The following is a 57671-nucleotide window of genomic DNA, read 5'->3' on the forward strand; positions in this document are numbered from 1 at the left end:
TTGACAGTTTATTTAAGAATACCTTGCCGCATATTTATTAACTCCTTGTATAATACTGAATCTAATTATATTCCTTAACCCTTTATTTGTCAAGCTGACAAACTAAAGCAGAAAAAGCGGCAGGATTTCCCCCTGCCACTAATCATCTGTTTATGCAAAAATAATTTCCTTTTCCACAATCTCCCTCGCACAAGCCCTTATGTTATTGAGGCATCCTGTCCATTCTAAGGCGTTTTCTGCCTTTAGCTGTTCCGTTATGCCCTGTGCCTGTTTCATACCCTCTATGAGCCTTTCAAAGCGTTCCTGTGCCTGTCTGTTGATGTCGGCAAGGTAGGCGTTTAGCCTGCCGCTTGTAAGAAGATTGGTGTATGTAACTTTACGGTACTGTTTTAGATAATCTAAATGCCGTTGCCCCCAGATGCCTATTGCCTGTTCTTCTTCGGCGGGTACAGTTAAGCACGGTATCAAATAATCCCCTTGCCTTTCGTATTTGCCGCCCAGTTCCTCAAATAATGATTTTGCCATTGTCTGTTACCTCCACATTCTTTTTTATTTTGAATGTCCGCAAAATCCGTCCTACATCTGACGGTTTCCAGCCAATATCCAGATGATGCAGGGCGATCAGACGATCCTGCACATTGGTACCGGCACCCATCTTAGCAGTGGAACCAATTAAAAAACGAACCTGCCCGGATTTTACTTTTCCAAACAACTCCGTTTTCTTTGCTTCTGTATTCGCATCATGAATAAAGGCTATTTCCTTCTCCGGCACTCCTCTCTCGATCAGCTTCTGCTCTTCCAGTTCTCTGGAACACTGTTTCATAGCATACACAGCCTGACAGATATCATGGATTTTTTCGCAATCTACAGATCGCAAATGCTGATCCAGAGTTACTAAAAATCTTTGCCAGTCATCCAGTTTCTGGCTGACCTGCATCATACACTGAAACAATTCTGCGGCTTCGCACGCTGCAGATAACACAACATTCTTATTATTGATACTCCCATCGGCATTTCTCATATGACCGATCATATACGCCTGATCTACTGAAACCATCTTTCCTCTCCTCCTATCTAAACGGCATTTCCTCTTCCATACCCTCCGGGATCTCTAAAAATCCCTCAGCATCTGCCGGAAGTGGTGGTCTGTCTGACATCTTTGCACCGGCAAATTCAATCCGGTTGGCATAGATTTCCGTGGTATAAACCTTTTTGCCAGTTTCTTTATCTTCATAGTTTCCAGTAACAATCTCACCTTCGACCATTACTTTTGTTCCCTGAACCAGATAGTCCCTGGTAAATTCCGCTTTTTTCGCAAAAGCTTTGACAGGAATAAAACTGACATCATCGGAATAATTTCTTCTCACCGCCATAACAAATTTGGCAATCTTATGAAGTCCTTTCTCATTTTCGACTTCGTTGTATCCGGGATTTCTTACCAATCTTCCCGAAATAATTATTGTATTCATTGGCTTCTCTCCTTCCTACGCTTTCATTGTTTTATAACAGATTCCAATGCAGGGACCGCATTTGCCATAAGCACAGCCGTAGCATTCATCTTTTTCCAGTTCTTCCTGCTTCATTTCACCAGCAAACATGTCAAGCAAGGTAGTATATACCTTTTTTACAGCCAGATATTTTTCTTCTGCCTTTTCCATCTTTTCCCTGTAAAATGGAATCAATCTTCTAAGAAGCGGATGAAAATGTTCCTCTTCATCATCCCAGGCACAGGTTTTCATCATACAACGTGGCTGTTTCTCATAGCTTCCCAGATAATATGGGCAGAATGTACATCCCCGTTCCTTCAACATATCTGTCGGAATAACCGGCATCTGTCCTTTAATTTCCTTTGTAACATGCTTGTTCTCAATTCGTTCTCTCATGTAAATTCCTCCTAATTTCTATTGCAAAAAGGATTTTCCCTTGTATTGCCTGCTTTTGAGCACAAAAAAAGAGGCAGACTTACGATTTTTACTTCGCAAGCCTGCCTCTTATCAAATAATCACTTTATTTCTGAACAATATATCGTATAAGAACATATATTGCCCGAATCACATACACCGGAATCATGATACTTCCAATCAATGCTCCAATGATGACACTTAATGCAGCCATACCTAATATTGCTGTGGTATCCATCCCTTTCGGAATTAAAATCAGCCGCATTTTATGTATTCCAAACGGAAGTCCGGCAAGAAATATCCACCAGAACCAATCTGTTTGTCCACTGACTTTCATAATTATTTCTATCATCCAGAACCAGAATACCATGAAGCTTAATGGTAAAAACGTCTTCTTGATCACATCCTCGATTGTCATTTTCCTATTCCTTCTTTCTACCTTCTTCTGCCACCTCTTGTTATCCATAACCAGATTGTTTGTTTTTTCTACATACATCAAATACCGTATCAACGCTTTCTGATGTATACTGTCAATTTGATTCTCCACTCTTCTCTCTCCCCTCTGCCCATGTTTCCAAGAGCTTGAAAATCACTTCTTCCATTTGTTCCTTTGAATAATCAACCGGAAAATACTTTTTCAACTTTGTTTCAGGAATTTGTACCTGAACTTCTTTCTCCTGTTCTTCTCTCATACAAATCTTGTCTATCGTAAGATAAGTAAGAGCTTCCTGTTTGGATATTTTCTTTAATTGTTCTGCCTGTTTCATTGAAGGTACCATGTTATGGGTGTTCATATATTGAATCAGTAGCTGCTGTTCGTCTTTCTTTAAGTAAGACAACTCAACTGCCGTATTAAATGGAAGTTTCTTGATATCCGTCAGATACAACAACTCAGTAATCAATTCTGTCAGATGAATATATCTTAAAACCTGTCTGGCACTATCTTCCGTATTTTGACTGACTTCTTCAGCTGCTGACTTTTTGCCAACTCGACAAGAAGTTAAATCAGTTCGTTTCCCTTGTCGTTTCAAAGCATCATACTTCATCTTATAAGCAAAGGCTTTTTCGCTGAATAATAGTTCTTCCCTCTGGATATTTGAGTCAACCATGATTACCGTAGCTTCATCATCCGTAAGATCTTTGATGATCACAGGCATTTTCTGTATCCCTGCGATCTCACAAGCTCTTCTACGGCGATGCCCGGCAACCAGTTCATATCCGCCGGCAGATCTCATTCTCACAATTCCCGGAACTAAGACTCCATATTCGGTTACACTCTTCACCAATTCTTCCATTTTCTTATCATTTTTCACCTTAAATGGATGATTTGGAAAGGAGTGCAAACTACTGACAGATACTTCGCAAATCCCATTTGCACCATCTCCGGTCGTTCCAAATAATTCATCTAACGGTTGCAGTGAAATAGGTGTTGTATTCTTTTTACTTGACATCAGCAAGAACCTCCTCCGTCAGTTTTTCAAAAGCCAATGCAACATTCCCTCCTGGTTCATATTTATAGATACTTTCTCCCTCTCGAACTGCCTCTTTCATTCTGACCGAAAAAGGGATATAGCTCTCAAATATGCGGAGCTGACTGCCATAAACATTATGAAGTAAATCCATATTGTCTCTGGCGTCTTTTGTTCTGGCATTTACCAGGCTGAAAAGAATTCCTGATATCTGAAGTGTTGGGTTGATCTGTCTTCTTACTTTTCCGATTGTTTTCAATAACTGCTGCAACCCTTTAATTGGAAGATAAGAAGCTTCCACAGGGATCAAAACTTCATCTGAAGCCGCAAGAGCATTGATTGTAATCATTCCCAACGAAGGCATACAATCAATCAGAATATAATCATAGCGATCTTTAACTGTATTGATTATCTGTTTTAAGATAAATTCTCTGCTCATCGCATTAACCAGCTGAACCTCTATTCCTGCAAGTTCGATATTAGAACAGATGATGTCTATTCCTTCCTGCTGGTGACGGATGAAACAGTCCTCCGGAATATTCTGATCTCTCAGAGACATTTCCATCAATGCTGTCAATGTCTGATCACTATCATCACAATCACGATATCCAAAACTGGCTGATACGTCGGACTGTGGATCTGCATCCACGATTAACACTTTTTTATTCTTGCGTGCAAGTCCTGCTCCCAGGTTTGCTGCACATGCAGATTTACCTGTTCCACCTTTTTGATTAACAATAGAAATAATTCTTGTCATCATTTTTCCTTTCCGGATCTAAAAGAAAAATAACAAAAATTTCTTACGAAGATTTGTACGAAAATTTATACGATAGTTTTTACGAAAATACGAAAATGAAAAGTTGCATTATAAATCGCTTTATAGTTAACTACCGAAATCGCCACATTTTTCTTAAAAATCATGCGAAGTTTGCGTTAAGAAGTTCGTACGCAGGTTTTACGAAAACCATGACGAACATTTTACGAAAATCCGCTTAAAAAGTTACATGAATTTATAATGCAATACATGAAGTGGTGTATATAAGAAAAACCCTTGAAAATACTGGATTTTCAAGGGTTTTAAGACTCTTTTTAAAGTTCTGCAAAAATCAGATTACTGTGCCATCTGCTTTGCAACTTCCTCAGCGAAGTTCTCTTCCTTCTTCTCGATTCCGTCGCCGGTCTCGTAACGAACGAATCCTTTGATAGTGATCTTAGCGCCGTTCTCTTTAGCAACCTGTGCTACGTAGTTTCCAACGGACTGTTTTCCGTCTTCTGCTTTAACGTAAACCTGGTCAAGAAGGCAGATCTCTTTGAGTTCTTTCTTGATACGTCCTGTGATCATACCCTGGATAACCTTCTCTGGTTTCTGGGATTCCTTAGGATCGTTCTGGATCTGAGCCATAAGGATTTCTTTCTCATGCTCGATATACTCAGCACTTACTTCGCTGTCGCTTGTGTAAAGAGGTTTCAGAGCTGCAACCTGCATTGCAACGTTCTTAGCCATCTCTTTCACAGCGTCGTTTACAACGTCTGTCTCAACGTCAACAAGAACGCCGATCTTTCCGCCCATATGTGTGTAAGAAGCAACGAAACCGTTCTCCTCTTTCATCTGAGCAAATCTACGGATGTTCATGTTCTCGCCGATAACTGCGATCTGAGCTGCAAGAGCTTCTTTAACAGTCTTAGTGGTATCAAGTGTCCATGCCTCTGCAAGGAATCCCTCGATATCAGCTGCTGTAGTTGTCAGAGCCTGAGCTGCAACATCTGCAACATACTGCTGGAATTTCTCGTTCTTAGCAACGAAGTCTGTCTCGGAGTTAACCTCAACAACAACTGCGCTCTTTGAGTCCTCAGCAACAAGTGTCTTGCAAAGACCCTCTGCTGCAACACGGTTTGCTTTCTTCTGAGCGGTAGCAAGACCTTTCTCACGAAGGAACTCTACTGCTTTATCCATATCGCCTTCTGTAGCTGTAAGAGCTTTCTTACAGTCCATCATACCAGCGCCGGTCATCTCTCTTAACTCTTTTACCTGTGCTGCTGTAATAGCCATTTTACATTTCCTCCTGATTGATAATGTGTGGTAAGAATCCGGCAGGCAGCCATGAATCACTCATGGCTGTCATCCGGGAGTTTCTTAAATTATTCCTCTGTAGCGAACTCTTCAGACTCAGCCTGGATCTCGCCCTCAGCGTCTGTCTGTCCCTGGTTTGCTTCGATAACTGCGTCAGCCATCTTGGAAACGATCAGTTTTACAGCACGGATAGCATCATCGTTACCCGGGATTACGTAATCCAGTTCTTCTGGATCACAGTTTGTATCGCAGATTCCGATAAGCGGGATTCCAAGTGTATGAGCTTCCTGTACGCAAATCTTTTCTTTCTTAGGATCTACTACGAAGATAGCATCTGGAAGTCTCTTCATCTCTTTGATACCGCCAAGGTTCTTCTGCAGCTTGTCTAATTCTTTTCTTAAAGCGATTACTTCTTTCTTAGGCAGAACATCGAATGTTCCATCAGACTCCATGGTCTCGATCTCTTTCAGCTTTGCAATACGGCTCTGGATAGTCTTGAAGTTGGTAAGCATACCGCCTAACCATCTCTCGTTTACATAGAACTGTCCGCAGCGCTCAGCCTCTGTCTTGATAGCGTCCTGAGCCTGTTTCTTAGTACCAACGAAAAGGATGTTTCCTCCGTTAGCTACGATATCAGCGATTGCATTGTAAGCATCGTCAACCATTCCTACAGACTGCTGTAAGTCGATGATGTAGATACCATTTCTCTCTGTGTAGATGTATGGAGCCATTTTAGGGTTCCATCTTCTTGTCTGATGTCCGAAATGAACACCTGCCTCTAAAAGCTGTTTCATTGAAATAACGCTCATGTCTTTTTCTCCTTTTGGTTAAATTCTTCCGCACAGATCTCTTTCCTATCGGACCCAACCTCACACCGTCAGGGCACCATCCATGGGAATCTCTATGCGTGTTTGATGGTTTACAACTTTTGCATTATAACATGACAAAACCCTCCGTGTAAAGAGGGTTTTTGCAAAATTTTCCGCTATTTTCAGGCTTTTTTCCTTTTATGCAAATATTCTGCCGGGCAGACTATCTGCCTTCTTTCAGAGCTGCCAGTTCCTCTTTTGTCAATTCCCGGCACTGACCTTTCGGGAAATCTTCCGGAAGCACCAGCGGCCCCATGGACATTCGCTTCAAATAGATCACCGTTTTGCCAAGCGCTTCCATCATGCGCTTCACCTGGTGAAAACGGCCTTCGTGGATGGTAAGAAGAATCTCGGAACGCCACTTAGCTTCTGATTCTGTGCTTTTCACCGATGCAGAAGGCATCTGTACTTCCCAGGTTTTCAGGATCTCCAGCTTTCCCGGAAGGGTCAGCTCCTCGTCTCCGATATCCACGCCTTCCCGGATCTTCTCTATATCCTCCGGCACCACTTTACCTTCCGTCACAGCGAAATAAGTCTTGTCCACATGCTTTTTCGGGGAAAGCAGCTGGTGGGCCAGCTGGCCGTCATCTGTAATAAGAAGCAATCCTTCCGTATCTTTATCAAGGCGCCCTACTGGAAAAAGATTCCGCCTGCTATCCTTTGGAACCAGCTCCAGAACCGTCTTCTCCCTGGTATCCTCTGTGGCGCTCACATACCCGGCTGGCTTATGCAAAAGATAGTACATAAACTCTGCCCGTGCCCCAAGGCGCTCTCCGCCCAACTCCACCACATCGTTCTCCGGGTCCACCTTCAGTTCCGGCTTTTTCACCTTCTCACCATTTACCTGAACCATTCCCTTCTGGATCAGCTTCTTCACATCTGTTCTCGTGCCGGCTCCTGAATCCGCCAGAAATTTGTCCAGTCTCACTGCTTTTCCCATTTATTATCCCTTACCTTCTATCCTTTATTCCTCTTCTAAAACTTCAAAAGACAATGCCCTCTGTGAATCTTCTTTCATAAATTCCGGAACATCCTTTTCCAGAATTGCCCAGGATGCCTCCGATTCCACACCACCAATCACAACCTTCAGGCTGTCCCAACTTTCCTCTTCTCTTTTTTCCCAGAATGGTACCAGCTGATAACATCTCAGAACTTTTTTCAGTTCCTTCAGCTGCTCTGGCTGATCGTAAACGATTGGGGATGAAACTTCATTGTGGTATTCATCCATATAATATTGTACTTCCACAGAACTCAGATCCACATCATCCATAGAGATAGGATACCCTGTTTCCTTCAAAATTTCAACTGTCCTTTTGAACTGCGGAAATACATAGAAACATGGGGAAAAATAATAATTTCCTGTCTGCCCCGTTCCCATAGCGTTCACACTTTCCACAAACGGCACACCAGAATAGCCAATACTCAGGCCTGCACAAGGTTCCCCTGTCAGCACCTCTGAATCCGCTTCTTTGATATCCTGTCTCAAAGCATCCACCAGCAGCTGCTTCTTCGCCTTATTATCCTGGAAAAGGGAAATCGACTGTCCCGTAATAAAATCACATTTCACCTCATCCACATATTTGTCATCCAGTTCCAAAATGGAATAGTACTCTGACTTCAGGGTTCCCTCAGTCATGCCCTCTTTCCACAAATTCTTGATATCATCCAGGCCCACCATATATTTACGATAAACAACACTTCCGGATTTCAGATTATACCGCACCTTGATTCCTAATGTATTTCCAGAAGGATCCCACAGATTACTGGACCACATGGAATGGCTGTCCTGCAAAATTTCTTTGTAGGCTGCCTTGCTCTCTTTTGCAAGTTTTTTCATGATTTCATAAATATTCTGGTCAACACCCAGATCATTTCCCACAGAATCCCCTGAATCCAGCATGGTGACAGTGCCGTCCTCATTTACTTTCACGTTATAAGCAATTTCCCAACTGTTATCTGCAGATCCGATCGCTATATTTTCAATCTTATCATAGGAAGGAATATATTCGTCATATCCAGTCAGATCAAAAAAGAACACACATGCCACAAGGGCTACACAAACTCCATTCACTGCAAACTGAAGCTTATGGGAAAAGAATTTCCGGAAATCCCTGTAATAAATAATTTCCATAATACCGCCAGAAAGAATCGTTCCAAGAATCAATCCAAAAATCCACCAGATCGTTCTGGAACTGTCATTTGACAGCATATAGAAAACAAAGCCGATTCCAAGACCGCCTGAAACCACCACCAGGAATTTTACAGCAGTGCCTGCCCAGGGAAAAACAAATGCCATCCCCGTTCTTTCTGATTTTCGGTGTACAAAAGCGCAGTATCCAAGGCCGCCAAGCACAGCTGTCACCAGAAGCACCGCGATCAGCATCCCGCCATAATTTCCTTCTGCATATTTTTTCACAAAAGTATAGGCAAGGGCAACTGGTGAAATCAGTTCTTTCAGCACCTTCACAAGGCAATAGGAACTCTCACTGCGGGTATAATAAAATGCCCTTTCATAAAGATCCAGCAGCACAGAAAACACTGGCCCATAAGCTGCCGCAGCCACCAGAAGCAACGCTCCCATAAGCAGATGTCCTGTAATGCAGATCACCAGCACAACAGAAAAATACAGCAGCAGATACAGAAGCAGATGAAATACCAGCATAACAAATGCCATTCTCATCAGATGCAAACTGAAAAATCCCCGCATTGCCCCGATACACACGCTGAAAAATTCCATCACCAGATAAGGGAGCAGAAAGTACAAAAGGGACTGCAGGCTTTTGTACCAGAACATTCTGGAGCGCTTCACCGGAAGACTGTGGTAAAAATCAATTTTCCTAGGGGAATACAGATACCAGAACTGGCTGATCCCGTTAAACAGCGCCGCAAGAGCAGCCACCGCAAGACCACTCACCATAAAGCCATTCCGCCATAAATTTTCATAGAGGAGGCTGATCTGCTCGGCGGTGTACTCCATTCCGAACCAATTTCCCAGCATGATCAGCTCCGTCACCGGAAACGCCAGCAAAAAGCCGATGGTGACAAATGCCGGAATCCAGATCATTCCTTTCGATGAAATTTTCATATAACGGCTAGAATAAATTTTTGATTTCATAGCCAGCCACCTCCGTTTCGCTGATAAAAATTTCCTCCAGAGTCAGAGGAAGCACCTCCATGAAAAGAGGATTTTTCGCCTGGACTTTCTCCACGATTTCTGATCTGGTTCCCCTTGCCGTGATCATAAGAAGGGAGCCCTGATGCTGTACCTTCAGCACCTGAAGTTCTTTTTCCAGTTCCTTCTCCTGCTGCCTGCCTCCAAGAACGCACTGGATCTTGTGGATATGGAATTTCATATCCTCCAGGTCTTTGGAAAGAAGGATTCCGCCCTTGTGCAAAAGCCCCACATGGTCGCAGATGTCCTCCAGTTCCCGCAGATTGTGGGATGCGATCACAGGAGTAAATTCCCGGTTCATGATCTCTGATGCAAAAAGGCTTTTCACTGCCTGGCGCATCACCGGATCAAGACCGTCGAAGGTCTCATCGCAAAGGAGATATTTGGTGCCGGCACAAACGCCGATGATCACAAGAAGCTGCTTCTTCATTCCCTTGGAAAATGAGGAAATCCGCTGCTTCTTTTCCAGATGGAACTGATCCATCAGTTCATGGAAAAGCTTGATGCGAAACTCCGGGTAAAAGTTCCGGTAGAACCGTACCATATCCACCGCTGTATAGTTCGGTGGAAAATAGCTGTCATCTGAGATATAGAAAAACAGCTTCTTGGCTTCCTCATTCTCGTACACAGGCAGATCGTCGATAAGAATTTCTCCCTGATCCGGTCGGATAATCCCTGCCATCATCCGAAGCAGAGTGCTTTTCCCGGCGCCGTTGCTCCCTACAAGACCGAATACTTCCCGGTCTCCAATGTCAAGAGTTGCTTGATTCACAGCCTTTGTCTGACCAAAGGCCTTGCTGCATTCCCTGACTTCTATCATGACATTCCCTCCTTGTAACATTCCCTGATAATGTAGATCAGCTCCTCTTCTTCCATTCCCATTGCTTTTCCTTTCTGGATCAGGGATTTCAGTTCTCTTTTGTAAGCATCTACGCTGGCCTTTCGCACTTCCTGGCTGTCTGCAATAAAATTCCCCTTCCCTTTCACCGGGTAGATCAGGCCTTCCTGCTCCAGCTGCATATAAGCCCGCTGTATGGTGTTGGGGTTGATGGATAAGTCCATCGCCAGCTGCCGGACAGAGGGCATCTTCTCCCCAGGCTTTAGCGCCCCGTTCAGGATCAGATGCCGGAATTTCTCCACGATTTGTTCGTACAGCGGTCTTCTGTCCTGATAATCCAAAACGATCATAGACAGGCTGCCTCCTTTTTCTCTTTTTAATAAAGTCTCGGTGTGCTTATGTGTATTAATACGTTTAGTACACTTAAGATAACATATTTGCTGGTACTGTTCAATAGGTACAGTTATTAAATATTTATAAACACAAAAACTCAGAAAAAGCTTTCTGGCGGAACGCAGCTGCGATGGCTGCGAAACGGCAGGAAAGTTTTTCTGAGTTTCTGTATGATTTTTATATTTTTCTAGTACAACCTCTCTTCTGGTACTTCCTGTAACAATACCAGATTCCGTAAGTTCCCGCCAGAACCAGGAACACATTCAGTACCATAACGGACATAGTTCCTGTGTGATCCAGCATGTACAGCATCACATCACTTACGATCAGGCTCCAGATGTTTGCGCCCATGTGAAGAAGCACACTGGTGAACAGCTTCCCGCTCCATTCCAGAAGCAGCGCGAAAAGTGTTCCCAATATCGTGGCGTAAACGCCCTGGAGCAGATTCATGTGGTAGATTCCAAAGCAAAGGCCGGACAAAAGCGCGGCGGTTACCACGCGCATGTTGTCACGCATGCGAAGAAATACCAGCCATCGGAAAATAATTTCCTCCGCAAGAGGCGCGATAATACCCATCCAGAAAATTAAGCTCCAGATGCTTTTTCCATCAGAGATCAGGGACTGAGTTTCCTGGTAGACTTCCGGGTTTAAATACTGCTGGAAAAGTCCGACGAGAATATTTCCGTACTGTCCCAGGAATGCACCGATCACAAGGAACATGATCATTTCCGGAATGTGAAGATGTCCGCCTATGAGGCTGGAGCAAGATACATTCTTTCCGCTTCCAGCACCAAAGTCCTGTATTCTGCCATCTGAAATGCTGGCAGGCGTCAGTTCTTTTCCCAGTCTTCCCAAAATTCCAGTCAGGCTTCTTCTCCTGTAATCCCCCCGGTATAGCCAGATGCAGGGCACAGATGCCAGGATTCCAGTGAGCCCGGTGAGCAGAAGTGCCTGTTGGTAATAAGCCGTAATATCAGCTCCTGTCCGCCACACCAGAAGATACATTCCCAGATAGGACAAAACCTGGGAAATAGCAAAATGGATTCCTATTGGGTACAGGCATTTCCATGCCAGCACAGGAGGTTTTTGCTTTCTTCTGGGGCTTAGGCGAAAAAATCCAGGATCTCTTCTGCGGAATTTACAATCTTATAGGGATGAGCGTTTTCCAGTTCTTCTTCGGTGCCATAGCCGTAGGAAACCGCAATGCACTCAAGCCCTGCACGTCTTGCGCCAAACACGTCATGCTCTTTGTCGCCAACCATCATTACCTGATCCCTATGTTCAGAAAGCCCCAGCCGTTTAAGTGCTTCCTCAATCACTTCCGTCTTATTGGTTCTGCCGCCCTCCGGCTCACTTCCTACCATCTCATCAAAATAAGAATCAATGTGAAAATGCTCTGCTACGATTTTCACAAAAACCTCTGGCTTTGAGGAGGCAATGGCCAGTTTATATCCCCTGTTTTTCAGCCCGGACAGCATTTCTTCGATTCCAGGGTACAGCTCGTTTTCGAAAATACCAATGGGAGCGTATCTCTCCCGGTAAATCTCCACTGCCTTTCTTGCAGTTTCCTCATCGATTCCTGCATATTCTTCAAACTGCTCCAGAAGGGGCGGTCCTACGAAAATACGCAGCTTCTGAAGATCCGGTTCCGGCTTGCCGATTTTCTCTAGTGCGTACTGTACAGATTTGGTGATTCCCTCACCGGAATCTGTAAGGGTTCCATCTAAGTCAAAGAAAATTGCTTTATACATCTATATGTCAGCCTCCTGTTTATCAAGTATTTTGAAGCGTATGACTGCCAATGTACCAGACGGTTACGCTTTTTCTTATATGGTTGTTTATTATATCATCATTTTATTCTATCGTCCAGACTGGCATTTTCACGATCTTCTTTCCATCTAAGACAGCCAGCAGTTCTATGAAATTGGTTTTCTTCGTAATTGGCTCATCCAGGATAAGAGCATCCCCCTCCTGGTGCCAGGAAGCTTCTTCCCCGTTTAAGCGTAAGGACAAAATTGTGACATCCTGATTCTCTTCTGTTTTTACAAGCTTTATTTCGGGATATTCATTGATAGGGACAGTTTTTGCGTGATGAAAATATATGGTTTTGTTATAATTTTCATCCGTATTTTGTGTTTCTTCTTTATTTTCATGATTACTGTTATAAAATTTAAGTTCCGGTGAGTTTTTTGCCATGCCAACTGCTGAAAAAACCGTGCCAAGTGCTGTGATCTTATGCACAGAGGGAGCGGCTGTGGGACTGATTTCCTTGGAATCTTCTTTTGAATCTTCTTTTGAATCTTCTTTTGGATTTTCCTCTCGCTTCTCTTTTGCTTTTTCATCTGTAGTTGAAGCTGACTTTTTTTCTTTGGAAGCTTTATTTCCTGTACCATCACTGCTTTTTTTCGATTGACTATTTAGAGCGTAGCTGGGGTTGGTATTCTCATTATTTCCCGCCCCGCTGCTGTTGTCGTTGCTGGCGCAGTATCCTTCACTGGCACCCGCATTTTGCTCATAGTTTTCTGTAGGACTATTGTTGTTATGATTCCCATAACTGCTTTCACCACTGCCATTATTTCCCCCATAGCTGTTTTCATTACCATTAGGATTCCCCCAGGAGCCGCTTTCATTGCTGCTGGTATTCTCCCCTTGGCTGCCTTCACTGCTTTTATTACTCGCTTCGGGATTGTTTACGCTACTATTATTATTTGCTCCAGAACCACTTGCGTTGCTATTATTATTTGTTCCAGAACTGCTTGTGCTATTGTTATTATTTGTTTCTGGGCTGCTTGCGCTGCTGCCTCCATTTGGACTCTGCTCTGGCTTCGCTGGTTCCTGGGGCGCTTCCGGTTCTTCTGTCCAGTCATCAAATGTACCCCCATCCCCTCCAATGTCAATATCGAATCCGCCGAACTCTCCTGCATAGATTTGGCTGTGAATATCGCCGCATATGATACCAGCCATAATAATCACAATCGCTCCAGCTCTCCACCGTTTCACTTTCTTTTCAACCGTTTTTCTCATATCTTCACACTTCAACTGCCTTCCAGTTATTTTTCCATAGCTTCACGCTTCAATCAATTTCCAGCTGCGTTTCCCATATTTTCACGCTTTGACAGTCCGTTCCGTCTGCCCCGCTTGTTTTGTATAAAGCCAGAAGCTTTCTGCTGGAGCTTCGCTGGCCTCTTCGCAGAAGAAACAGGCCATATTTTCCATAGCCTTCTGCATATTCCGGTGCGTATAAAAGCAGCTGTTCATAATATACCGCTGCCCGTTTCCACTCTTTCTGCAGTTCTGCATTCGCCGCCAGCAAAAGTAAAATACGCCTCTGCTCTCTGTCTTCTTTATATTCTTTTTGTATTTTCTGCAATTCTGTCTCAGCCCTTTGGCACAAATTTTCCCAGGATTTGCCTACCTGCGCATTTTCATCAGTGTTTTTTTCTGCCAAAGTGTCATAATAAAGCGTCGTTACTTCTGTCAGCGCTTCCTTAAAGGAAGGCTTTCTCTCCCGCACTGCAAAAAACATGCCGCCAGCAAGCAGAACTGCGGCCGTTCCCAGCACTACTGCCATATTCTTTCTGGTCCGCCCTCTTCTTTTCCCTATGTTAAGAAGCATTTTCTTTGCCTGTGCCGCACTTTGCAAACGTTTTTCTTCCTGCAGCTGCACACAGCGATGCACAAACAGCCACAGCCCCGGAATCTTCCACAAAATTCTCCCCCAGTTTCGCCCGGCCAAAGAGCGGATGGTTTTTCCAAGAGCAAAAAGATCACTTCTTTCACTGACTTTTCCCTGATACTGCTCCGGCGCGGCGAAGCCCTCCGTTCCCATACAGATTCTGGGCTCATTTCCAAATCCCAGTACTGCACTTCCAAAATCCACCAGATACAGCCTGCCAGTCTCCGACAGCATCAGGTTATCCGGCTTCAAATCCCCATAATAAATGGGCGGCTTCTGATTATGTAGATATTCCAGCACCTGAAGCACCGTATCTGAATAACTCAGGATTTCCTCTGCTGTAAATACATGCCCCACTCTTTGCAGCTGTCCCAGGGACTTTCCCCGGATAAATTCCATCACAAGATAGCAGGCTTCTTCTGTCTCAATATAGTCCACCATCCTTGGAACAAAAGGATGTTCCAGCAGACGCAAAAGCTTTGCTTCCCGTTTTTTGGAGATGGGAAGTTCCTTCACTGCCCAGTAATTTCCAAGCTCCATATCCCTGGCAAGGTACAGATGTCCCTCTCCCCCGGAGCCGATTTCCTCCACAACGCAGTAACGCATTTTTAAAATCATGCCTGTAAGACTGATCATGACCACCTCTTTTTTATGTAAAAAACTGTCTGGAAATAAAAATTAAGTGAATAAAACCAATGATAAATCAGATAAAATTAGAGATTATGAAATGCCCGCGTTTTCCATCTGGGCATTTAAGAATGTAATCGAAATTATAACACTAGAATCCTCATCTGAAAAGTACTTTATAAAAATTTCAGAACTGCATAAAATCTCAGCAACCGACCATTTATACATTCCTTTCCAACTATTTTTCCATAAAAAACTGCTATATGATCACAGAATAAGCTCTTCCTTAACTTCTGTTTTCATACAGCAGTTATAGCTTTCTCTTAAATACTGATAGTTCTTCCCAACTCCGCCGATGTTCTGTGGGAAATGGAAATCACCGTGCGATCCTTTGCCACACGCTTCAGTGCCGCCAGCACACTTTTCTCCGTCTCGGCATCCAGGTTTGCGGTGATCTCATCCAGAAGCAGCATTTTAGGTTCGGCCGCAGCTGCCCTGGCAATGGACAGCAGCTGCCACTGGCCCTTGGAAAAAATCTCCGGTGTACAGATCGTGTCATACCCATTTTCCAGTCTTTCAATTGCCTCCTTTAATCCGGTAAGCTCTGCAACTGCTTTCACCTGACGGTCAGAAATCCGGTTATCATACAGAGTGATCTGATCCCGAACCGTTCCTGGAACCATGTGGAAGGACTGCTCCACATAGCCAAAAAGCTTTCGTCTTTCCTCTGCCCGCACTGCAGCTGCCGGCATACCGTGGATCAGCACCTCTCCCTGATCCGGCTGGTAAAGTCCAAGCAGCAGCTTTAATATGGTACTTTTTCCTGCACCGGTACGGCCAAGAAGCGTAACCTGGTCGGTGTCCATAACTTTAAAATTCAGGTGTTCCAGCACCACATGCTCATCATAGCCAAAGGTCACATCTTTGAATTCTACGAATGGAACTCCACTCTTAGAAACAGACTTCTTTGAAAAATCTGACAGGTTTTCCCTATCTCCTGCATGCTCTGCAAATTTCTCATCCTTCAGCACTTCCATATTTCCTTCAGCCGCAACCTGGCTCTTCTCTTCCAATGCCAGAAATTCATTGATCCTGTGAATACCAGCCACAGCCGACTGAATGGTCTGAATCTCCATTCCAAGGCTTTCTACCGGAGTAAAAATCTGGGAAATGTAATTGATCACAGCCACAGCAGTTCCCGCGGACATTCCAAAGAAGGTCAGTACAGACTGATTTCCGGACGCAGAAAGCAGCATCACAACCGCAACCACAATCGCATTCAAGATCAGAATTACCGGAGAATACACCGCATCATAGAAATTGGTCCGCTCCATTGCCTGATAGCTCTCACCAATATAGGTGTCATAACGCTCTTCCATATATTTTTCCCTGGCAAGACAGTGGATGGTGCGGATGTTGTGCAGGGTCTCAGGAACATGGCCGGAAGCTCTTCCCACTGCTTTTCGGTTTTCAATCTGAGCCGTCAGCATGTTTTTCTGCACATGTCTGGTGAACCCAAACAGGAAGGGCAGCATTACAAGAAGCACCACTGTAAGTCCCTTATTTTCAAACCAGATTACCACCAGGATACTGATAATCTTGCAGGCATCTGCAAACATACTAATGATTCCTGATGTAAAAAGATTCTCTACCGTATCAACGTCCCCTACAAAACGGGAAACCAGGGTGCCGGGTTCCTGCCTGGTCAGGTTATCAGAGGTAAGGCTTACGAATTTTTCCATAAGACTGCTTCGAAGAGCATGGGTAATCTTCTGTCCGAATACAGTCAGAAGCCCTTCCCTTGCAGATTCCATAAACCCGGTAAATGCAAGCATTGCAAAATAAAGGACCAGGATATAAACGGCTGCCTTATTTCCGCCTGTGATGGTATCCACGATCCGGGCCAGGATCAGAGGCGGGATAAGCGCAGTCACAACAGCGCCGACAACGGCCAGAATAATTCCAAGGGACAGCCATTTCTGCTTTTTCACAGTCTGCCAGATGACGGTTTTTACCTGTCTTTTTGGGGCTCCCATAGCTTCCTTATTTTTCTTCATTGCCTGCGCCTCCTTCCTCCATAAACAATTTTTCATATTCCAGCACCTTTCTCAGAAGTTCCTCATGGGTGCCTGTCACTGTTTTTCCATCCTCCATCCAGATGATCTGATCCATCTGTGGGAACAGATACAGACGGTGGGAAATCAACAGAACCATATTCTCCCTAGACTGCTCTTTCAGATTTGCAAAAATCTGCTTCTCCGTGCTTTTATCCAGGGCAGAAAAAGGATCGTCCAGAATCAGCACAGGCTTCTGATAGCAAAGGGTTCTGGCAAGGGCAAGACGTTTTCCCTGACCGCCGGAAAGACGTACCCCGCCATTTCCAACCAAAGTCTGTATGCCGTTGTCCATTTCCTTTACTTCCTCATCCATGCAAACCATTTTAAGGAAATCTTCTGCATTTTTCTTTGTTCCCATAAGAACGTTATTTTCCACGCTGTCATTAAACAACTCTGGATCATGACCAAGATAGCCTATGATACCCGTACGCTTTGATGGTGTCATCTTTTGAAGTTCTTCGCCATCCACCAGGATCTGTCCCTCATAGGGATATTCGCACAAAAAAGCTTTTCCCAAAGTAGATTTTCCGCAGGCCACCGGACCGGTGATTCCGATCATCTGGCCTTTTTTGATCTGAAAGGAAATATCGTTCAAAATCTGTTTACCATCCGGGTAAGCAAACTTCAAATGGCCGATCTGTAATTGAGTTACATTTTCTAAACCAGCTTCTTTTCCTTCTGTATCCTGTCTTTCAGAATTTTCCCTTGCCTTGGCCCCGTTCTCTTCTTCCTGCTTTGTCAAAAGCGGCTTGATTCTTTTCCAGGAAACCTGTGCCTTATGCACTGCATTAAACAGCTTCGCCGCACTGGAGGACTTTACGGACATCTTCACAAAACATGCCAGGAAAGTCGTAAAGGACGCAATGGTCCAGGTGCTCCAGCCTGTTCCAAGAACATTTTTCTGGCCGAAATACAGGATAAACAAAACTCCGACCATGGAAATAATCCGATACACCGGCGGCATTACGGAATTCCAGATATTGGCCTTTACTGCTGATTTTTCATAAGAAGTGAGGTTCTCTTCGTAAGCAAGCTGCCGCTCCTGTTCACATCCAAAAACACGGTATGTAATGGCATTTTCTGCCCTGTCCAAAGTGGCATTGCTCAGATATCCGGACTGCTCTTTGTATGCAGCCCCTGTCCTCTGAATCATCTTTTTCATCTTTTCCGCCGTCATATAGGAAATTGGCGGGAAAATCATGCAAAGCAGTGCCAGCCGGAAATCATACCACAAAAGCATTCCCGCATAAGCAGCCAGGGCCACTCCTGTATCAAAAATCTCCGTGGTAAACTTACGCATTCCTTCCACGCAGTCATCTACGTCCAGGATTGCCTTGGTCATAATGCTTCCCTCGCCCTCTTTCCGAAGGCTTGCGCGGCTTTTCCTTACCAGGCCTGCATACAGGATTTCTTTCATCCGGCGGTTTACATTGTTGGCAAAACGCCGCACATAAAATCGTTTGATGTATCTGGCAATCTGGACAACCGCAATGGCTGTCACATATCCAAGCACCAGAACCAGCATGTCGGAAAACTGTCCCAGCCCTCTCAGAATTTCAACCAGACAGCCGGTCATTTTTCCCTCAAACCAGGGGCCTGCCAGAAGTCCCAGGTTATAGATCAGGCCGGAAATGGTCACGATCAGAAGAACCTTCCATTCTTTTTTGAAATAGGAAAGCACTCTGTCCGGCTGAAAGGTTTTGTCACTTTTCTCCATCTTCTGCTCCCTCATCTTTGTGTTCCATTACCTTTTGTGTCACATCCGGGAATCCAGCCTGGCGCTGCCGCTTTGATTTCCAGTAAAGGGTATCTAAAGTTTTGCAAAACGCTTCTTTTTCCTCTTCTGGAAGCTCTGATAAAAGCCATTCATAAAAAATGGTCTCGATCTGTGCTTTGGAATTTTTCAGTTCTTCTGCCTTGGGTGTAGCGTATAAAAGCTGGCTTCTTCCGTCTTCCGGATTGTGCTTTCGGATCAGGTAGCCTTTGTTTTCCAGGCTTGCCACCCGCTTGGCTGCTGCCCCTTTGTCAATTTTCAGGGACTCTCTCATCACAGTCTGGGTCACTCCTGGATTGTGCCGGATAAAATGTATCACATCAAATTCCGCTGTCCCGATGCCGTCTTCCTTCATCATCTGTACGGTGAATTTGCTGATCTCACGGGCAATTTTTGTCATTTTACGCTGCGTGCTGTCCATGGTTTTCTCCTTTCCCGATTACTTATTTCAAATTAATTAGTTGTATGTTCAACCAGTTAGATGATAGTACAACTAAATTATTCTGTCAAGAACTAGAGCCTGTTTGAAAAAGGGCTGTGCCCTGCCGAAATAACTTGGCAGATACACAGCCCTGTAAAATACGTTTTCTTTATGCGAAATAATCTCAGGAAATTTTCCTTACAAATCCCATCACATCTTATCCGGTGCTTCAAATCCCAGAAGATCAATGCTTGTCTCAAGCACTCTCTTGGTCAGCAAAAGCAGGCGGATATAGGATTCCTTCTGTGCCTGGTTCTCCTCGCTGAGAATCTTGGTCTCGTGATAGAAGCTGTTGAATGCATTGGATACTTCGTAAATATAAGCGCAGATCTTGTGAGGTGCCTTCTCCTCAAATGCACTCTCAATCATGCTGCCAAATCCGGAAAGCTGAAGCATCAGGTTCTTCTCGCTTCCATTGGAAGCCTTCAGAAGCTCTCCAGCCTCAAGGTTTCCGCCGGCTTCCACATAGCGGTTCAGGATGGATTTGATACGAACAATGGTGTAAAGGATGTACGGACCTGTATTTCCCTCGAAGGAAGTGAAACGGTCTACATCAAAAATATAATCCTTGGTTGCCTGGTTGGAAAGATCACCGTATTTGATTGCAGCCAGACCTACGATCTTGGCAGTATCTTTGGCATCCTTATCGCGGACGCTTCTGTTCTCCACGATCTTATTAAACATTTCCTCGTCAATGTCTGCGATCAGGTTCTCAAGACGCATAACGCCGCCTTCTCTTGTCTTAAACGGCTTGCCGTCCTTACCGTTCATGGTACCAAATCCAAGGAAGGAAAGCTTGGTGTCATCCTCTACCAGTCCGGTCTTTCTTGCACAGCGGAATACCTGGATGAAGTGCAGCTCCTGACGCTTATCTACAACGTAAAGAATCTCATCCGGGTGGAACAGCTTCATACGCTCTACAATGGTAGCAAGGTCTGTAGTTGTATAAAGAGAAGCTCCGTCAGATTTCAGAAGCATGCAAGGCGGAATTTCCTTGGTATCGGTATCTTCCTTTACATCTACAACAAGTGCGCCCTGATCCTGGTATGCGAAGCCTTTTTCCTTCATCATCTCTACCATATCCGGGATGTATGGCTGGGCATCGGATTCCTTTTTCCAGAGGTCAAAGGATACGTTTAAGTTGGCATAGTTTCTCTTAAGGTCTGTAACAGAAACATTCATAATGTGGTTCCACAGAGCCATGTATCCTGGCTTGCCCTGCTGAAGAAGGTGAGTGGCCTCAAGTGCCTCCTGGCGGTATGCCTCATCCTCTTTGGATTTGCCGCTTGCACATGGATAGATTTCTTCCAGCTCGCTGATGGTAAATGGCGCTTCTGTTGGATATTCTCCTGTAAAGCTGTCATCAAAATATACAAGCTCCGGCTGTCTGTGCTTCAGCTCGGTGATGATCAGTCCCATCTGAAGTCCCCAGTCCCCAAGATGAACGTCACCGATCACCTTGTGTCCCACGAAACGGCCGATTCTCTTAATGCTCTCGCCAATGATGGCAGAACGAAGATGTCCTACATGGAGCGGCTTGGCAACGTTTGGTCCGCCGTAGTCGATCACGATGGTCTTCGGCTCTTTGGCTGTGTCTGCACCAAGCTTCTCGTCCTTCTCCATCTCCTTCAGATAATCTGCAAGGAACTCCTCGCTGACCTTCAGATTAATAAATCCAGGCTTTACCATTTCTTTCATGGAAAAGACTTTGGAGTCTGCCAGGTTGGCTACTACGTCGTCAGCGATCATAAACGGTGCTTTTTTATAGGCTTTAGCTCCTGCCATGGCACCGTTGCACTGGTATTCGCAAAGATCCGGACGGTTGGATACGCCTACTTTTCCGTAGGACGGATCATATCCTGCTTTCTCGAATGCAGAAGAAAGCTCTTCCGCCATATAGTCTGTAAGTTTTTTCATAAATCCTCCTAAATTCCCCGAGGGGATGTTATTTCTGTTATCATTTCTGCAATTTCTGTCACCCGGCAGTTCAAAAAAGTTCATTCACAGAACTATTTCTGACTCTGTAACTCCTGTCTGTATATTACACGGTCACTTTACGTGAACATGCAATTGCCAGGGAACCATGTCCAATGTGACATGCCACGCTAAGGGACAGCGGATCCATGTGAATCTCCATTCCCGGGAATGCCTCCTGCATCTCCTGCTTCCACTCCTGTGCCTCTTCCGGGTTGCCGGTGTAAGCAGCCTGAAGACACATCTCTCCATTCTGGACAAACTGGGCAAAACGTCCCTCGAAGTCTGCCTTCATGGCCTTCAGCATAGTACGTCTGGCCTGCTTCTTGCCTCTTACCTTGGCAAAAGCATCTAGCTTCTCTCCCTGGAGCTGCAGTACCGGCTTCAGGTTCAGAACCGTACCGATTGCGGCTGCCGCCGGGGTGATTCTTCCGCCCTTCTTCAGATATTTCAAAGTCTCAAGGGTAATATAAATACTGGAATTGAATTTCTCCTCCTCCAGGATCTTCTTAATCTCTGCACCGCTTCTGCCTGCCTCACGAAGGGCAATGGCGTCCTCCACAGACTGGCGCTGGGTTACGGAAATTCGCTGATTATCTACCACATGCACTCTGCCCTCATATTCCTGGGCAAGTCCCATTGCAGTGGCGCAGGTAGCACTAAGTCCGCTGGACATAGGGATCTGTACGATCTCATCATATTCCTTCAGAAGGGTATCCCAAAGTCCCATGGTCTCTCCCGGGCTTGGCTGGGAGGTAGAAATCAAAGCGTCGCTCTTCAGCCACTGATAAAATTCCTCCTGGCTTAAGGTGATTCCTTCCAGATACATTTTCTCATTAATAAAAAAAGGCATAGGGATCACAGATACTCCAAGTCTGCGTCCTTCCTCCTGCGTAATGCCGCTGTTACTGTCCGTTACAATGGCAATTTTACTCATTCAATCTCTCCTTATCTCTTATAAAAAGTCGTCACTGTCCTGCCCTTTCTTCGGTCAATCCGGCTCTGATTTTCCAGATCAAACAGCAACTGTAAATCTTTATTCCCGTTCAGGGTCTTACAGTCTATTATAATACCTCTGGTCCCTTCTGGCAAATACTTTAGAGAAATCTCTCACGAAAAAATGTACCAAAATATTCCTTTTCCCGGAAAATTCTTTTGGCAAAAACAGGAAAAGGACGTCTGGTACAGCATTTTATGTATGCCCTACCAGACGTCCGCAATCAGCATGATCACAGTTGCTGCCGCACATTTTAGCATGCATCCCATGCCTGCGCACAGACGCTCTGCCTGGGCAGCTGTTTTGGGAAGCATCACATACCACCGGAAAAGTTCCATTTCTTTTTGGATTTTTTCCGGCCAGAAAGAGAAGTCGGACCATTTATCCGGCAGCCAGTCGTAGGGAAAGGTAATCCAGCCTGAGAGAAAGAACAGGCATCCTCCCCACAAAAAAGCTGTCAGGATCCATCTTAAATAGCGACTGCCTTTTACCAGCCTGCCAAAGATTCCCTGAATACAAAAGGCTGCAAGCAGAACAAACGCGGCGGGAAACCATGGAGTCAGATTTTCAAGCCAGCCGTCATCCACCAGTGTTCCAAAATAGCCGTTGCTCATGAGGAATCCGGAAGCTGCATTTTCCTTACTTTGTCCTTTTGCCGGACGGACCAGCACCTGGGTGTAAATGGTGTCCTTTGCATCGGGGTGAATGAGAATCCGGTGCATATTCCAGGATGCCGCCTGGCGAACCAGATAGGTTTTGTCGTTCAAAACCACTGCTCCGCCAACACAGTTTCTGCTTCCAAATAACTCCACTGCTGTTTTTTCATCTATAATGCAGCCTTCCTGGTCGTTCTCATCCAGGGCCATGCCCTCCCGGTCGTACAGAGATGCCTTTCCAAGAACACCAGTAACTGCCACCTGTGTCTGGCGAACGTATTCGGGATTTTGCAGATCTGTCATTCCGCCATTCCATACAAAACAAAGATCTGTGAACTCCTCTGCTTTTGCACCGGACAAAAGGATTTCTTCTGCCCGTTTCTGATCGGGGTATGTGCCGTAGAGTTCAATCACAGCTGCATTGCTTTCTTCCATAGATGCATAATTCTGAATTCCCGAATAAAAAAGCAGGGCTGCGATGATCCACAAGCAGATATTTTTCCAGTATTTTTTAAGATTCATTGCTTTTCCCCTAATCTTCTGTCAGCCTTACCCGGCTGCCATCCTTCAGTTCCCGGTTCGCCGAAACGATCACCTGCTGCCCGGAGGATATGCTTCCGCTTTCCAGGGCTGCCGTTGTCTGGTTTTTGTCCTTGACTGTCACAAAAACCTGACGGGCCACCAGCACGGTTCCAAGCACTGTATTTTCTGTGTCCGTCACATACACATAATTCTGGCCGTTTTCCTCATAAAGCGTTGTCAGCGGAACACAGCAGTCATAAGGACCAGCGTCCTTTGATATGGAAAACTGGGCGGTCTGTCCGATGGAAAGGCTGCCCTTTGGAAGCAAGATGGAAAGATTTCGTATGTCAGGATCGTTCTCATCTTCTGTGATACCCTCTACAGTTGCGCCAGATATATCATTATTGTTATTATCTTTGATCTGAACATCCATACCGGTATCAATGTATTTCAGGTTTTCTTTGGAAATGCTTCCGGTCATTCGGAAATCATCGTCAAGAAGATAGAGGACTGCAGCAGCGCCCTGCCCGGTAATGTCTCCCGTCTGTACGGACAGGCTTTTCAGGACACTGTCGGAGGGTGATGTTATGATTCCTCCCGTATCTTGAAGCAGGGTCACTTTTTCCAGATCTTCCTTTGTGTTTTCCAGCTCCCGCTTTGTATTTTCCAGAGTACTGTCAGAGGCCTGGGGTGCGTTGGCATCGGATATATTTTTGCCGGCACTGGCAAGAGTCTGGTTTCTTCCTGCGATTACCTCGTTTAAAGCCTCCTGCTTGGCGCGAAGGTCGTCCTGGAGGGCTTTTTCTGTGGCGGAATCATCCTGGGTGGAAGCAGCGTCGGAGCTTGAACTTGTCCCGGAGTTTTCCTCTAACTCGCCGTTATCCGATAGCTGTGAACTGCCATCTAAAGTCTCATTGCCAGATTGCGCCGCGATGCTATAATCGGTATTATCTTGCTGTGCTTCTTCCTGAGCGGTCTCCGTCTCGCCTCCGCTCTCAAAGCTATTTACAGAAGCTTCTGACTCTCTAGCCCCGTCCTCTGCCTCCCCGGTATCGCCGGAGGTAAAGCCTGCCATTTCATTTTTTTCCTGCGCAGCTGCTTCTCTCTCCTGATAAAATTCCTCCAGGCGCTGTCTGGCAACATTCACCTCTGCCCTTGCATTATCCACAGAAACATTTCCGCTCTGCGCAGCAAGTGCATAGGAATTCTCCGCCCAGGACTGCTCAGACGCCCGTTTCTGGTTATCCACACTTTTCTGGCTTTCCAGATCCTTCACCTGGCCTTCCAGGGTTTTGATCTTATTTTCCAGTTCCTTTGCGGCAGATGAAATGCTCTCGCCTGAAAGCTTCATAAGGGCATCCCCTTTTTTCACCGTTTCCCCGGCATGGACCAAAACCTGCTCCACCTGCAGGTTTTCCTGGACAAATACAGCCATCTCCTGGCTGCCCTCCACTTTTCCGGTGCCTGTCACCTCATGGGTCACCATCTGATTCTGGGGATTTTTTACCTGGATCTGTATCACATTCACAGAATCCGCCGCTCTTGATAATATAGTAAAAATCAGCATCACGGCAAAATACATCCCCGCCGCACCAATCAATTTTTTCTTCATGTCAATCTCCAATCTTCCTTTTCCATTTTTATTCCTTCACAGCTGTAGAGACAATTCCCTGCTCCAGGTAATCCTGCCCGGCAAAAAACACCAGTACAGCCGGAATCAGGGCAACCATAGACGCCGCAAAAGCGGTGCCTGCATGATCCATGTCAATATTGGGCAGATACAAAGACAGGGGCCACAACTCCTTTGTCTTCAGAAATACCATAGGCTGCTCAATCAGGTTCCAGTATTCCAGGAACCCAAGAACCATGGCAGAAATGACGCCAGGTGAACCTAAGGGGATGGCAATCATAAAAAACAGCCGAAGTTCACCTGCGCCGTCAAGTCTTGCCGCTTCCAGAAGCGCCAGAGGGATTCCCTCAAAAAAGCGGTACATAATAAATACGGGGAATGTGGAGAAAACCGCCGGGAGAATAATTCCCAAAAGCGAGTCCAAAAGCCGTAAATCATCCAGCACCAGATAATTGCCAAGGAGCATAACCTGAAATGGCATCATCATCAGTGCGATATACAAAGTAAACAATCCTTTTTTTCCTGGAAAATCAAACTTGGCAAATCCCCAGGCCGCAGGCATTCCTACAAGAAGCTCGCCTGCAAGTGCTCCTAATGTGATCTTCACGGAATTCCAGAACATGACGAAAAATTCCGGGGAATCTAATAGCACCTCCACGTAGGATCTTAAAGTAGGATACTCCGGGAACAGCTTCCAGGAGGCATAGCCTGTGCTTCCTGTTTTTAAAACAGGAAGAAGCAGATCCGTAAGCTCGTTTTTTCCCATCAGGGAGCCCACTGCAAGGAACAGAACCGGGAATACGAAAACAAGGGCCAAAAGGGTAAGCAAAAATGCGGTTATCTTTTTCATCCTTATGCATCCCCTTCCCAGGCCCTCTGCAAAAGCAGGATCAGTGCCATGATCACAAGTCCCGTGATCACAGCTGCCGCGGACATTTTGTCTATGGCAAGGTCTCTGTACCAGTTATTGAACAGATGCTGAAGAAGATACATTTTTTCCTGTGGATAGTCTCCTGCTGCCAGATAGGCCTCGCGGTACACCTTAAAGCCATTTAGCAGAGACAGTACCACAATGGTAAAAAGGGAGGGGAGAAGGTTTGGCATGGTGATACAGGTAAAGCATTTCCAGGTTCCTGCCCCGTCCACATGGGCAGCCTCATAAAGGGACTCCGGAATGGCAGACAGCCCCGCCAGCCAGAGAACAATGTCATACCCCAGGTTTCTCCAGATATAGCTGATCACAAGCACGCCAAAGGAGGCGCCTGTATTCATCCAGTCCACGTTTTTCAGGGACAGCATGAACAGTAAATGGTTTAAAATTCCCTGTCCATTAAACAGAGCTCTCCATAAAAGTACAACCGAGGCAACCGGGATTGCCATGGGAAGTAAAAAGGCTGTTTTCAAAAGCTGTCTGTGCATTTCCTTTAGTCCATTTATCAGTACAGCTGTTATTAATGACAGAAGCACCAGCAAGGGAATACAGGTTCCGAAAAAACGAATGGTATTTTCTCCAGCCAGCAGAAATGCCTGATTAGCAAAAACGGTCTCATAATTTTTCAGTCCTGTAAACGTCCCTCCCACTGCACTGAAAAAGGAGCGGCGGATCACATCCATATAAGGAAGGAGCCAGAACAGGCAGACGCCTGCAAAGCTTGGCAGAATAAATAAAATGCCTTTGAAGGCACGTTTTCTTTTCAAAGATAAACCCTCTTTTCATCACTCATTGTCTGGAGGAAATGATGTTTCCTGATGAAGTAAAGATAACAGTGGAATCTCTATTTTTTCTCTAAATGAGTGATTTTTCTCTAAATGAGTAATTGATTTTTTTAGAAATTTTTTTAGAGATATTTTTTAGATTTCTGTGGTACAATGAGAAAAATGCCAAAATTGAAAATAGATCAGAAAGGTTTTTGCAATGCGTATTTTAATGATAGAGGATGATAAAGAACTGGCGGAGATTACGAAGCTTCGCCTGGAGAAAGACAATTTCACAGTGGATGTGTGCCTGGACGGCGCGGAGGGGCTTTATTATATGCAGGAAAACATGTATGACCTTGTGATCCTGGACCGCATGCTTCCTTCTATGGACGGCACCCAGGTTTTAAAGGAGGCGCGGAAAGCGAATGTATCCACACCTGTGATTTTTCTTACGGCACTTGGAGAACTTGAGGACAAGATTACGGGGCTTGACTGCGGTGCAGATGATTATATGGTGAAGCCTTTCGCCTTTGAGGAGCTGCTGGCGCGAATCCGCAGCATTATGCGCCGTCCTGGCAAATGGGGCGATCTGGGGCTTTTGAAGCTTGGGGATGTGTCCTTTGATCCGGAGTGCGGACGGCTCTCTAAAGGGGCGAAGGAATGCACCCTGTCCAAGCGGGAAAGTACCCTGATGGAGGTGTTTCTCCGAAATCCAGGCCAGGTACTCCCCAGAACCCTTCTTCTCTCCCGCGTCTGGGGCCTGGAATCTGATGTAGAAGACGGCAACCTGGACAACTACATCCACTTCCTCCGTCGCCGCCTGCACGCCGTAGACAGCAGTCTCCAGTTAAAAACCATCCGCGGAGTTGGGTATCAGATGGAGGTGTATCACTGAAAGGGGATTTAGTGAATCAAGGGGAACGCTGGCTATTGAAAACTATTCCCGCGATCTGCATGCCCCACTTTGCGATATATTTTGCAGAAAGCCTTTTTCAAACACGCTCTAGGAGTAACAGGTGCCCAGAGGCTGTGCATCGCTGGAATTCCCTTAGTGCCGGTCAATAGGCATCGGGTTTGCACCTGGAAACAGCAGAGCCTTAGAGTATGTGTATCTGTCTGAATTCCCTCCCAGCGCCAGCGAAGAAGTATCGTTTTAGCACATTCTCTTTGCCAGTAACCAGTGAGTTCGCAATGTATATTCGTGAGCAGGTCATTCCAGGAGCGCTTTTAACGGAGACGAGATCCACTGTCTACGAAGACTTAACATCGAAGGCTCTCCTGAGATGTTTAGTCGCAGTTGACAGTTAGCTCGGCGAAGTGTTGCGACGACCTGCGATGAATATACATTGTGAACTCACGTCCTGGTAACAACTGCTTCACTAAATCCCGCCAGACCTGCATAAACGCAATCCCAAAAGCCTCTGTCACTTCGGCAGCCGAACCACAAAAGTAGTACCCCCTCCTTTTGTATCCTCAATCCGAATGCTTCCATGATGTAGCGTCACGATCTCCTTTGCAATGCAAAGCCCAAGTCCAAAATGCTGCTTATCCTTCCTGGAGGAATCTGCCCGGTAAAATCTCTGGAACACTGCTTCCTTATTCTCATCCGAAATCCCCGGTCCATTATCCTCCACATAAATCCTAAAATATTTTTCCTTTTCTTCCACACCGCTCCTGATTTTTCCACCTGCAGGAACATAGCTGGCACCATTATCCAGAAGGATTCCCAGAACCTGACTGATCCGTCCGCCATCGCATCTGCACGGGGAAAGAGACTCATCTGGAAGCTCCACGTTCATGGAAATTCCTTTTTCCCGAAGCAACGGCTCATACTTCTCATACGTCTCCAAAAGCAAAGTATCCAGCTCACAGGGCGACTTCATAATACTCCAGGACTTATTGTCCGCATTTGCCAGCGCCAGCATATCCCCGATCAGCCGGGACATCCTGGTTCCCTCACTTTTAATAGTGGAAAGGAAGCGCCTGCATTCCCCCGGATCCGCCTCTATGGCCTGAACGCTTGATAAGATCACAGCCAGCGGTGACCGCAGCTCATGGGAGGCCGAAGCAATAAACTGAGTCTGCCTTTTCCGGTTCTCTTCCAGCGGCAGCAGCATTTTCCCGGTAAAAAACCAGGAAAACACAACCAGTGCCAGCACCGCGATCAGCAGCAATCCTCCCCACAAAATCCTCTGGTGAAAAATCTGTCCCTTCAATCCGTCAAGGGGATACACCAACACCAGGCTTAACACGCCGCTTCCCTTTGGAATCAGCGCCGTACATGCATAAAAATCTGCTGTCTCAAAATAAACTTCTTTGGGAAGGGAAATGCTTCCCGTATACTCTACATCCAGCCCTTGCTCCTCCCTGGAGATTCTGGCAGCCTCCGCCATCATATTTTCCACAGAGCTTTTCCGGCCATTTTCCCCTGAAGCATTGGAGCTGCTTTCCTCATTCAGCTTGTCAAAAAACAGCCTTTTCCCATTATTCAGGATCCGAAGCTCCACTCCATATTCCTGCTTGGCTTCCAGGATCCATTTGTGGGAAAGCACGCTCTGGGTTTCCAGGTAAGCTACACAGGAATTTCCATTATTTAAAAACCTCTCATAGCTGTTGCGGGTAAGTCCCCGCTCAAAAATCACAAGACTGGCAATTGCCATCAAAATCAGAATCCCGCTTGTGATCAATGCCGAAAATATTGTCATTTGCCTGTGCAGCTTTTTAAACATTTATACTCTCCATACTGCGCTGCAGCTGGTACTTTCTCCCCAGCTGCAGCACCCCTCCTGTTAATTACAATCAAATTTACTCTGCAAGATACAGATTCACCTGCTGAATCACTGCATTTGCAGCCTCATCCAGTCCGATTTCCCCGTTCAGATAGCGCACGCCAGCCTCACTGACCGCACTGGTAATAATGGCATTATCCAGAATCGGAGTAGTCAGTGTTTTTCCAAGCTGCTTCAGTGCGTCTACCTTATCAGCAGACGGAACCACAATCTTATATTCCACTCCCTGACCGGTTTCGCTGTTGTCTCTATAGCCGCTGCCAAGAACCTTTCCTTCTTCGCCCTGATTCCAGTAGTCCTCTCCATCGTACACGCTTTCCACTACAGGGAATCCGTCCTTCTGCGAAACTGTTTGCCCCTCTTCTGAAAACAGATACTGTACAAATTTCTCTGCTGCCTCCTTCTGGGAGGCCTTGGAGCTGATTCCGATTTTGTTCACCGGGATAAAGCAGTTTGCAGCCTGTCCATTCCAAATTCCATAGGACAAGGAAGAATCGGTGTCTGCCATGGAAGTCACATATGCAAAATCCATAGGAGAATAGACACCGCCCACAGCAAAGCTGCAGTTCCCGTTTAGCAGCATTATGGTCTCCCCTGAGATGCCGTAAGACCTGTCATACTCTGCCTGCTGACCCTCATCAAAGGCCTGCGGATAAGCAGATTTTAATTCCTCGATGCCATCCTTTCCAGCCTGATAAATTCTTCCGGCCTGCTCAAGGAACTCTTTCACTTTTTCTTCATCCAAGGTTCCGTTTTCTTTCACCCAGGCTGCTGAATTGTCATCTGCCAGTTCTTCCAGAAATGCTTTCGGATACATGGAATATGCAAGAGGAAGCTTACAAAATGTTTCTGTAGAAAGCCCGTATTCCTCTTTATGTTTTTCCGTCACATCTGCCAGAGAGGTAAGATCCGTCACGGCATCCACATCCTCTTTCTTTCCTTCGATCATAGGGACTCCAAATTTCACAGGCATCTCATAAATGCTTCCATCTTCACTTTTATACGCCTCTTCAATATTGGAAAGCAGTCCCGCAGCTTTTAAAATACCGCTTAAATCCTCCAGCATTCCCTGCTCCACATATGTCTCAGAAGAAATTCCATCCAGGATCAGAATATCCGGTCCTTTTCCAGCCATAATCTCTGTATTCAGGGTTTTCAGCGCGTCTGTACGGGTCACGCCATCATCCCCGGACATTCCCGTTTCCAGAGTCAGATAAATATCCGGATATTTTTTTTGGAACATGGCCACAGCCTGACGAATGCTGGAATTGTCTTCCAGAGAATAAATGGTAAGCTCTGTATCCGGCACAGTTGGAGTGTCTGCTGAATAAGTATAGGAATACAGCTTTCCAGACATTGTACTGGAATTGTAATCGATTTCTGCTATATAAATTTTTCCGTCAGGACCTAATACCATATCTTCAAAAGCCTTATTCGCAGAGCTAATGGTATTCAGACTTCCATCAATCACCTGTTCGATCACATTGCCCCCAAAAGCATACCGATACAGACCGGTGCTGTCCACATAAAATACGGTTCCTTCCTCATCTCCGTCCATAAACATCAAAGAGGTACCAGATGAATTTCCAAATTCCAGATTGGAGGGCGTCTTTTTCAGCTGTTCCGTAAGAACATCACCACCCTCGGCAGGTTTACCGGTGGCCACATCATAATAATACACCTCACCGGCTGAAACTATGATCAGATACTCAGAAGTGACACCCATATAATCTGTAGAACTTCCTTTTTCATATTCATGAACGATGCTGCCATCCGTTGGATTGATTTCCTGAATTCCGTTTCCTGAAAACTGCAAAAACAGATTCCCGTTTGCACCGATCTTCATCCCCCAGGCCAAACCATCTGCTGCATTTTCAAATTCCAGCTTTCTACCTTCACCGCCAGCCGGACAGTAATAGTAATCCATGATTCCCAGGCCATTTTCATCCTTAGCTTCTACATATACGCCGCCCAGAATGCTTCCATCCTTTCCCAGGGCTGTTTTATAAAACAGCTCCCCATTGGAACTCTCCAGTCCAAAAATACTTGCAAGCGTCACGCCTTCATCCCAGTCTGCTCCCTGATCTGCTGACTTATACAGGCACAGCACGCCATCTCCATTTTGTGCGATCATTTCCATGCTTCCGTCTTCCAGAATCTGCAGACTGGAAATTTCCATGCAGCCCTTTGGCACTGCCAGTTCTTCTTCCAGATAGCGTCCCATTGCCTTTGACTCCCCGAAACCAGATGCGTCCTTTTTTTCTGCATTTTCATTACCTGACTGACTGCTTCCACTGTCACCGCCACTGCATCCTGTCAGGCTGGCTGCTGTAATTGCCATGCACGCGGCTGTGGATACAGATACAAGCCGCTTCCATTTCTTATATTTTCCCATATTAAAAAGTCTCCTTCCATTGTTAAGGTTTCTGTCAAGAATCCACCTGGAGCTTGTTTGAAGCACCACACAGATTTCTATATTTCCCACTTTAACAAAGGAATCTCTATTCAATCTCTAAATATTATAACATGGCCCATTCCTGTTCTGCAAAAGCTTTAACGAGACAGCAGGCCGCAGAACGCAGCATATGAAAAACCTCCGATGCAAAACAAGAAGCAGCCAGAACACGAATCCTCTCATTCACATTTCTGACTGCTTCTTTTAAAACAATTTTATCTTTTATTCACTTCTCAGCGCGTCAATCGGATTTAAGTTGGCTGCCTTCACAGATGGAAGCAGACCGAAGATAATACCAATGAGCATAGAGAACACTACAGAACCTACAATAGCAGGAACGCTGATAGCGGTAGGCGAGCCCGCCACCTTGGATACCACCTTGGAAAGTCCGATTCCAAGGATGACGCCGATAATACCGCCTACACTGGTCAGTACAGCTGCCTCTGTAAGGAACTGGTTCAGGATGGTCTTCTTCCTTGCCCCAATGGCTTTCTTAAGACCAATCTCCTTGGTACGCTCGGTTACAGATACCAGCATAATGTTCATAACACCGATACCGCCAACCAAAAGGGAAATACTTGCGATCCAGATCAGCTGGGAGTTGGTGCTCTCACTCAGTTTCTGAAGATCCTGTACACGCTGCATCACATCATCCGCTTTGTATTTCAGATTACTGCTGCTGTTCGTGTTTGTACTGCTGATGGATTTGTTCAGGATCTTGGCAACTGCGGAACCAGCAGCACTCATATTATCAGTGCTGTCCACACGGATAATGGCATTCTCAGGCTCATCAAATTTGTACGGGATTGCCCAGCACTTATTTGGAATCAGCACCGTTCCCATAATGCTCTCATAGTAATTGTAAAATTCATTTGGAGAATCCATATTGGGAAGACTGTCGGAAGCCTGCCGTATAACCCCTACAACGGTAAAGGGCTCAGAGCCGATCTCGATAATTTTTCCCACCGGATTCTCTCCTGGAAAGATAGTATCTGCCGCATAGCTGTCCACCAGCGCAACCTTGCGGAAATCATCGTAATCCTGCTGTACAAAGCCTCTTCCCGAGCGCACCTGATAGCCGCAGGTATCCAGATAATTCTTGTCTACGCCATACACCTTTCCGCCGGAAAAGCTGCTGTTTTCATAGTAAACATTGCTGTTGTAATCTGTTCTGCTGTAGAAAAAGGTTGCATTCACAACATGGTCAGCTTTCAGAACCTCGTTCTTCAGCTCCTGGCTGAGAAGCGGGGTAACGACAGAGCTGTCGCTGTAATAGTCCGCACTGTAGGCACTGTCGCCCTGGGAAAGGGTGATATTCACCGTATTGTTGCCGGAACCGATCAGATCCTCCTTGATCTGCTCACTGGTTCCCTTGATGGTGGACACAATTGCAATAATGGATGCAATACCGATGATAATACCCAGCATTGTAAGGAAAGATCTCATCTTGTGTGACCAGATTCCCTGGAATGCCAGACGTATATTTTCAAACATGAAATCCCTCCTTAACCGATGCCTGAATACGAGGTGGAATCATATCCCATAAACGTATCCAGAGAGCCTTCTTTTGTCTTCACGCCTTCCTGTGCCGTTTTGGAATATGGGAAAGCAATCTTGTCTTCCATGGATAATCCGCCGTTAATCAGCACATACATGCCGCCGTTTACATTCTGCGTCACCTTGACGATCTGTTTCTTGAGGACGCCATTTACGTCCTTATATACATAGCTGACTCCGTCCTCAGTACGGACAAAGGCCTTGGAAAGCACAATTCCCTCTGAAGCCTGTTCCTGCTTCTCAAGCTGGATGTCAACCCAGTCCCCTGCGCTTACCTGCGCCGTATCGTCTGTAATCTTGGCTGTAAAGATATAGGAAGATACATTGGGGTTGGTGTCCCCGTAATAATAATTGTTATCTCCGGACACTGCATAGTCAGACACCTGAACCACTTCCGCCTCAAACATGGCATATCCAAATTCCCCGTAGGAGCTGCAGCTGATCATAGTGCCTTCCTGAACCTGATCCAGCATAAGCTCACTGACAGTTCCCTGTACATAATAGCCGTCCTTGCTCTTTACTGCCAGGAAAGAATCAGATTCCGAGTTGGTGCCTGTGGCAGCATCTCCAACTGTAGTCACAATACCGTCAAGCTTACTTGTGATCAGCTGTCTGCTTGCTTTCTTCTCAAGCTTGCTGATGCTGATCTCGCTCTCCTGAACGTCCAGCTCCAGGCTGGAAATCCTGTTCTTCTGAATCCGGATCGCTTCCGCACGGGTCAGGGTGGAAGTATCTCCTCCAGTATTATCACCGCCGCCGTTGTCCGGGATTTCCGGATCATCACTGCTGCCGTTGTCATAATGAAGGGCATCCTCCAGTGTGAAATCCAGTTCCACGAAACGGTCTACCGGATTGGAAAGCAGGCTTCCCTCGATCAGGTAATAGCCTGTGCAGGACTGCTTTCTGTTCTCATAATCCGCAATGGTATCGTTCTGATGGAACTCAAGAAGATACCAGTATCCGCCTGGATGAATGAGCATGGTTCCGTCTGCATTGTAGCCTGCCATCTTATTGAGGAAGGCTCCTGTCACGGTTACCTTGCCCTTAGCGCTGGAACACAGATACAGATACGGATTCTCTTCGGTTCCCTCTCCCATAAAGGGTTCTGTATCATAATCCAGTGTCTGATAGAACGGTTCGTCTCCATCCACAAACCCTTCATTTTTATTCAGGGAATTGTCTCCATCCTGAGTAGGATCTACGTTATTTCCATCTGAAATAAAACCATTCTGGTCGGATGCAGACGCATCGCTGCTGAATCCGCTGTCATCCTCTGTTTTTCCATAGTAGTCAGATGCAGAGGTGGAATTCCCACCTAGATCCTCACCAAGGTCTTCGCTGCCATCTGCCATATCGGAATCTGCCATTCCCAAATCTTCGCTTCCTGCATCTGTCACCTCAGCTGCAGCTTCAGCACTTTCCTGTCCGTCCCCGAAGCCATCTGCAACAGCAGCCAGCAAAAGAGGCTGCATGGCAACTGCCAGATAATGATCGGATGCGGTTACATTGGCAGATGCCATATCATCTGCACCATCACTTCCAGAACCAGTTCCGGAATCGGAGCCAGAGCCCGAATCAGAACCGGAATCAATCAGGCTGTCCGCAGAATTGGCATCGGAATCCAGGATCGGACCACCATTCTGCAGGCTTGTAAGACGCTTCTTTGCTGTTGCAAGATCCTGCTGCTGCTTCTGAAGCTTCAATTTGGCAATATTCAGCTCCATATCCACAAGGGTCATATCAAAGGAAATCAGCTTATCTCCCGGCTTCACCTCGTCTCCCTTGCTTACAAAAATATCCTGAATGATCATGTCCTTGTCCACCGTGATTCTCTGGGTGGCATTGGCATAAACATTTCCGCTTAACGTGTTATCGGAGCCGTAGTTCTCTCCTGCCAGATCACTGACGCTTGCCACAAGAACCTCCTTCTGGCTCCCCTTGCGCACATACAGAAGTCCGCCGCCGATGCCGGTTCCCACAAGAGCTGTGACAACCACGCCTATGATTACTTTTTTTACTTTGCCCATGGGATCACCTCTTTTCCTGCAGCTCACCGTCACGGATCATAACCACCCGCTTGGCATGGGCTGCGATTTCCGGATCATGTGTGATCATCAGAACTGAAACGCCCTCGTCATTCAGCTTCTGGAACAGCTCCATCACCTGCTTGCCGGACTTACTATCAAGAGCACCCGTCGGCTCATCTGCAAGCAGAAGCTTGGGGTTGTTCACAATGGCCCTGGCAATGGCAACTCGCTGCATCTGACCTCCTGACAGCTGATTCGGCCTGAAATCCACACGGTCTGCAAGCCCCACTCTGTCAAGGGCTGCAAATGCCCGCTCCCTTCTCTCCTTCTTTGGCACATGTGCATAGTTCAACGGCATTTCCACATTGGAAATGGCAGACTGCCTTGGAAGAAGATGAAAGCTCTGAAATACAAATCCAATCTTGTTCAGACGGATATCTGACATCTCATTCTCAGAGCATTTGCTGATGTCTTCTCCATCCAGGAAAAAGGTTCCCTTGGTTGCCTGATCCAGACAGCCGATAATATTCATCAATGTGGATTTGCCAGAACCGGAGGGACCCATAATTGCCACATATTCCCCCTCCTCCATGGAAAAATTCACATCCTTAAGAACAGGAACGGTCATTTTTCCCTGCTGGTAATCCTTATAAATTCCCTTCAGTTCAAGAATCATCCTGCTGCCTCCATATCATCAGAACCGTACTGCTGTGGTTCATCCATGTTCTCATCCGTGAAGCCTTCCATATCCTCTTCTGTATAGTCCCCATCCATAGAAGAATCCTCTATGGCGGCATCCATGCTGTCATCTGTACCGCCTTCTATGAAATCAGCGGAAGCCTCTCCGTCCATTGACTCCATGGTATCTCCATCGGAGTATGCTTCATCAGGGTACATTTCATCAGAAAGATCTCCGTCTGCACTGCTCTCCATATCCAGCATATTGGCGTAATCCTCATCTGTCATATCCGCCATGTCCTTGGTGCTCATGCCTTCCTCAAGGCTGTCTGACGGGAATGCAATACTGTCATCCTCAGTCAGACCGTCTGCAATCTCATATTCGGAAAGCTCATCATCATGCTGTCCAAGGATTACGGAACGCTTCTCCAGCCGTCCCTTGGAATCCACAGCCCATACATAAGGGTTCTCTGTGTCTGCATCTACAATGTAATAATCTCCGATCCACACGCCGGTCTTCTTGTCTTCCTGGCCCTCGTCCATCTCTATGTATACATGCTGTCCAAGCATAAGCCCGTCAGAGGAATCCAGAGTTACATAGAATGGATAGCTGCTGGAGCTTGTGGTGTCATCGCCGCTGGAACCTCCCCACATATAGCTGTTGCTATTGTTGCTGCTGGATGCACTCTGCTCATCTACAGCTCCCATAGTGCCGCGCCAGATCTGATTCTCGTCTACTCTGGAGCGCACGATCACAGCGGATCCCGGAACAACGGAATTACGGTTCTGCTCATTAACCAATCCCTTGATTCTGTAAGCACCTGTGCTCAAAATGGTAATAAATGAATTATCGGAATCAGAGCTTCCGGAATCAGAGCCCATGCTGTTGTCAAGAGTATCTCCATCTGAGCTGCCAAGCTTGCTGGTATCAATTTTCTGGATGACGCCATCGATCTCGCTGCGCACCTCTGTATTGGTGGTGGCTGCCTGCAGATTGTCAATTTCTGCCTGCTTGCTGATCTGGTCATATTCATTCTTCTTGAGATTCATCTTATTGGTCTCAATCTCAATGGTGTAGGAAAGCTGGCTGCTCTTGTTGGCTTTCTTCTTCTCTTTCTCAAGGGTGGCAATCTGCTCATTCAAACTGAGCGCCTCATTCTTCAGACGGTCAAGTGCAAGCTGTGCTTCCTTTAAGCTGTCCTGGATGCTGCTTAAATCGTATTCAAAAAGCAGCTGGCCTTTCTTGACCTCGTCACCGGTTTTCACCTTTACCTCGGTAACGGTTCTGCCGTTCTCAATATTTACCTTCACAGTATCCTGAGGCTCTACCACTCCGGCAAACCGATTCACCACACCGGAATCCTCTCCAAGCAATGTGCTGATCTTAGTCACATAAGCCACCTGCCCGGATGCGGCGGATGAGTTCGCATAATTCTCTTTATAATAATACCAGCCGCCAGCGCCTGCCGCTCCAGCCAGTATAATAATTCCTCCGATGACAAAAAATTTTTTCTTCATAGTTACCTCCCGTACGATAACTGGAATGTAACTGTTCAGTACCTTCACAGTTACACTGGAATTATTCTTTATATCATTTGCATTATAACAGATAGGTACATTCTCCTGTCATCTGCATTTACCTAACTAATCATAACAGATTCTTTCCCAAAAGAAAAGCTTTCCTGGCAAACAAGGGTCTTTTTCAATGCAATTTTCACAATTTTTTCACTCTTTTTTTAGAAATATCGTATATGTTTTAGGGATTTTTGACTTTTATACCGAAAAATGGTATAATGCACCTACTTATAATGAAAGGAAAAAACTGTATGAAGTCAGTCAAATTTCTGCTTCCTCTTTTGCTTCTGTGTGCAGTTCTTTTTTGCGGCTGTACAGGTAAAGAAGAAAAAAAGATTGACGAAGTAGTAAAGCGGGAACTGGATCTTCTGAAGCATCTGGATTCCGACACCACACAGAAATACATTTCCTACCAGGAAATTTTCCCCGGCGACCTGGAAGACGCCGCAATGTCCTCAGATGTTGAGGAAGTTTTCTCCCTGTTTTTCCAGGATTTCGATTACAAGATTCTGGATACCTCCGTGAACCGGGACAAAGCAATTGCCAAAGTAAGCCTTCGTCTGTTTACCTTGGATGCCCGGGCACTTGCCGAGGATTTTTCCAAGGCGCTGCTGAAGCATGAAATTGCGCTGGCTGCTTCAGATGATACAGAGGATGACCAGACCGTCACCCTGGAAGACCGGTACATGCTTCTGAACCAGCTTCTTAGCTCCAACAAATACCAGACCGTAGAACGCAACTGTAGCATCACCCTTACCGCCTCCGAAAAAAATGAGGAAACCATATGGGAGATCAAGCGTACCACCACACTGGAAAATGATCTGGTAGGCGGTCTTATGAACTATCTGTCGGATCCCGATATTCTCTCACCTGAGGATACCCTTCTTGTGTATCTGGACACGCTGAAAAATATGTCCACTGAGGAACTGGCCAATTACCTGAATGCCGACTCTATTGTAAGCACAGAGGATCCCAACAAGATCAGCCTTGCAAATGCCCTGGTGGAACAGGTTCATAACATTTTTAACTACAGCATCGGGGAAACCTCTGTTTCCGGCTACCACGCTTCTGTAAAGGCGGATATCACCACCTTTGACAGCGAGGCGATTTTAAACAGCTATCAGTCTCAGTTAGATGATTACCTTTCCTCTACGGATGCGGTCATCGACGGTGCCCAGAAGCGCTATAACAAATCCTACCAGCTTCTGATCGACTCCATCAAGGAGAACAAAGAAGAAAAAACAGTGACCACAACCTTTACCCTGATCAACGACGGAGCTTCCTGGAAGCTTGAGGACGCAGGCTCTGTATTCGGACAGGCACTGTTCGGAACCTTAAGCTCCAGCCCTGTAGAAGACAGTGAAGAAGATTCCTGATCACATAAAAAATCCCGCTCTGGCGATTCAGTCAAAGCGGGATTTTTTTATAACAATCATAACATTTCTGCTGTCTTTTTTATTCTTCTGTCTCTTCTTTTTCCACTTCCAGTCCAAGCTCATTCAGCTGTGCCTCGCTTACGCGCTGGGGAGCCTGAGTCATCAGACAGGATGCATCTTTCACCTTCGGGAATGCGATTACGTCACGGATGCTGTCAACCTTGGCGATCAGCATAACCAAACGGTCAAGGCCATAAGCCAGTCCAGCGTGAGGCGGAACTCCGTATTTGAATGCATCCAGAAGGAATCCGAACTGCTCATGGGCAGCTTCCGGTGTAAATCCAAGTTCCTTGAACATTCTCTCCTGAATATCATCCTGATGGATACGAACGCTTCCTCCACCGATCTCATTACCGTTCAGTACGATATCATAAGCCTTGGCACGAACTGCGCCCGGATCTGTGTCAAGAAGCGGGATATCCTCGTCCATCGGCATGGTAAATGGATGATGCATAGCTGTGAAACGGTTCTCCTCCTCGCTCCACTCAAGCAGCGGGAACTCAGTTACCCATACGAAACGGTACTCGTTCTTGTCCAGAAGATCCATCTGTTTTGCAAGCTCCAGACGAAGTGCGCCAAGAACATCATAAACCAATTTCTTCTTGTCTGCTGCGAACAGAAGCAGATCTCCTGCCTTACCATCCATAGCAGCTACCAGCGCGTCCATCTCCTCATCTGTCATGAATTTGGCAAAGGAGGATTTTCTTGTGCCGTCTTCTGCGATTGCAATGTATGCAAGACCCTTTGCGCCGTAGCCTTTTGCAAATTCTACAAGCTTGTCGATCTTCTTACGAGGCATGCTTCCCTGTCCCTCAGCGTTGATACCGCGAACGCTTCCGCCGTTCTCAAGGGCACTTGTAAATACGGAGAAGCCACAGTTCTTCACAATGCCGCTTACATCATGAAGCTCCATGCCAAATCGCATATCCGGCTTGTCGGAGCCGAAACGGTCCATAGCTTCCTGCCAGGTGATTCTCTGGATTGGAAGCTTCACATCGATGCCAAGAACTTCTTTGAACAGATAAGAAAGGTATCTCTCGTTTACATCGATTACATCATCAACATCAACGAAGGAAAGCTCCATATCGATCTGTGTGAACTCCGGCTGACGGTCAGCACGAAGGTCCTCGTCACGGAAGCATCTTGCGATCTGGATGTATCTGTCATATCCGGAGCACATCAGAAGCTGTTTGTACAGCTGCGGTGACTGCGGAAGACCATAGAAGCAGCCTGGATGTACACGGGATGGTACCAGGTAATCTCTTGCTCCCTCTGGAGTACTCTTGCCAAGCATAGGAGTCTCGATTTCCAGGAATCCCTCGTTTGTAAAGAAGGACCTGGTAAGCTGCATTACGCGGCTTTTCAAGATCAGGTTTTTCTGAAGGTCCGGACGTCTTAAGTCAAGATAACGGTATTTCAGACGAACGTCCTCTTTTGTTTTGCTGTTCTCCTCAACCGGGAACGGAGGAACCTCTGCCTCGGAAAGAACACGAAGGGATTTTGCTCTTACTTCGATCTCACCTGTTGCAAGGTTCTCATTGACAGCACCGCCACGTTTCTCAACAGTACCGGTTACTGCGATTACAAACTCGCTTCTGAGCTTGCCGGCTTTTGCAAAGCCTTCCTCATCAATGGAGCCATTCTCGAAGATCAGCTGCATGATACCGCTGCGGTCACGTAAGTCTACGAAAATGATTCCTCCTTTATCTCTAGCCTTCTGAACCCATCCCATAAGGGTTACTTCACTGCCAACCATCTGTGTGGTCACTTCTGCACATCGGCAGGTTCTGTGCAGTCCCTGCATACTCTCAGCCATTTTGCTGCCTCCTTTATCTCTTGAAGAATTCCACAAATTCTGTATAGCCTTCTGCAGCCATCTGGTCTTTCTGGAATTTCTTGTTCTTTTTCATAATGGAGATGTTAACCTGGATTCCAGTCTTTCTCTCCTCTTCCGCCTGGCGGAAAATCTCGATCAGCTTGTCAGCCGGCATATTTTTCTCAATGAGATATGCCTTCTTGGTCTTCGCTGTGGGGATCTGGTAGCCTCTCTCCAGAAGGAGCATAACAATACGCTCAAATCCGATGGAGAAACCGCATGCGCTTGTATTGTTTCCGGTAAATTTACCGATCATCTCATCATAACGTCCACCGCCGCCAACGCTGCCGCCGAACTCATCCATAGAAATCTCGAAGATCGGACCTGTGTAGTAGGACATGCCTCGTACCAGAGTCGGGTCAAATGCCATCTTGAAATCAGCAGTTTTCACAGCTTCTACTGTGGAAATAATGGTCTCAAGATCTGCTGCGATCTGCTTATCCAGCACACCAGAGAGCTTCTCCTTGCAGTATCTTACACCCTGGATGTCAGAGCTGATCTCCTTGAACATCGCAAGGTAAGTGTCAATGCTCTCTTTTGCAAAGCCCTCTTCCTCAAGCTCTTTGGCTACACCCTCAAGACCGATCTTGTCCATCTTGTCAAGGATGATAAATACAGTGTCAAAGCTTTCCTTCGGGAATCCGCTGTACTCAGCCATAGCCTTCAGGATACGGCGGTCATTGATGCGGATGGTAAAGTTGTGAAAGTCAAGCTTGCCAAGAAGGGTGGTGGTTGCAAGCACCAGCTCGATCTCAGCCATATAAGTGGGCTCACCTAAAATATCAATGTCACACTGCATAAACTGACGGAAACGGCCTCTCTGAGGACGGTCAGCTCTCCATACATAGCCCATCTGCAGTGCCTTAAACGGTCCCGGCAGCTCATTGGCGTTGTTGGAGTAATATCTGGAAAGGGGTACTGTCAGGTCATAGCGAAGACCGGAATCTACAAGATCTGCCTCCTCTTTTGCCTGGTCAAGCTTCAGCTTCTCGCCTCTTTTGAGGATTTTGAAGATCAGCTTCTCATTGTCTCCGCCCTGCTTGCTGCAAAGGTTCTCAATGTGCTCCACGCTCGGAGTCTCGATTGAAGTAAATCCAAAGGAGCCGTATGTCTCGCGGATCAGTCCGGTAACATAGTTACGGATTTCCATCTCCTTTGGTAAAATATCTTTCATGCCGGTAACCGGCTTCTTCTTTAATGCCATGTTTCCTCCTTCATCAACCAGTTTTCCTGGTATGTACTACTCTTTGAAATGCAAGAAATACTTCCAAATCAAAGTTTTTTATTTCATCTATCATCAGTTCCATCACGGTGCGCCGGTCAAAGGCCTTGCGGTAGGAGCGGTCCTGGCTCAGGGCACAGAACACGTCGCATACCCGCAGGATCCTGGCGCCGATGGGAATCTCTTCCCCTGCCAGATTGGACGGGTAACCGCTTCCATCGTAATTTTCATGATGATAGAGAATACTCTCAAGAACAAAATCTGAATAGCCCTGGCCCTTTAGTTCCTCGTAGCCAAGAGTGGAATGCATACGGACATATTTCAGTTCCTCAATCACAAGAGGGTTCTTCTCCTGTCCGTTGATGTAGCTTCTCAGCTTCAGCTTTCCAATGTCGTGAAGCATTCCGGCTATGGCAAGGTCATAGCACTGCTCATGGGGAAGGCCAAGCTCCGTGGCAAGGGCATAGACCAGATTGCTTACTGCAATTCCATGCTTCAGCTCTGCAGACAGGTCAAATTCCAGAAGTCTGTCCGTTCCTTCTGACTGGGTTTTCGAAAGCTCTTCCAAGAATTTTCCCTCCCCTCTATAACCAGGTTCCGATTCCTGTACGCTTTCTTTCGATCATCTCATCGATGCGGGCAATGTAGCTGGTTACATCCTTTACATTCTCCACGCGCTCGATCCGTTTTCCATGGTCAAACACCAGCTTGGAAGAACCGCCTGCTCCAAGAGCGATGATGGGCTGTTTTTCTTCCATAATCAGTATATTGTAAATCCCGGCTTTGTCAACCTTTGCATAGCCTACATTTTCAAAATTTCCCTTCATGTTCTTCTGACGGTACAGATAGTAGGGGCCCATTTCCATGGAATAAGCTGTCTGCTGGGTCAGATCCATGATCTCCTGATTGTTCTCAAAGGTCATTTCCTGATATTTGTCACGGAACATATTCAGGCGGGCTGCACGCTTCACAGCCAGGGAATGGACGGTCAGGCTGTCCGGGGAAAGTTCCTTGATCTTATCCAATGTGTTTCTGACCATGGAAATATCCTCTCCAGGCAGTCCCACAATAAGATCCATGTTAATATTGTTATAATCTAATTCTCTGGCAAGCTGAAATGCCTCAATGGTCTGCGCCACTGTATGGCGTCTGCCGATGATTTCCAGAGTTTTCTGGTTCATAGTCTGAGGGTTCACGGAAATTCTGGTCACAGGATATTCCCGGATGGCTTCCAGCTTCTCTCTTGTAATGCTGTCTGGTCTGCCTGCCTCGATGGTAAACTCCACCAGCCCGTCAAATCCGAAGGATTCTCCCAGCTGATCCAGAAGCCGCCTTAGCTGATCCGGCTCCAGGGTGGTAGGCGTACCGCCGCCAATGTAGATGGTGTCCAGTTTGTAGTTCTTCATCATCTTAGCAGTTTCCCGAATCTCAAGACACAGGGCATCCAGATACTCATCCACACGCTTGTGCCAGATCTTCAGCGGGTAGGAACTGAAGGAACAGTACAGACAGATACTGGGGCAAAAGGGAATGCCTACATAAAGGCTGTAGCCGTGCTCATAATCAATATCCTGGAGAAGTGCCCGCTCCCGGTTTGCTATGGTGATGGCAAGCGCTGTTTTCTTGGCACTGACCAGATAGTGATCCCGCATTACCTGAGCAATCTCAGTATTCTTCATGCCGCTCTCGATCATCCCCATGGCAAGCTTGGCCGGGCGGATTCCGGTAAGGTTGCCCCATGGAAGGGTTCTTCCGGTAAGCTTCACCAGCACATTGTAGAGAACATATTTCAGGCCGTCCTTGTTGGCTTTGCGAAGCTCATGGGCATCCATGATTTTGGGACTTTCCTGTGCGCCGTCCTCTGGCTTCTTGGCCTCACTGCTTTCTTCCTTTAAATCTGCACCTGTGATCACAGCCGCCCGCGCTGCACCTTTTTTGTCCTTTGTCTCATAACGGATGATGAAATCCTTCTCATCCCTCTCCACAGTAAAGAAGATATCGTACTCCTCTTCGTCCTTTTCGTAGAGGCTGTGGATATCTCCTTCCGGATAAAACGCTTTTATTAATTCATATACATCATGCTCGAAATCCCTGTCAAGCAGCAGGATTCCTATTTTACACAAATGGATTGTACCTCTTTTCGTAGCCGATTGTTGTGGAAGTATCATGTCCCGGATACACACTGGTGTCATCCGGCAGAGCGGCCAACAGTCTGTGCAGGCTGTTCCGGATCTGGCTGGCACTTCCTCCCGGAAAATCTGTCCTGCCTACAGAGCCGCAGAACAGAGTATCTCCGCTGAACAGAACGCCTTCCTCTTTCAGATAATAGCAGCAGCTTCCCTTGGTATGTCCCGGCGTATGGATCATCTGGATGGAAAATCCCGCCGCTTCAAATACCTGCAGGTCATCCAGAAATACATCCGGGCGGATGGAGCAGGATTTCCCCATCTGGTCTGTCATATTCACAGAAGGCTCCCGGAGCATTTCCTCTTCCTGACGACAGGCATAAACAGGAATCTGATACTTTTCCCGCACTGCCTCCACGCCCATAATATGATCGAAATGACCGTGTGTGAGAAGCACTGCCACAGGCCTTGCGCCCATAGCGTTCACTTTTAATTCTATCTTGGAAGGTGAATCTGCCGGATCGATAATCAGCGCTTCACCTGTCTCTTTATTTTTTGCAATATAGCAATTGGTATATACAGGGCCAAGAACGCACTGCTGTAATTCAAGTTTGCCCATATTCTATCCTTTCACGGCATCAGCCTGTAGTTCTCTCCACATCTAAAACGCTCTCCAGCTGGCGGATCTTCTCAATGAGAGAGTTCAGTTCCTCCTTGCAGCTGACGTTAAAGCTTACGGAAATCGTCGCCTTCTCCTGCTTACTGGTGCGGCAGTTGATATTGCGGATATCGATCTTGCGCTCGGTAAAGATCTTGGAGATATCCACCAGAAGACCGGTACGGTTGTTGGCATACACATTGATCTCTGCCATGTAATGCTCATCCTGCTTGGTCTCCGGCTGCTGCCACTCTGCCTCCAGAAGACGGCTTCTGTCCATCTCAGACATATTCATCACATTGACGCAGTCTGTTCTGTGAATGGTAACCCCGCGGCCTCTTGTGACATAACCCACGATCTCGTCTCCAGGGATCGGGTTGCAGCACTTGGAAAAACGCACTGCCACATCATGGATTCCACGCACTACAATGCCGCTCTTGCTCTTAATGTGATGCTTCTTATCCTGATTCTCTGCAGCTGCTGCCTCCAGAACTTCCTCATCTGTAAGGTTCTTCTTATTCTCCTTGTCATAAGCCTCTACCAGCTTATTAAATACCTGGCCTTCCTTCAGGCCGCCATGTCCAATGGCCGCCAGCACGGAATCCCAATCACGGAAGCCATACTTGTGAAGAACCGCATCCATATACTGAGGCTTGGCATAGTTGGCAAATTTAAAGCCCTTGCTCTTGGCATACTGAGCCAGCATTTCCTTGCCTTTCAGAATATTATCTTCCTTCAGCTCTTTCTTAAACCACTGATTGATCTTGTTCTTCGCCTGGGTACTCTTTACCACCTTCAGCCAGTCACGGCTTGGTCCCTGGGAGTTCTGGGAAGTGATGATTTCAATACGGTCACCATTCTGGATCCGGTACTCAATGGGAACCAGCTTGCCGTTTACACGGGCGCCTACCATCTTGTTTCCTACAGCACTATGTACGCTGTACGCAAAGTCAATAGGGGTAGAACCGTTGGGAAGGGTCTTTACATCTCCCTGCGGGGTAAAGCAGTATACACTGTCCGCAAACAGATCCAGGTCATTCTTAAGAAGGCTCATGAACTCTTTATTGTCGGACATGTCCCTCTGCCACTCCAGGATCTGGCGCAGCCAGTTTAATTTCTCTTCCTCACGGTTGCCGGAAGAGGCCTTGCCGTCAGATGCTTCTTTATATTTCCAGTGTGCAGCAATACCATATTCCGCAGTCTTATGCATCTCAAAGGTTCGGATCTGGATCTCAAAAGGCTGTCCGTTTGGTCCGATCAAAGTGGTATGCAGGGACTGATACATGTTTGGCTTAGGCATTGCAATGTAATCCTTGAAGCGTCCCGGAATGGGCTTATACATCTCATGGATCACGCCAAGAGCCGCATAACAGTCCTTCACGGTATCCACCAGAATACGCACTGCAAACAGATCGTAGATCTGGTCAATAGTCTTGTTCTGGTTCACCATCTTCTTGTAGATGCTGAAGAAATGCTTCACACGTCCGTCTACCTGTGCTTTGATGCCTGCTTCCACCATATGCTGCTTCACAGTCTTCACAATATTGCCCACAAATTCCTCTCGGACGCTCTTGCGAAGGGCTACCTTCTCAACCAGATCGTAGTACACATCCGGCTTCAGGTATTTCAGGGAAAGGTCATCCAGCTCTACCTTGATCTTGGAAATACCAAGACGCTGGGCAATGGGCGCATAGATGTCCATGGTCTCCCTTGCCTTCTCCTTCTGCTTCGCAGGAGTCATATACTGAAGGGTACGCATGTTATGAAGACGGTCTGCAAGCTTGATCAGGATCACACGGATATCCTTGGCCATGGCAAGAAACATCTTGCGAAGGCTCTCTGCCTGCATCTCCACCTTATCTGTGGAGTAGGACAGCTGTCCGATCTTGGTCACGCCATCAACCAGAAGAGCCACCTCAGGCCCGAATTCCTTGGTGATCTCCTCGCAGGTCATCCAGGTATCCTCCACAGCGTCATGGAGAAGTCCTGCAACGATGGTCTCCTTATCCAGTTCCAGATCTGCCAGAATAATTGCTACGCATAACGGATGAATGATATAAGGCTCCCCGGACTTTCTTTTCTGGTCCTTGTGGGCCTCCCGCGCAGTCTCATATGCCTTCTGGATCAGCGTAATATCTGTAGAAGGATGATATTTCTTAATGCTGGCGATCAGCTCATTATATAATACTTCAGGGCTTGTAAAGTCGTGCATGGATTTCACAGCTGCATCTGCCTTCTTCACAGACTCCAGCTTCTCCATATCCTCCTTGGACATTTCAGGTGTCCCGCCCCTTTCTGTAATAACATCAGCCATAATTTACACCTGCCTGTTTCTATACTATCTGCGTCAGCATTTGCCCTCATGATCCATGACAGGCATCTGGCGAAACAGACTCATCCATTTATTTGCCTTCGTAGCGGATTACGGAAGCCACATCATATTTCTCCAGTTTCTTACGTCCCTCAAGGCCTGCAAGCTCCATCAGGAACACGATTTTCACAACCTCTCCTCCAAGCTGCTCGATCAGCTTGGCAGCAGCCTCAACAGTACCGCCTGTAGCGATCAGGTCGTCGATAATTACAACCTTCTGGCCTGGCTTGATGGCATCCTTGTGGATTTCGATCTCTGCCTTGCCGTATTCCAGATCGTAGCTTGCGGAAATGGTCTCGCATGGAAGCTTGCCTTTCTTGCGGACTGGAACAAATGGTTTGTGAAGATTGTATGCGATAGGCATTCCAAAAATAAATCCGCGGGATTCGGTACCTACGATCACATCTACGTCAACGTCCTTCAGGCAGTCCTGCATGGAATCAATTGCAAGCTTCAGTCCGTCTGCATCCTGAAGGATACTTGTCACATCTCTGAAAATAATTCCCGGTTCCGGAAAATCCGGTATGCTTCTTACATATTCCTCTATTTTTTTCATAAAGAGCCTCCTCAGATATAGGGATGTGGGGAAAGCAGCAGCCACCCCCGGCATCATAATTATTTTTCAGTATACCACTTTTTACATACAGAATCAATGTCAAACCGACACGCTCCCTGCAAATACCGCATTTTTCGTGGTTTTACATGATTATTCACTGATCAGCAGTAATTTTGTATAACAATTTGCAGAGATTCTCTTCCCATATAGGAATTGATCCTTGGGTAATAGGTCACGGAAATGGTCTCATGAGACCTGGCAAAATCCGCGAATTCCTTCGCCTCGCCCCAGTAAAGGCCGTCCATCACAGCACCGGACGGGTCCCTCAGCTGCAGCTTCACTGTATTCTGAGTCTTTCCATATATTTCCACTTTTAAAACACGAAGATTTTTCTGGGCAAAAAGAGGCTTGGTGTTTCCCTTGCCAAAAGGTTCCAGAATGGAGAGCTGCTCTACCAGTTCTTCGTTAATATAGGAAATAGGCATAGGCACATCGATTACGATTTTGGGAATCATGTCCTCTTCTGTCAGGGTGCAGTTGTCATTCAAGGTCTGGCGGAATTTTTCCACATTCTCTTCCTCAATGGAAAGGCCTGCTGCCATAGGATGGCCGCCATACTGTACCAGAAGGCTGTCACATTTCACCAGTTCCTCGTACATGGAATAGTTTTCCGTGGATCTGCCACTGCCTTTTAAGGACTTTTCCCCTCTTGTAAGGACAAAGGTGGGCTTATGGTACTTTTCCCGGATTCTTCCAGCTATAATTCCGGCAAGGCTTTCGTGACATTCCGGCAAAAATACTACCATTACCCGGTCGTTTTTCAGGTTGCTGCTCTCGATCAGCTTGTAGGCTTTCTCCGTTCCTTTTTCCGTCAGGGCCTTGCGGCTGTCGTTCAGGGCTTTCAGATCTCCCGCAAGCTTTGCAGCCTCTTCCTCATCCTCCGACTGCAAAAGTGCCAGGGAGCGCATTGCGGTATCCAGTCTGCCGCTGGCATTGATGCAGGGGCCAAGACGGAATCCAATGTCGTAAGAGGTGATTTTCTGGTCTTCCAGGCCGATGGCCCGGATCAGCGCTTTCAGGCCTTTGTTTTTGGTAAAAGGCAGACGGGCAAGTCCCTCCTTTACCAGAATACGGTTTTCTCCCTGAAGGTCCATAATATCCCCCACTGTAGCGATTGCCGCAGGCTCCAGGAAATCTTCTTTTTCTTCTTCCGGAAGCCTGTATTTCTCATAAAGGGCAAAAACCAGCTTCATGGCTACCACAGCCCCGCAGATATTTTTGTTGGGGTATGTACAGTCTGCCTGCTTGGGATTGATGATGGCGTCCGCCGGGGGAAGGATGTAAGTTCTTCCTTCTTCGGTATCAGTAAAAGGCACCTCGTGGTGGTCGGTCACCACCACAGTCATCCCCAGTTCTTTTGCATAGGTGATCTGGCTTGATGCGGAAATGCCATTGTCACAAGTCACAATGGTGTCGATGCCGTCCTCCATAGCTTTTTTGATCAGATGGTCGTGAATTCCATAGCCGTCTGCCACACGATCTGGAATGTAAGTGTCCACATTTGCTCCAAGGCGCTTAAAGCCTTTCAAAAGAATGTAGGTAGCTGTCACTCCGTCAATATCGTAATCCCCGATAATCCGCATTTTGGTTCCTGCATCTATTTTCCCGGAAATGATTTCCACGGCCTTGTCAATGTCCTTCAGAAGTTTCCAGGAGGGGATATCTGCCAGGGTTCCATTCAGATATTCTTCTATAGCCTCATCACCTGTTATGTCTCTGTTGCGGATGATCCTTGCAATTACCGGATCAATCCCATATTTCCTGCCAATTCCCTGGAAATCAGCCTTTTTCGCGGTTACTACCCATTTTTCCATTCTTTTTCTCCTCGTATCATATGGTCTTACGCAATTTTAATATGAATTCGGATAAAAAGCAAGCCGGGACAGGTTTTCACGCCTGTCCCGGCTTAACATCTCTTTTATTTATTTTCTTCGGAAGAACTGTTCTCGGCATTCTTTGCAGCTTCCTGTGCTGCAAGACGCTCCTGAACTCTCTTGCGGTTTTTCTTCTTCGGCTGAGCCTGTGCGTTGGAAGCCGGAGCACTCTGTGTATTTGCACTCTGTGCTGTCTTCTTAGCAGGTGCTGCAGCCGCTGCAGCTTTCACAGTATCCTGTCCTGCGCCGATTTTCTTTTTCATTACCAGCCACAGTGCACCTGTAATGCATACGGAAGAATATGCACCGCAGATAATACCAACCATCAATGGTGCAGCAAACTCACGGATAGAAGAAACACCCATGATATAAAGAACTGCTACCATGATAAAGGTAGTAAGGGAAGTATAAATACTTCTGGTAAGTGTCTGTGTAATACTTCTGTTGACCACTTCCTCAATCTCATCCAGACGTCTGCTTCCGTGAAGGTTCTCACGGATACGGTCGAAGATAACGATTGTAGCATTGATAGAATAACCAACGATGGTCAGCATACAAGCGATAAAGGTATTTCCTACGGAAATTCTGGAAATCGCATAGAAGGTAAGGACAACCAGAACGTCATGGAGGAGTGCAAGTACTGCACTGCCCGCAAAGCGGATATCCTTGAAACGGAACCAGATATAAAGAAGCATGAAGATAGTAGCAACGATAACGGCAACTACTGCATCTCTTCTCATCTCATTGCTGACAGTAGCGGAAATGCTCTCTGCCTGGATCAGAGACTCATCTACATCAAACTTATCCACAAGTGCCTTGTTCAGAGCTTCACGCTCATCCAGAGTCAATGCGCGAGTCTTAATGATAACCTGCTTGGTTCCAACAACCTTGGTAGGCTGTACATTCTTATCTCCTGTTACTTCTTCTACAACAGGTGTAACCTCAGAATCAATGGTCTTAATGTCCAGATCCTCATTAAAGGTAACATTGGTAGAAGTACCGCCTGAAAACTCAAGGCTGTAGTTCAGGGCTTTTCCGCCTGTTGTACTGTGGATCAGCATGACTGCCGGTCCTGCAAGAATCAGGATAATAGAAAGAGTAAAGCAGAATTTTCTCTTTCCAACAAAGTTGATAACCTTCTTCTCTTCTGTCTTTCCGTAAAATTTCTCATCACGTACTCCGACTGCATATAATGCATTAATCACAAGTCTGGAGAATACCAGTGCTGTGAACATGGAAACCACAATACCAAGTGCCAGAGTGTAAGCAAAGCCCTTAACAGAACCGGTACCCAGCCACATCAGCACGAATGCTGCGATCAGAGTTGTGATGTTTCCGTCAAAGATTGCAGAAAATGCTTTGGAAAATCCGGCTTTGATTGCGGCGCGCACGGTAGAGCCTGCGCCGATTTCCTCACGGATACGTGCATAAATAATAACGTTGGCATCTACTGCCATACCAATGCCCAGGATGATACCTGCAATACCCGGAAGCGTAAGGGTAATGTCAAATGCATTTAAGGTAAGCAGAATAGTTGCTGTATAGAAAATCAGGGATAAGCCTGCAACCGCACCAGGTACACGGTAAGCAATGATCATGAACAAAATGACGATGATCAGACCGATCATACCTGCGATAAGGCTGGTGGAAATTGCTTCCTCACCAAGCTGTGCTGCTACAACACTGGAACGAAGCTCTGTAAGCTCAAGGCTAAGAGAACCGATACGAATATAGGAAGCAAGCTCCTGCGCTCTCTCAACACTTTCCATACCGCTGATCTGTGCCTTACCGCCTGTGATGGCTTCATTTACTCTTGGAGCACTTAATACGCCGTTATCATAAATGATGGCGATCTGTTTGCCTACATTGTTCTGGGTAGCTTCTGCAAATTTGGTCTTTCCTTCATCTGTAAGAGTCAGGTCAACTACATATTCCCTGCTGCTGGAATTCTGCTGCTGGATCGCACCGCCTGTAGCATCTGCCACGTCAGTACCTTCCAGTACCACACAGCCTGCCTCACGGATTTCATCCAGGCTTCTTGCCAGGGAGTATCCGGTCTCGCTGTTAGCATCAGTCTGGAAGTTTGCGTTTCCGTCCTCATCCTGCTGTGTGATAAAGCAAAGGGAACCTGGCTGGCCAAGTTCTTCCAGAATGGCATTTGCATCTGTTACACCCGGAATTTCAACATTGATACGGTCGGAGCCTTCCTGGTATACCTGTGCTTCTGTGCTGTACTGTTCAACACGTTTCTGCAGCTTGTAGACAGTATCCTTCATGTCCTCACTGCTTGGGTCGCTGTCTTTTGCCTGATAGGTAATGCTCACACCACCGGCCAGATCAAGTCCGGTCTTAATGTTCTTCGCAGCTCCGGTTCCTGTAGGACCGATGCCTACTGCGGCTGTAAAGCAGAAAAACACTGTGATGATGGCAGTCAGAATCAGGACTAAGATTCCTCTTGATTTTTTCATTGTTCTGTCCCTTCTTTTTGGTTTTTCGCAAAAGCAGGGCTGACAGAAATCTTCGCAGCTGGCGAAGAGCTATCAGTCTTCTGCCAGTGCGGCTTTTATCATGATGGCGCACTCCACACGCTTCCTCTGGAGTTCACATCCGATTTCATAATTACTTCTGATATCCTGATGAGCATGATATCCGTTGGCTGCACACCCGCCGCTGCAGTAGAATCTTGCAAAGCATTCCTTGCAGGCTGGCTTGGTATAAACATTGCATCCGCCAAATTCCTTCTGGATGTCTGTCCTTACCAGTCCATCGTCTACATTTCCCATCAGATATTCTTCTTCACCAACAAACTGATGACAAGGATAAAAATCTCCCCACGGAGTTACAGCAAGATACTCTGTACCGCTTCCGCATCCGGAAAGTCTCTTATATACACACGGACCACCGGTAAGATCAATCATAAAGTGGAAGAAGTTAAAGCCTTTGCCTTCCTTCTCGCGTTTGATCATCTCTTTGGCAAGGAGGTCATATTCTTCCATAATCTTCGGCAAGTCCTCCTCACGAAGTGCGTATTCCTCTGCAGGATCAGCTACCACCGGTTCCACAGAAATCTGCTTGAAGCCAAGATCTGCAAGATGAAGCACATCCTTGGAGAAATCAAGATTATGATGAGTAAAGGTTCCTCTTACATAATACTTGTCCTGATTTCTGGATTCTGCAAACTTCTGGAACTTAGGCATAATAAGATCATAGCTGCCGGCACCTTTGCGGAACGGGCGCATGAAATCATGAACCTCCTTGCGGCCGTCAACACTGAGGACCACATTTCCCATTTCTTTGTTACAGAATTCCATTACCTCATCGTTGAGCAAGACACCGTTGGTGGTAAGGGTAAAGCGGAATTTCTTATTATGGATTTTCTCCTGCTCGCGGCCATATGCTACCAGATCTTTTACAACCTGCCAGTTCATAAGCGGCTCGCCGCCGAAAAAGTCAACCTCCAGATTGTGCCTGGAGCCCGAATTGGCGATAAGGAAATCCAATGCCTTCTTGCCCACCTCAAAAGACATAAGGGCACGTCTTCCGTGATATTCCCCTTCTTCTGCGAAGCAGTAACGGCAGGCAAGATTACAGTCATGTGCAATGTGCAGGCAGAGGGCTTTCACCACTGTCTGACGGTTCTTTGTAAATGCATCAATGGCATTCTCGTATACATCCTTTGTGAAAAGCATGCCTTCTTCCCTCAGCTTCTCACATTCTGCCACTGATGTCCTAATATCTTCCTCTGAAAACTGATTTCCCAGTTTTCCTACAATGGCTGCTGCGTCAAGGCCTTCTTCCATATAAGGAAGCACTTCATAGGTGACCTCGTCCACAACATGGATACATCCGCTGTTAATGTCCAGCACAATGTTATAGCCATTGTTCTGATAACGGTGAATCAGACTCATGTTATTATATCCTTTCATTTTTCCTATTGCATGAATAAGCAGCGGCTGTTACACCGCTGCTTACATACGTTTCCAGCTGCTTTAAATAGAAATGTCTCCTACTTATTTGTTCTCGCAGCTCTGGTTTCCTACTGTACAGGATGTCTTGCATGCGGACTGACATGATGTCTGGCACTCGCCGCATCCGCCCTTCTTTACAGTGTTCTGCAGATTCTTTGTATTTAATGTTTTGATATGCTGCATGATATAGCCTCCTTATGTATATTATCTTCGCCTAGTATATCATATTTTTTTTTATTTTTAAAGTATTTTTTTCACGAAAGCATTCCTCCCAGTGCGCCGCCCCCAAGACACATGAAAAATGTGGTCACAGCGTGCATCAGGCTCATATCCCATTTGCCTTTTACCGCAAAGGAGACCGTAATCAGAAGAAGGTAATAAAAGACTCCTACCAGGATTCCCCAGAGATATTTGTCCTTTCTTATGATTTTGCCTGCCATAAAGCCTCCAAGCAGACAGGACAGGATATACACCGCCACAATCCCGGCGGATACCGGCTTTTCCCCCAAGTCAAACTGAAACAGAAGAAACGCCAGAAGCAGCAGGAAAATTCCTGTTACTGCATAAGAAAAAAGCAGTGATCTCAAAATCGCTCTTACTTTCATAAAAACAGCCCTCCTATATGGAATATATGGGAGGGCTGCTGTGGTTATTCGCCTGTAAGCTTATTCATTTTCTTTTTATTCATTTTCTTTTCTGCGGATGCCAAATACGGCTGCCACCATTCCAGCTGCTGTCATCAGCAGAAGGACAAATGGAAGGACTGTAGTCTCATCACCGGTTTTAACTGCGTTGGATGTCTGGATCTGTCCGTTATTGTTTGCAGTGCTGTCGGAGGACTGGCTGTTTCCATTGCTGGAACTGCTTCCGTTTGCAGAAGAGGTTCCGCCAGTTCCTGTGCTGCTGTTTCCACTATTTCCGGAAGTGCTGTTTGCATCGGAAGTATTTCCTGTGTTTCCAGATGTGCTGGTATTTCCGGAATTATCAGCTGTGCCAATTGTACTGGATGCTGAACCGCCATTGCTGCTGTCTGTTCCGGTTCCGGCTGTTCCATCAGTGCCGGTTCCTGTGGTTCCGTTTGTACCAGTCGTTCCGCTTGTTCCACCAATTCCTGCACCTGCGGTTCCGGTAACGGATGGGGATGGTGTCGGTGTTCCGCTGATAGTCACGGTAGGTGTGGGAGTCGGAGTTCCGTTATCTCCATAAGCGCCGTTGGCGATCTCATCTCCGATGATCGGGCGGAAGCCTGCAATTCCAAATGGGCTGAAGGAATGGGTACTGAATACCATTGTGCTTCCATTCACGCTTGGAACGATTGTCTCTGTTGCACCGTTGGCAAGCAGATGCTCGATGGAATACTCATAGCCCTCTTTTACCGGAATGGTAACACTTACATACTGGCCATCCGGAATCTCGTACTCGGTATTGTTCTTCAGATCCCATAATTTAAACTCATAGGACTGGAAAATATTGGCTTTCTCTTCGTTCTTGAATTCGTAGCTCTCGCCGCTTTCCACCTGGAACTGTACATACCACGGAAGGTCAATGCCAGATACGGTAATGCCCTCGCAGGTATGGTTCTCTGCGGCTCTTGCAGCCTGCTCTTCCTCTGTCAGATCGTCCTCTGCGGTATTCGGTCTCGTGTCAGAAACAGTGAAATCTGCCGGATTGTCAAAAATATTTTTCTCATCGGAAGAAGTATCTTCCTCTGTAGCTTCGTCCGTATTCTCAGATGGCTCCACTTCATCCAGCACAGTTGCTCCTGGCATAAGGTCTCCGAATTTATCGTTCAGCATTCCGCCTGCGCTTTCATTCTGGGCGGTATCCTCTGCCGGCACCTCGGAAGCTGCAGGTTCTTCGGCCTGATCCGGTGTGCTGTCTTCTTCAGCTGCTTCTGTAATCTTAGCGGAGGTGTCCTCTTTGGTCTCTTCACCGGAAGCAGCTGTCAGTGCATTGTCAGCTTCTGTCTCATCTGGCAGGATTGCATCTGCAGCGGACGGAGCTTCTGTAACAGGCGCATCCTTTAAAAGATCGTCTGCGGTATTTCCTGCCTTCTCTGCGGTATCAGCGTTCTCCGGCTGGTCAGCTTTGTCGGAGTTCCCGGTATCCTCTGTACTGTCGGAAGCTGCCGGAACATCCGGGTTCTCTGCCGCTGGCTCCTGGGACGGAGTCTCTGCTGGAGTCTCTGTCGGTGTTTCCGCAGGGGCTGCTTCCTCCGGGTTCTGGGTTTCTCCTGCATTTTCTGCCGGAGCCTGGGTATCAGAAGAACCATTCTCCTGGGATTCCCCGGCAGACGGAGTCTCTGCCGTGTCTGATGAATCCTGAGTATCATCAGCGGTATCCTCCAGACTGCTTACCACAACATTGACGGTGCCTTTGACAACCTTCTTCTGGGCATCCCATCCCGGAAGATAAGAAAGATCTACATTCTCAGCCGGCTTAAAGATTACTTCGCAGGCCTGCACTCTCTTATCCGGTACGAAGGTTCCATCCGCCCAGGAAAGAGTTCCGTAGTCGCTCTTTGGCAGTGCCACCTGAGAAAGGGCTGCCGGCTGGTCAATGGTTACATTATCTGGAATAAGACTGGATGTCTCAAGATTCGCTTCAATATTTCCAATTTCTGCAAGGACCGGATAAACCTGTCCTGTCATCAGCACTGCTGTCATGGCAGCTGCTGCAAGTAGTGATACACTTTTTCTGTACATAACGTTTTTTTTCTTCTTCATCCTGGCACCTCTGTTGTATGTATATATAAAATTATATTTATCATCAATGGAACGGTGTGTTTCTGCCTGATCCGGCAGAACATTTATGTTTTTTTGCGCCCATATTTATACTATATCAAATCTTTACTCTTTTGTAAATGTTTTGTAACATTTTATTTTATTTTCTACCAAATCGAATTATAACACAGTTCCCGTTTTTTCGACACCCCTAAATTCTACTTTTTTACATATACTTTTACATTTTGTTAAAGCTGGCTTTTTCGTTTGTCTTCCAGTCCGGATGTTTTCCTAAAGTCATTTATTGCCAACATTTTTTCCTTGCTTTTTCCCACTGAATCATGTATATTTTTCTTATTATAATTATCAAAAAGGAGTGAATATAGTTTGGATTCAAGTGTCCCTATACAGGCGGTCACCATACTGATTCTGGTGTTGCTGTCCGCCTTCTTTTCCTCTGCGGAGACGTCTATGACAGCTGCCAACCGCATTCGGATCCATTCCCTTGCAGAGCAGGGGAACAAGCGGGCCATTACGTTAGAGAAGGTTATTTCCAACTCCAACAAGATGCTCAGCACCATATTAATTGGTAACAATATTGTAAACATTGCGGCATCTTCCCTTGCCACTACCTTTACTATGAAGGTGTTCGGAAGCATGTACATCGGTGTCGCCACAGGTGTTATGACTCTGCTAGTGCTGCTTTTCGGCGAGATCACCCCCAAGACCATTGCCACCCTTAAGGCCGATGACCTGGCACTTACCTATGCAAGACCGATTTATGCACTGATGGTGGTGCTCACCCCTGTCATCTACATTGTAGGGAAATTAGCCAACGGCATTCTTTTTGTTCTC

Annotated in this window: 48 protein-coding genes (1 of these 48 running past the window's edge); 3 read left to right on the forward strand and 45 right to left on the reverse strand. The window is 46.4% G+C overall.

Translation table 11 applies throughout. The features are described from left to right. Positions 1–150: 150 nt before the first annotated feature. The 26 genes from DWZ38_RS17700 to DWZ38_RS17825 all read right to left on the reverse strand — a co-directional run bounded on the left by DWZ38_RS17700 (position 151) and on the right by DWZ38_RS17825 (position 26865). On the reverse strand, positions 151–525 hold the full coding sequence (locus tag DWZ38_RS17700) for a TnpV protein (protein WP_001129922.1): 375 nt from the start codon (positions 523–525) through the stop codon (positions 151–153). Next, positions 506–1057 (reverse strand): hypothetical protein, encoded by a 552-nt coding sequence (locus DWZ38_RS22960; protein WP_243000349.1) that lies wholly within the window; start codon positions 1055–1057, stop codon positions 506–508. The genes DWZ38_RS17700 and DWZ38_RS22960 overlap by 20 nt, the downstream gene beginning before the upstream one ends. Before the next feature lie 13 nt (positions 1058–1070). Beyond that, entirely contained in the window at positions 1071–1469 is a 399-nt protein-coding gene (locus DWZ38_RS17710) for a single-stranded DNA-binding protein (protein WP_117854368.1), read from the reverse strand. Positions 1470–1484: 15 nt separating this feature from the next. Then, positions 1485–1883: a hypothetical protein gene (locus tag DWZ38_RS17715; RefSeq protein WP_117854369.1), complete on the reverse strand. Its 399-nt coding sequence runs from the start codon at positions 1881–1883 to the stop codon at positions 1485–1487. 124 nt (positions 1884–2007) lie between these two features. Beyond that, the gene (locus DWZ38_RS17720; RefSeq protein WP_243000350.1) at positions 2008–2448 is read right to left on the reverse strand and encodes a DUF6050 family protein; all 441 of its coding nucleotides are present in this window, start codon (positions 2446–2448) and stop codon (positions 2008–2010) included. Beyond that, entirely contained in the window at positions 2432–3352 is a 921-nt protein-coding gene (locus DWZ38_RS17725) for a ParB/RepB/Spo0J family partition protein (protein ID WP_117854370.1), read from the reverse strand. The genes DWZ38_RS17720 and DWZ38_RS17725 overlap by 17 nt, the downstream gene beginning before the upstream one ends. Then, on the reverse strand, positions 3342–4127 hold the full coding sequence (locus tag DWZ38_RS17730; protein ID WP_117854371.1) for an AAA family ATPase: 786 nt from the start codon (positions 4125–4127) through the stop codon (positions 3342–3344). Before DWZ38_RS17730 ends, DWZ38_RS17725 begins: the two co-directional genes overlap by 11 nt. A 354-nt stretch (positions 4128–4481) precedes the next feature. Continuing rightward, positions 4482–5420 (reverse strand): translation elongation factor Ts, encoded by a 939-nt coding sequence (gene tsf, locus DWZ38_RS17735; protein WP_117854372.1) that lies wholly within the window; start codon positions 5418–5420, stop codon positions 4482–4484. A gap of 89 nt (positions 5421–5509) precedes the next feature. Further along, positions 5510–6250 carry a 30S ribosomal protein S2 gene (gene rpsB / locus DWZ38_RS17740; protein WP_117854373.1) on the reverse strand — a complete coding sequence of 247 codons (741 nt, stop codon included), beginning with the start codon at positions 6248–6250 and terminating at the stop codon, positions 5510–5512. A 223-nt stretch (positions 6251–6473) separates the two neighbouring features. Beyond that, complete coding sequence (locus DWZ38_RS17745) at positions 6474–7250, reverse strand: pseudouridine synthase (RefSeq protein WP_117854374.1); 777 nt, start codon at positions 7248–7250, stop codon at positions 6474–6476. A 24-nt stretch (positions 7251–7274) separates the two neighbouring features. Then, positions 7275–9425, reverse strand: a complete 2151-nt coding sequence (locus tag DWZ38_RS17750; RefSeq protein ID WP_117854375.1) for a DUF6449 domain-containing protein — start codon at positions 9423–9425, stop codon at positions 7275–7277. Beyond that, positions 9403–10302 (reverse strand): ABC transporter ATP-binding protein, encoded by a 900-nt coding sequence (locus DWZ38_RS17755; protein WP_021926610.1) that lies wholly within the window; start codon positions 10300–10302, stop codon positions 9403–9405. The genes DWZ38_RS17750 and DWZ38_RS17755 overlap by 23 nt, the downstream gene beginning before the upstream one ends. Then, positions 10299–10670, reverse strand: a complete 372-nt coding sequence (locus DWZ38_RS17760) for a GntR family transcriptional regulator (protein WP_117854376.1) — start codon at positions 10668–10670, stop codon at positions 10299–10301. Before DWZ38_RS17760 ends, DWZ38_RS17755 begins: the two co-directional genes overlap by 4 nt. Before the next feature lie 220 nt (positions 10671–10890). After that, positions 10891–11790 carry a CPBP family intramembrane glutamic endopeptidase gene (locus tag DWZ38_RS17765; protein ID WP_117854377.1) on the reverse strand — a complete coding sequence of 300 codons (900 nt, stop codon included), beginning with the start codon at positions 11788–11790 and terminating at the stop codon, positions 10891–10893. A gap of 26 nt (positions 11791–11816) precedes the next feature. Next, positions 11817–12464: an HAD-IA family hydrolase gene (locus tag DWZ38_RS17770; protein ID WP_021926613.1), complete on the reverse strand. Its 648-nt coding sequence runs from the start codon at positions 12462–12464 to the stop codon at positions 11817–11819. A gap of 103 nt (positions 12465–12567) precedes the next feature. Further along, positions 12568–13737, reverse strand: a complete 1170-nt coding sequence (locus DWZ38_RS17775) for a hypothetical protein (RefSeq protein WP_147343032.1) — start codon at positions 13735–13737, stop codon at positions 12568–12570. A 49-nt stretch (positions 13738–13786) separates the two neighbouring features. Next, positions 13787–15025 (reverse strand): serine/threonine-protein kinase, encoded by a 1239-nt coding sequence (locus DWZ38_RS17780; RefSeq protein WP_117854379.1) that lies wholly within the window; start codon positions 15023–15025, stop codon positions 13787–13789. Positions 15026–15339: 314 nt separating this feature from the next. Next, positions 15340–17073, reverse strand: coding sequence for an ABC transporter ATP-binding protein (locus tag DWZ38_RS17785; protein ID WP_117854380.1), 1734 nt, complete (start codon positions 17071–17073; stop codon positions 15340–15342). Next, positions 17060–18850, reverse strand: coding sequence for an ABC transporter ATP-binding protein (locus DWZ38_RS17790; protein WP_117854381.1), 1791 nt, complete (start codon positions 18848–18850; stop codon positions 17060–17062). Before DWZ38_RS17790 ends, DWZ38_RS17785 begins: the two co-directional genes overlap by 14 nt. Next, positions 18837–19328 carry a MarR family winged helix-turn-helix transcriptional regulator gene (locus tag DWZ38_RS17795; protein WP_117854382.1) on the reverse strand — a complete coding sequence of 164 codons (492 nt, stop codon included), beginning with the start codon at positions 19326–19328 and terminating at the stop codon, positions 18837–18839. Before DWZ38_RS17795 ends, DWZ38_RS17790 begins: the two co-directional genes overlap by 14 nt. A gap of 210 nt (positions 19329–19538) precedes the next feature. Further along, positions 19539–21305 (reverse strand): arginine--tRNA ligase, encoded by a 1767-nt coding sequence (gene argS, locus DWZ38_RS17800; protein WP_117854383.1) that lies wholly within the window; start codon positions 21303–21305, stop codon positions 19539–19541. 124 nt (positions 21306–21429) lie between these two features. Further along, positions 21430–22299 carry a DegV family protein gene (locus DWZ38_RS17805; RefSeq protein ID WP_117854384.1) on the reverse strand — a complete coding sequence of 290 codons (870 nt, stop codon included), beginning with the start codon at positions 22297–22299 and terminating at the stop codon, positions 21430–21432. A gap of 266 nt (positions 22300–22565) precedes the next feature. Then, on the reverse strand, positions 22566–23537 hold the full coding sequence (locus DWZ38_RS17810; RefSeq protein WP_117854385.1) for a hypothetical protein: 972 nt from the start codon (positions 23535–23537) through the stop codon (positions 22566–22568). Positions 23538–23547: 10 nt separating this feature from the next. Next, positions 23548–25149 (reverse strand): HlyD family efflux transporter periplasmic adaptor subunit, encoded by a 1602-nt coding sequence (locus DWZ38_RS17815; RefSeq protein WP_117854386.1) that lies wholly within the window; start codon positions 25147–25149, stop codon positions 23548–23550. Positions 25150–25177: 28 nt separating this feature from the next. After that, the gene (locus DWZ38_RS17820; protein WP_117854387.1) at positions 25178–26017 is read right to left on the reverse strand and encodes a carbohydrate ABC transporter permease; all 840 of its coding nucleotides are present in this window, start codon (positions 26015–26017) and stop codon (positions 25178–25180) included. Positions 26018–26019: 2 nt separating this feature from the next. Continuing rightward, positions 26020–26865 (reverse strand): sugar ABC transporter permease, encoded by an 846-nt coding sequence (locus tag DWZ38_RS17825; protein WP_243000353.1) that lies wholly within the window; start codon positions 26863–26865, stop codon positions 26020–26022. A gap of 217 nt (positions 26866–27082) precedes the next feature. On the opposite strand from DWZ38_RS17825, the gene DWZ38_RS17830 reads away from it, so the two are divergent. Then, complete coding sequence (locus DWZ38_RS17830) at positions 27083–27760, forward strand: response regulator transcription factor (protein ID WP_117854388.1); 678 nt, start codon at positions 27083–27085, stop codon at positions 27758–27760. 529 nt (positions 27761–28289) lie between these two features. Here the strand turns inward: DWZ38_RS17830 and DWZ38_RS17835 are convergent. The 6 genes from DWZ38_RS17835 to DWZ38_RS17860 form a co-directional block, all read right to left on the reverse strand. Continuing rightward, positions 28290–29594 (reverse strand): HAMP domain-containing sensor histidine kinase, encoded by a 1305-nt coding sequence (locus DWZ38_RS17835; protein WP_117854389.1) that lies wholly within the window; start codon positions 29592–29594, stop codon positions 28290–28292. Between the two features lie 76 nt (positions 29595–29670). Continuing rightward, on the reverse strand, positions 29671–32049 hold the full coding sequence (locus DWZ38_RS17840; RefSeq protein WP_117854390.1) for an extracellular solute-binding protein: 2379 nt from the start codon (positions 32047–32049) through the stop codon (positions 29671–29673). A gap of 282 nt (positions 32050–32331) precedes the next feature. Continuing rightward, positions 32332–33603 carry an ABC transporter permease gene (locus DWZ38_RS17845; protein ID WP_021926854.1) on the reverse strand — a complete coding sequence of 424 codons (1272 nt, stop codon included), beginning with the start codon at positions 33601–33603 and terminating at the stop codon, positions 32332–32334. Positions 33604–33614: 11 nt separating this feature from the next. After that, entirely contained in the window at positions 33615–35693 is a 2079-nt protein-coding gene (locus DWZ38_RS17850; RefSeq protein ID WP_117854391.1) for a hypothetical protein, read from the reverse strand. 4 nt (positions 35694–35697) lie between these two features. After that, positions 35698–36369, reverse strand: a complete 672-nt coding sequence (locus tag DWZ38_RS17855) for an ABC transporter ATP-binding protein (RefSeq protein WP_021926852.1) — start codon at positions 36367–36369, stop codon at positions 35698–35700. Then, positions 36366–37889, reverse strand: coding sequence for an efflux RND transporter periplasmic adaptor subunit (locus tag DWZ38_RS17860; protein ID WP_117854392.1), 1524 nt, complete (start codon positions 37887–37889; stop codon positions 36366–36368). Before DWZ38_RS17860 ends, DWZ38_RS17855 begins: the two co-directional genes overlap by 4 nt. A 308-nt stretch (positions 37890–38197) precedes the next feature. On the opposite strand from DWZ38_RS17860, the gene DWZ38_RS17865 reads away from it, so the two are divergent. Next, positions 38198–39322 (forward strand): hypothetical protein, encoded by a 1125-nt coding sequence (locus tag DWZ38_RS17865; protein WP_117854393.1) that lies wholly within the window; start codon positions 38198–38200, stop codon positions 39320–39322. A gap of 79 nt (positions 39323–39401) precedes the next feature. Here the strand turns inward: DWZ38_RS17865 and aspS are convergent, their stop codons facing one another. The 13 genes from aspS to DWZ38_RS17930 all read right to left on the reverse strand — a co-directional run bounded on the left by aspS (position 39402) and on the right by DWZ38_RS17930 (position 56798). Next, positions 39402–41198: an aspartate--tRNA ligase gene (aspS, locus tag DWZ38_RS17870; RefSeq protein ID WP_021926849.1), complete on the reverse strand. Its 1797-nt coding sequence runs from the start codon at positions 41196–41198 to the stop codon at positions 39402–39404. 13 nt (positions 41199–41211) lie between these two features. Then, complete coding sequence (hisS, locus tag DWZ38_RS17875) at positions 41212–42462, reverse strand: histidine--tRNA ligase (RefSeq protein ID WP_117854394.1); 1251 nt, start codon at positions 42460–42462, stop codon at positions 41212–41214. 13 nt (positions 42463–42475) lie between these two features. Continuing rightward, positions 42476–43048: an HD domain-containing phosphohydrolase gene (locus DWZ38_RS17880; protein WP_021926847.1), complete on the reverse strand. Its 573-nt coding sequence runs from the start codon at positions 43046–43048 to the stop codon at positions 42476–42478. A 16-nt stretch (positions 43049–43064) separates the two neighbouring features. After that, positions 43065–44603, reverse strand: coding sequence for a coproporphyrinogen dehydrogenase HemZ (hemZ, locus tag DWZ38_RS17885; protein WP_330681307.1), 1539 nt, complete (start codon positions 44601–44603; stop codon positions 43065–43067). Beyond that, on the reverse strand, positions 44596–45225 hold the full coding sequence (locus DWZ38_RS17890) for an MBL fold metallo-hydrolase (RefSeq protein ID WP_117854396.1): 630 nt from the start codon (positions 45223–45225) through the stop codon (positions 44596–44598). Before DWZ38_RS17890 ends, hemZ begins: the two co-directional genes overlap by 8 nt. A gap of 19 nt (positions 45226–45244) precedes the next feature. Next, complete coding sequence (locus DWZ38_RS17895) at positions 45245–47524, reverse strand: bifunctional (p)ppGpp synthetase/guanosine-3',5'-bis(diphosphate) 3'-pyrophosphohydrolase (RefSeq protein WP_347520115.1); 2280 nt, start codon at positions 47522–47524, stop codon at positions 45245–45247. Positions 47525–47666: 142 nt separating this feature from the next. Continuing rightward, positions 47667–48191 carry an adenine phosphoribosyltransferase gene (locus DWZ38_RS17900; protein ID WP_021926843.1) on the reverse strand — a complete coding sequence of 175 codons (525 nt, stop codon included), beginning with the start codon at positions 48189–48191 and terminating at the stop codon, positions 47667–47669. A 161-nt stretch (positions 48192–48352) separates the two neighbouring features. Further along, the gene (gene recJ / locus DWZ38_RS17905; RefSeq protein WP_117854397.1) at positions 48353–50065 is read right to left on the reverse strand and encodes a single-stranded-DNA-specific exonuclease RecJ; all 1713 of its coding nucleotides are present in this window, start codon (positions 50063–50065) and stop codon (positions 48353–48355) included. A 104-nt stretch (positions 50066–50169) separates the two neighbouring features. Beyond that, complete coding sequence (gene secD / locus DWZ38_RS17910) at positions 50170–52593, reverse strand: protein translocase subunit SecD (protein WP_117854398.1); 2424 nt, start codon at positions 52591–52593, stop codon at positions 50170–50172. 72 nt (positions 52594–52665) lie between these two features. After that, positions 52666–54027, reverse strand: coding sequence for a thioether cross-link-forming SCIFF peptide maturase (gene scfB, locus DWZ38_RS17915; RefSeq protein WP_117854441.1), 1362 nt, complete (start codon positions 54025–54027; stop codon positions 52666–52668). A gap of 108 nt (positions 54028–54135) precedes the next feature. Continuing rightward, the gene (scfA, locus tag DWZ38_RS17920) at positions 54136–54276 is read right to left on the reverse strand and encodes a six-cysteine ranthipeptide SCIFF (protein WP_021926839.1); all 141 of its coding nucleotides are present in this window, start codon (positions 54274–54276) and stop codon (positions 54136–54138) included. A gap of 71 nt (positions 54277–54347) precedes the next feature. Further along, positions 54348–54698: a TIGR04086 family membrane protein gene (locus DWZ38_RS17925; RefSeq protein WP_021926838.1), complete on the reverse strand. Its 351-nt coding sequence runs from the start codon at positions 54696–54698 to the stop codon at positions 54348–54350. Between the two features lie 75 nt (positions 54699–54773). Continuing rightward, positions 54774–56798, reverse strand: coding sequence for a hypothetical protein (locus tag DWZ38_RS17930; RefSeq protein WP_178105370.1), 2025 nt, complete (start codon positions 56796–56798; stop codon positions 54774–54776). A 405-nt stretch (positions 56799–57203) separates the two neighbouring features. Here DWZ38_RS17930 and DWZ38_RS17935 point away from each other — a divergent pair, with 405 nt between their 5' ends. Next, positions 57204–57671 carry the 5' end (the start) of a hemolysin family protein gene (locus DWZ38_RS17935; RefSeq protein ID WP_117854400.1) on the forward strand. Its footprint extends 819 nt past the window's final position, so only the first 468 of its 1287 coding nucleotides appear in the window; the start codon lies at positions 57204–57206; the stop codon falls past the right edge of the window.

The organism is Ruminococcus sp. AF31-8BH (assembly GCF_003460605.1).
GTDB lineage: Bacteria > Bacillota > Clostridia > Lachnospirales > Lachnospiraceae > Blautia_A > Blautia_A acetigignens.

Coding starts and splice junctions, on each gene's coding strand:
- DWZ38_RS17700 (WP_001129922.1), bottom strand. CDS start 525: ATGGCAAAATCATTATTTGAGGAACTGGGCGGCAAATACGAAAGGCAA.
- DWZ38_RS22960 (WP_243000349.1), bottom strand. CDS start 1,057: ATGGTTTCAGTAGATCAGGCGTATATGATCGGTCATATGAGAAATGCC.
- DWZ38_RS17710 (WP_117854368.1), bottom strand. CDS start 1,469: ATGAATACAATAATTATTTCGGGAAGATTGGTAAGAAATCCCGGATAC.
- DWZ38_RS17715 (WP_117854369.1), bottom strand. CDS start 1,883: ATGAGAGAACGAATTGAGAACAAGCATGTTACAAAGGAAATTAAAGGA.
- DWZ38_RS17725 (WP_117854370.1), bottom strand. CDS start 3,352: ATGTCAAGTAAAAAGAATACAACACCTATTTCACTGCAACCGTTAGAT.
- DWZ38_RS17730 (WP_117854371.1), bottom strand. CDS start 4,127: ATGACAAGAATTATTTCTATTGTTAATCAAAAAGGTGGAACAGGTAAA.
- tsf (WP_117854372.1), bottom strand. CDS start 5,420: ATGGCTATTACAGCAGCACAGGTAAAAGAGTTAAGAGAGATGACCGGC.
- rpsB (WP_117854373.1), bottom strand. CDS start 6,250: ATGAGCGTTATTTCAATGAAACAGCTTTTAGAGGCAGGTGTTCATTTC.
- DWZ38_RS17745 (WP_117854374.1), bottom strand. CDS start 7,250: ATGGGAAAAGCAGTGAGACTGGACAAATTTCTGGCGGATTCAGGAGCC.
- DWZ38_RS17750 (WP_117854375.1), bottom strand. CDS start 9,425: ATGAAATCAAAAATTTATTCTAGCCGTTATATGAAAATTTCATCGAAA.
- DWZ38_RS17755 (WP_021926610.1), bottom strand. CDS start 10,302: ATGATAGAAGTCAGGGAATGCAGCAAGGCCTTTGGTCAGACAAAGGCT.
- DWZ38_RS17760 (WP_117854376.1), bottom strand. CDS start 10,670: ATGATCGTTTTGGATTATCAGGACAGAAGACCGCTGTACGAACAAATC.
- DWZ38_RS17770 (WP_021926613.1), bottom strand. CDS start 12,464: ATGTATAAAGCAATTTTCTTTGACTTAGATGGAACCCTTACAGATTCC.
- DWZ38_RS17775 (WP_147343032.1), bottom strand. CDS start 13,737: ATGAGAAAAACGGTTGAAAAGAAAGTGAAACGGTGGAGAGCTGGAGCG.
- DWZ38_RS17780 (WP_117854379.1), bottom strand. CDS start 15,025: ATGATCAGTCTTACAGGCATGATTTTAAAAATGCGTTACTGCGTTGTG.
- DWZ38_RS17785 (WP_117854380.1), bottom strand. CDS start 17,073: ATGAAGAAAAATAAGGAAGCTATGGGAGCCCCAAAAAGACAGGTAAAA.
- DWZ38_RS17790 (WP_117854381.1), bottom strand. CDS start 18,850: ATGGAGAAAAGTGACAAAACCTTTCAGCCGGACAGAGTGCTTTCCTAT.
- DWZ38_RS17795 (WP_117854382.1), bottom strand. CDS start 19,328: ATGGACAGCACGCAGCGTAAAATGACAAAAATTGCCCGTGAGATCAGC.
- argS (WP_117854383.1), bottom strand. CDS start 21,305: ATGAAAAAACTTACAGACTATATGGCGGAAGAGCTTTCTTCTGCATTC.
- DWZ38_RS17805 (WP_117854384.1), bottom strand. CDS start 22,299: ATGAGTAAAATTGCCATTGTAACGGACAGTAACAGCGGCATTACGCAG.
- DWZ38_RS17810 (WP_117854385.1), bottom strand. CDS start 23,537: ATGAATCTTAAAAAATACTGGAAAAATATCTGCTTGTGGATCATCGCA.
- DWZ38_RS17815 (WP_117854386.1), bottom strand. CDS start 25,149: ATGAAGAAAAAATTGATTGGTGCGGCGGGGATGTATTTTGCCGTGATG.
- DWZ38_RS17820 (WP_117854387.1), bottom strand. CDS start 26,017: ATGAAAAAGATAACCGCATTTTTGCTTACCCTTTTGGCCCTTGTTTTC.
- DWZ38_RS17830 (WP_117854388.1), top strand. CDS start 27,083: ATGCGTATTTTAATGATAGAGGATGATAAAGAACTGGCGGAGATTACG.
- DWZ38_RS17835 (WP_117854389.1), bottom strand. CDS start 29,594: ATGTTTAAAAAGCTGCACAGGCAAATGACAATATTTTCGGCATTGATC.
- DWZ38_RS17840 (WP_117854390.1), bottom strand. CDS start 32,049: ATGGGAAAATATAAGAAATGGAAGCGGCTTGTATCTGTATCCACAGCC.
- DWZ38_RS17845 (WP_021926854.1), bottom strand. CDS start 33,603: ATGTTTGAAAATATACGTCTGGCATTCCAGGGAATCTGGTCACACAAG.
- DWZ38_RS17850 (WP_117854391.1), bottom strand. CDS start 35,693: ATGGGCAAAGTAAAAAAAGTAATCATAGGCGTGGTTGTCACAGCTCTT.
- DWZ38_RS17855 (WP_021926852.1), bottom strand. CDS start 36,369: ATGATTCTTGAACTGAAGGGAATTTATAAGGATTACCAGCAGGGAAAA.
- DWZ38_RS17860 (WP_117854392.1), bottom strand. CDS start 37,889: ATGAAGAAAAAATTTTTTGTCATCGGAGGAATTATTATACTGGCTGGA.
- DWZ38_RS17865 (WP_117854393.1), top strand. CDS start 38,198: ATGAAGTCAGTCAAATTTCTGCTTCCTCTTTTGCTTCTGTGTGCAGTT.
- aspS (WP_021926849.1), bottom strand. CDS start 41,198: ATGGCTGAGAGTATGCAGGGACTGCACAGAACCTGCCGATGTGCAGAA.
- hisS (WP_117854394.1), bottom strand. CDS start 42,462: ATGGCATTAAAGAAGAAGCCGGTTACCGGCATGAAAGATATTTTACCA.
- DWZ38_RS17890 (WP_117854396.1), bottom strand. CDS start 45,225: ATGGGCAAACTTGAATTACAGCAGTGCGTTCTTGGCCCTGTATATACC.
- DWZ38_RS17895 (WP_347520115.1), bottom strand. CDS start 47,524: ATGGAGAAGCTGGAGTCTGTGAAGAAGGCAGATGCAGCTGTGAAATCC.
- DWZ38_RS17900 (WP_021926843.1), bottom strand. CDS start 48,191: ATGAAAAAAATAGAGGAATATGTAAGAAGCATACCGGATTTTCCGGAA.
- recJ (WP_117854397.1), bottom strand. CDS start 50,065: ATGGAAAAATGGGTAGTAACCGCGAAAAAGGCTGATTTCCAGGGAATT.
- secD (WP_117854398.1), bottom strand. CDS start 52,593: ATGAAAAAATCAAGAGGAATCTTAGTCCTGATTCTGACTGCCATCATC.
- scfA (WP_021926839.1), bottom strand. CDS start 54,276: ATGCAGCATATCAAAACATTAAATACAAAGAATCTGCAGAACACTGTA.
- DWZ38_RS17925 (WP_021926838.1), bottom strand. CDS start 54,698: ATGAAAGTAAGAGCGATTTTGAGATCACTGCTTTTTTCTTATGCAGTA.
- DWZ38_RS17930 (WP_178105370.1), bottom strand. CDS start 56,798: ATGTACAGAAAAAGTGTATCACTACTTGCAGCAGCTGCCATGACAGCA.